Here is a 57671-nt window from a genome sequence, read left to right as displayed (position 1 = left end):
CTGTAAAAACACAAATATAATTATGGATATAAAATACGGAGTAATACCCGCCAGCCACGTAAAAAAACATGAAGCAAACTATAGCTGCATGTATGATAAATTTTAAATATTAGTTTTATTATTTCTTTAGTAAGTACCCGGCTATAATTATTTTCTACAGCACAAGTCATAATTTGTCCAATTAGTTTTTCATCCACTATTTTGATTGTATCTTACACACCCCTACAGTAATTTTTTCGTTCTTACAAAATTTATGAGCATGGAAAACCTGCTGAAACCCGAAATAGAATTATCTGCTTTTTTTGAAATGACACCTGACCTGGTTTGCCTTGCAGGTAAAGATGGCTTTTTCAGAAAAGTTAATCTTGCTGTTATTGATAAACTGGGCTATACAAAAGAAGAATTGTTTGCCGTTCCTATTGCCACATTCATACATCCCGAAGATAAAGAGATCACACGCCAGACCCGCCAGGAGATGCTGGAAGGTAAACCGCTCCGCAATTTCAACAACAGGTATATCACCAAGAGTGGTAATATAGTATGGCTGGAATGGACCTCTATTTATTTTGCCGAAAGCGAAGTGGTGTTTGCTATTGCCAAAGATGTTACCGAAAGAAAATTAATAGAAAAAGAGGTAGACGAAAAATACAATAAATTCAAAAGCTTAGCCACGCATTTTAAAAAACGTATAGAAAAAGACAAAAAGAATTTTGCGTACGAATTGCATGAAGAGCTGGCCCAATTGGTAGCGGTTATAAAAATGGATATCGACTGGATCGCAAATGCAACAACCAATTTACCGGAGCCTTTAAAAAACAGGATCGATCATGCTTCTGTAGTTTCCCAGATGCTGATCAAATCAATCCAGAGGATATCATTTTCTATCAGTCCCGGTATGATGGACGACCTTGGATTTAATACCACCATGGAATGGCTTTGCAATGAATTTGCTTTATTAAATGGCTTTCCCTGCAAATTTGAAAACCATTATGATGAAGAAAAATTAACACCGGAGTTAAAGACCGATCTCTTCAGGATATGCCAGGAATCGTTGACCAATGTTACTTATCATGCACAGGCAAATAATGTTTTTATACATATTGAGGAACAATCAGGAAAAATAGTACTTACCATTACTGATGATGGTAAAGGTTTTGATGTTAATGAAGAAAAAGAAACACCAGGCATTACCAATATGCATGAACGTGCAGCTTCAATTAATGGTTTGCTTACCGTTGAAAGTAAAATTGATAAGGGCACTACAATTACTTTTAGTGTAGATGCACCTAAATTGCATTAACCTTTAATTTTTTTAGCCTGCCACCGGCACAGGAAAACGCCTGCGATGCTCAACCTGTTTGTAAAGCATCATTGATTATCTTAAATTACATTTCTAAAAAAGTAGTATGTCTAACGAAAAATTTGCTGAAATAGCCAGTAATTGTATTGGCCTTGGCCTGATGATCGCTTCTATTGGAGTGATCAGGAATAACCAGCAGCTTACAGAAAAAAAAGTATTCGGCTTCCCGCTTTTAAAATTGAATTACCTGCTGGTGGGCTTTTTTATTGTAATGATCGTTGTGGCGATACTCAAATAAAATACGGTTATATTATTGCTTATACCCTTTCAATCTTACAGATATAACAACAGGCTTCTGCATTCCTGGCGTGCAGCCACGCTACATAAGGATGTTCTTTAAATATTTTAACGATCAGTTCGTCCACATCATCTTCACCCACCAGTTTTGTAAAAACCATTTCCTGGTGTTGATTGTACCCTATTAATGATAAAGGAAAATTTTCTTTATCTGCTTTTATCTCCGGGGGAAAACGATAAATATCTTTATATGCTTCCACTTCTTTTTTATGAATAAAGATGGGGCCGGGTTGATTGAATGCATTGTCAATTTCAAAAGGACTGTGTGATAGTAAAAGACGTATATCTTCTCCCACAGCAAATGGTTGTAAAGAAACCCTGCAAGGGCCTTTGCCTGTTGCAGTATGCGCTGTTACTGCATGCCCGAATGCATCGGTATTGGTGGCACGTATGGTTGCAGCAAATACCTCACTCAGTGGAATAATTTTAAACTGTTTCATGTTGATAGATTTTATTGATGCAAAATTGTAGCAATAAATACTTTACATCAACCCGAAACTTGCGCACTTAATTTGCAGGAGAAAGTTTTGCCGCTTCCCAGCCCAGTATGGCCGTTTTGCGGCTGCTGCCCCAGTGATAATCCCCGATGATACCAGTAGATTTTATTACACGATGGCAGGGAATTAAAAATGCCACAGGGTTATCGCCGATGGCAGTGCCTACAGCCCTTGACGCTTTTGGATTTTGTATATGGCCTGCAATGGTGCCATAAGTGGCCATATTGCCAAAAGGAATGTGCAATAGGGATTGCCATACTTTTAATTGAAAGGGGGTGCCCTTTAAATGCAGCTTTATTTTTTTAAGGTCGTTCCAGTCGCCGTTAAAAAACTGTAAGGCATCTTTTTGCAACTGGTCTGTTTTTTTAACCAGCCGTGCATTAGGAAAAAAGTATTGCAGGTTTTCAATCCCCCGCTTTTGATTTTTTATAAATGCAATATGACAGATACCTTTTTCTGTGGAAGCAATAATGATCTCGCCAAAGGGAGTGCTGGCAAAACTGTAGTGTATCTGCAATGCTTCTCCCCCGTTTTTATATTCACCCGGTGTCATTCCTTCAATGCCAATAAACAGGTCATGCAACCTGCTTGTACCCGACAACCCGGTTTCAAAACTTACATCAGATAAGGAGCGGTTTTGTTTTAATAAATTCTTGGCATATTCCACACTGATGAATTGCAGGAATTTTTTAGGACTCACGCCTGCCCATTCTTTAAATAACCGTTGAAAATGAAATGGACTCAGATGCACCTGTTTTGCCACCACATCAAGGTCGGGTTGGTCTTTAAAGTGTTCCTTTAAATACACAATGGCTTTTTCTATTCTTTCGTAATCATTCATAACAGCACAAAAGTACAGCAGGCGGGCACAATTAAAAACCCGAAACTTGCTATACATTAAAAGGATTTTTTACATTGTGCAGGCATTCCGGGGCATAAAGAATATAAAGGGCGGTAGGGTAAATCTAACAGCTATCGCTTATTGCCCCTGTTCAACATTTTATTTTATCCAATTGGCCGCAAACTTATCGTAGTGCTGCATTCTTTTTTTAACACGGCGTAGTTTCCTTTTACATTTTGCCGGATTACTGTAAAATAGTAAAGCCATTTGCACCTGTCTTCTTCTCCAGGTAAATATCATTTGCCTTCCCATTATTTTATCGGCACCTAAAGTAAAAAGATGAAGGCGTTTTACTTTTTTATATTTTACTGTAGCTGTGTATATACTATCAAAAAAACTATTCAATGTTTTTTGAAATTGCAGTAAGGGTTGCCTGTATTTTTTGAGGGTATCATAACCATATTTATCTTTTAATGCCCGCCACATGTCGCCGTTAATATGGGCATTCATCCCCATAAACTGGTACTGCAATTCATTTAAACCGGTATCAGCATAGTAATGCTGCCAGCTGAATTCCTGGGGCTGATGTGTAAGGTAGTTGCGGTAAGACCTGAAAAATGCCGGTGCAAAAACGGATTCAAATCCAAATATGAATTGCTTTACACTATCCGGCTTTGTGATGGTATAGCCGTTAGTGGATTCTATTGCTTTATAATACAGCCGGGCAAAATGTTTTGAAGGCGTATTGCTGCCAGCTATTTCCTGCAAGGTATCCAATAGTAGCGCATTGTACCTTGGTTGCGCTGATGCAGTGGTTAAAAAGGCAGTACAAAAAATAGCTACTAAAAACTTCATTTAGCTGACGGAATTATAGTTGTTACCAGCCAGTATTTTTTTTGCAAGCACTGCTTTTTTTGCAATGGGAAATTCCAGGTAGCAGCTGGTTAAAAAATATCTTTCCCTGCGGGTGAGTTTTTTTAAGAGGAATGTTTTTAATTCCTTATCCATTAATGCCACATCAATAATGTACGCCCATTTCATATCGCTGCTGATAAATGTATGTTCCACCTGCATCAACTGCTTCTGAATAAAATAAAATTTTAAAGGAGTGCTGTTATCTTTTTTATGCATCACTGCTGAAAGAGAAAACCCTTTTTCATTCAGCAGCGGATTATTAAAGCCCAGCCAGTTTTTGCGCCAGAGGTAGTTTTGTATTTTACGCTGCACCCAACTGAGTTTGGTGTGGGCAATATTACGGGCATATTGCATTGCCATCATACAGCTTGCAGGCATGTGCAGGCTGATGCTGCTATGCAATTCCAATCCTTTACATTTTTGCAAATGCATTTTATGTTGCTGCAGCCACAACCATTCTTCAGTAAAATAATTTTTAGCAAAAAAACAAAGCACATTCATCTGAAAATCGCAATCACCGGCCACATCCTGCATATCGTCATACAACTGCATGCTGCGTACCATGCTGCTCCAGCTGGCGAATTGCTTTTGATACTGCAATTGTTTTTTATTCAGCAGCACTGCCCGTAAAGTAAGCAGCACCTGTATGATATCATCGTCTTTTGTTTTCTGGTAGTGCAACAGGCCGGTTAAAGTATAGTTTTCATCAAACTCATTAATATCCGCTTTGTAAGTGTCAAAACATTTGTTACAGGCTTTACAGATCAGTTGTGCTGCTTCTATCGCCTTTTCATCATCCAGTTTATTCAGGTAGCTGTTCATTTCCTGCAATAAAAATTGCAGGTGTTCGTAAAATGCCTTGTAAGTAATATCGTATTTGGCATTGATGCTTTTTAAAACTTCCCCGGGCAATACATCACAAATATCAAAGGCATAATACAATTCGTACCGGTTATTTTCTTTTTTGCAACGAAGGTAGTAATCAACATTTTCGTTGTGCAGAATACGCCGTATATTTTCTTTGCCGTGTTCAGCAGCAATGCCATCAATAAATTCGTCACCAAAAAGAATAGCCAGACAAACAAGATTGGCCAGGTGGCTTTTGTTTTTTAATAATTGTAAAGGCGATTGCTTAAATAATAAAGTATCATAAGCAAACGAACCTTTTTCAATATTGTTTCTTACCTGCAGCAGTTCTTTAAACTGCAGGATATAATTAAGCTTTTTGTTTTTACGGATGCGCTTACGCATGTACAAACCTGCGGGAAAAGCACAGAGCATGGAAGCCGTGAATTGCAAAAAATTAAAAATTTCTCCCGACAGGCTGTTGGTAAACTGCTGGTCGTGTTGCAGGTTTTCCTGCAACATATCCTGCACCAGCTGCGCCTCGGCATTGTACAGGTTTTTGTACGCCACAGTAACCGGGGCTGCAGCGTGCATATTTTTATCAAGGCTGGTAAAAAAGAGTTTCATGAATTGCTAATGTAAGCATCTATAATAACCAGCCCATACCCTCCCCGGGGTATTTTTGGGAAAATGGCTTTTATTTTAATTCCAGCATTACAATACTTTGCGCCGGTAACTCTACTATCAATTGGTCGCCGGATTTTTTTGCACCGGTAAAATTTACGTTTTTGATCTTATCCGGGTTTTCAAAAGTATTAATATCGGTCAGCTTTGCCGAGGTAAGAATCTGGCCCTGCACTGTTTTCCAGTTTAACCCAACCAATGCGGCCTGCAAATTCATTTTTTTATTAGGATCAAGATTAACCAATGTAATATGCACTGCACCGGTTGAATCCTGCGATGCAGAAATATTCAATGCTGGAATTTTGTTATTCTCATTCACATAATCCGGCGATTTAAAATTGATATTTAGTTTTTTGGCATCCATATGCACTTTGAACATATCAAAAATATAATAGGTTGGCGTGAGTAATATTTTATCTCCTTTTGTAAGAATGATCGATTGCAACACATTGATGGTTTGTGCCAGGTTTGCCATACGCACCCTGTCGCTGTGATTGTTGAAAATATTTAATGTAGTGCCGGCAATCAAAGCATCACGTAAACTGTTTTGCTGGTATAAAAAACCGGGGTTAGTGCCGGGTTCCACATCGGTCCATATGCCCCATTCGTCAACCACCAATGCTGTTTTCTTTGCAGGGTCATATTTATCCATGATAGTAGAATGACGGGTAACCAGTTCTTCCATCACCAGGCAGTTCTTCATGGTATTAAAATATTCTTTTTCATCAAATGCAGTTGCAGATCCTTTTTTGCCCCAGTTACCGGAAGGAATAGTGTAGTAGTGTAAAGTGATGCCCCACATTCTGCCAGGACCAACATTTTTCATCAGCGATTCTGTCCAGTTATAGTCGCCGCTGTTAGCACCGCTTGCAATTTTCATCAATGGTGCTTTGGCATAATCTCTTGCGTATACTGCATAACGTTTGTATTGATCAGCATAAAAATCAGCCGTCATATTGCCACCACAGCCCCAGCTTTCATTACCTACGCCCCAGAATTTTACACGCCAGGGTTCGCTGCGGCCATTTTGTTTACGCAGGTCGGTCATGGTACTTTTAGCATCGCTGTTCAAATATTCTACCCATTTGGCCATTTCTTCTACCGTACCGCTACCCACATTACCTGCAATGTAGGGTTCGCAACCGATCAATGAGCAGAGGTCTAAAAATTCATGCGTACCAAAACTATTATCTTCTGATACACCACCCCAGTTGGTATTCACCATGTAGGGCCTTGCTGCACGTGGGCCAATGCCATCACGCCAATGGTATTCATCTGCAAAGCAGCCACCGGGCCATCTTAAATTAGGTACTTTTATTTTTTTTAATGCTTCCACCACGTCTAATCTTATCCTGTCTTTTTTAGGTACATTCACAGAATCACCTACCCAAAAACCATCATAAATACAACGGCCGAGATGTTCGGAAAAATGGCCGTAAATATGCCGGCTGATAGTGTTGGAGGAATTAGTAGCATCAATCACAACACTTGTTGTTTGTGCACCGGAAATATTTACCCATGTGGCAATCGTTAATAACGATATAAGAATTTTTTTCATCTTCTGAATTATTAAATGTTTACACCAGTTCTATAACCGGCGGTTGTATATATTAAATTAACTAAAAAACGTTTCAGCGTAATACTTCTTACCCTGTTTACTTTATTTACCTGCTGCACTCCCCTGCACGCCTTCACTCGTCATGATAACTCTTTTGATTGTACCATCTTTATTATAGTATAAATAATCAATACAAACAGAGCGGTGAAAACTTGCATAGTCGGGTACCAATGCACCGTTGTGATAAATAAAATAATCCTTGCCTTTAAATTCGATAATGGCCTGGTGATTGGTATTACAGTTGCCGGCAATTTCGTTGATGATACCTTTATATTGCCAGGGCCCTTCAATATTGCGGCTCATGGCGTACACAATTTTTTCGGGAAACTCATAAGCATAAGACAGGTAATACCAGCCATTTTTTTTATGCACCCATGGCGCTTCAGTAAAATGTGGCAGGTTACTGATGGTTTGTATTGGCCCATCCATATCAATCATATTTTCTTTCAGCTTTACGTAATGCAGTGTGGTATTGCCCCAGAATAAATACGCCTGTTTATTATCATCAATAAAAACGGTGGGGTCAATATCATCCCAGCTGATCTTTGATTCTGTAGTCATATCATTGGTGATGATCGCAGATCCTTTTGCATCTGTAAACGGACCTAAAGGATTATCACTTACCGCAACGCCGATGGCTTTACCCCGGTGTGTGCTATCATGCGTTACAGCAACATACCAATAAAATTTGCCGTTGCGTTCAATTACCTGGCTTGCCCATGCATCATCTTTAGCCCATTTAAAGGCTTTTACATTTAGTGGTGATGGATGCTCCGTAAATGTTTTCATATCACTTGTTGAAAAACAAAGCCATTCGTGCATTTCATACCCATTGCGTTTTTCAGGCGCTACATCATGGCCGGTATAGAGGTACACTTTATCCTTGTATACCATTGCAGCAGGATCGGCAGTAAACTTATACCGGATAATGGGATTACCTGTTGCCAGGAAGCTGGTATCTTTTTGTGCATAGCCGGTGCTGCCGGTTGCTACTAAAAAAAATAATGCCGTTATATATTCCAGTTTTTTAATCATCTGTGCTTGTATTTGTAATTGTCAGCTTTTTGTTCTCACCAGCGAAACATCATCCACATAACAAAAAGCATTGGCATTGCCCGCAACCCGGAAACCAATTTCTATCTTCCCGCCCTTAACCGGTATCCCCTCAATTTTTATTCGCTTCCAGCCGGTATTTTCAGCTGCAATGTTAAGTACTTTCTTTGCAATATTACCTGATGCATACATTTGAAGTTGTAAAAAACCGCTGCTGTTCTTTACCATAGCCGTCAAGGTATAAAACCCATCTTCCAGTTTTACATAAGGTGAAGATATTATTGTTTGCGATACATTTCGTTTGAAATTGACCTTATCACTGATCGCCAAACTTTTTTCGCCCACTACAGTTTTTCTGTCTTCCTCCGTATTAAAATAATTCAACACCGGCGAGCTGTTACTGTCCAGTGAAATTGTATTGCCTTCCATAACTGTGGTCACCCATCCTGACAAGTATTCCTGCACAGGCTTTACGGGGCTTGGTATCTTTCTCCTGTCTGCTTCAAAACTACCGTTCTTTACATAATTATTATCGGCGGCCACCTTCCATGTTCCTGTTTTTGCATCCAGGTTCCAGGAGTGTAACGAATTGAAGTAGGGTGTTATGCCGTCAAATGAAAGCGGGAACCATTGGTTGTATCCTGATCCGTTGCCGGCAAAATCGGCCCAGCGGTCGCCGCAGTAAATAACGGTTTCCTGCTGACTGCCTTTTACGTTAATAAAAAATCCGGTTTGAGTAACATGTGCAAAATCATCGGCACAGCCATTCATCACCTGCATGTCGTTGGTGGGTGTATAAGGTCCTCTTATATTATCTGCCACCAGGTAATATGCATAAGAGGCATCCCAGCCATAAATATTGGAAGCACACATATAATACCGACCTTTGTATTTGAACATACAATTACCTTCCCTGCTTTCGCCCTGGAAAACTTTTGTACAATCCAACAGATTTACCATTCCGTCTTTAACCCCGATTTCTGAAACATAAATTTTATTTCTGCCACTGCCGTAAGAATAAATGAGATAAGATTTTCCATCTTCATCAGTAAATACGGTTTGGTCGCCGGTATTGCTGGTGCCGATCATATTGGTCATATTGATTTTCTGGTGCCAGGTAAATTTTCCTGTTGGCTTATCAGCAACAGCAATCAACACTTCCTTATCGTGCTGTACAAAGAGGGCATACTTATTAAGTTCTTTGATATACGCCACCCCTAAGCGCCCCACCCAACTGTTCCTGCCTGGTTTTATTACTTCATCTTTTGATAGTACATCAGCTTCAAATTTCCAGTTGACCAGGTCAACCGAACTGTAACAGGTAACAGCTTTAAAAGTACATTTTGCATAGGTTGTTACCGGGTTATTACGATAGGCATCAGCCTCTTCATAATATACACCATACCAGTAATATTTTTCCACGCCACTAACAGGATCGGCAAAACGAAATACGCCTCCGCCCTGGCTGTTGATGGGATTGCCATCTTTTGTATTCCAGAACGTATCGTTCTTTATATTGAGCAATTGTGCATCAACTGATGCAAGAAATAAAGTACTCAAAATGGCTATGATAAAAAATGGTTTCATGCTTTTATTTATATACTGTGCTCCATTCGTGGTTGGTGAAGACACCGGATTTCAATGCTGTTGATTACTATTTTTTATTTATAAATATATTGTTCAACATTATCACTCCTGAAACTGTTTCAATAAGACTCACTCCCCTGCATGCCACATTTTTTTCTCCAGGCATTCCGGCAGGTGATGACACAACCGGGGATATAAAACAATATTATGTTTACTTAACCGAATCATGAAATTGTATGAACTCAAGCTTTAATAAACTTACACCCTGTGGTGGCAAACTGAGGGTAAAAATTCCTATGCCATTATCTACCCACAAGTCTTTCATTTTTCTTATCTCCTTTAATTGACCGGCTTTTTCCAATTCCTTTACCTGGGCCATGGTTGGGTTTTGCGGTTCCCCCATTTTTTTCCAGGCGGTATACGCATTACTATGTGTATCATCAATACGATACTCCGTCATAGTCATGGTATTAGTAGGTATACCCTTTATATTTATTAAAACCGGTTTAGGCACTTTTGTGATATCATCGTCATCATGATAGTTCCATATCATGATGGCTCCCGTTTTTTTATCACAGCTTGCCAAAGCACCAATATCATTCTTTTTACCCCTCACACTGGAATCTACTATCAATTTCAGGTCATACATCTCATCTGCATCAACAGCCACTCTCTTGCCTGTCATCATACCAAACATCCGGAATACATTTAATACTGGCTTATCCACACCGTTAGTAGCCAGGTCCCTGAAGCCATAAAACCAGGGCTGATTTTCAAATTCAAATGCCCAGGTAACCGCACCCAGAAAATTTACTTTAAACGAATCTGCCAGTAAATATTTTCTTGCAAATGATGCCGCAGTATAACTCGAATACATGGTACCATTGCGGTAGGCATTTTCCGGGTTGGTTTGCATGCCACATGCTGCGCAACCTTCAGGGTCAGATTCTCCGATGATAATGGGGATATTTTTTAACTGCGGGTAAGAAGCCGCTAATTTAAACCCGGCATTGATATCCTGCAATTGCCTTCCCATATTCATACGCACATGCCCGTCAACCAGTTTTGGAGCACCCTTGGCGTGAAATAAAAACGCATCGATCGGAGCGCCTGTTTTTCCGGTGACAGCATTGGTATCTTCAAAGCAATGTTTTACAAATGCCTTTAACCATTGCTGTGCACCGTCGCCGGCAGTACCTGCGATATTTATCCCACCTATCTTTGCAGTGGGCAATGCTCTCTTTACGGCATCTGTGGTATAGTCATACAATTTAAAAAATTCTGCTTGTGTACCTTTCCAGTAGCCATTGGGTTCATTCCATAATTCCCAATACCAGCTTTCTACTTCTTTTCTACCGTAACGGGATACACTATGTTTTACCCATTGAAAGACCAGCTCTGCCCATTTGTTATAATCTTTAGGAGGATAAGCCCACCCGGTAATAATATCACGGTAAGGATCACCGGGTTTCCAATGGTGTTGGTATGGTGTTGGATTAGTAGATAAGGCTTCGGGCATAAAACCAATTTGCGCCAAGGGCTTCATACCTCTTTTAACGTAGGTATCAAAAATACTATCAATGATCGTCCAGTTATAAATGGGTTTGCCATTCACATCTTCTGTATAAGCATTGGTGCTGCCCCATTTTAATGCCGGGGTACCATTGCCTGTAACCAATAAACTATGTGCCCGTACATACACCGGCACCGGGCTTAATGCCGCAATTTCACTCAGTAATTTTTTGCCGTCTTTCATGTAGGTATAATTCGGTTCATCATAACCAAACCATGCCCATACCGGCTTCATATCGCCTGTTTTTTTACCCAGATCAACATTTATTGTTGCCTGCTGTGCCTGCAGCGAAAAAGAAAATAAAATCCCAAGTGCTGCAAAATATTTTTTCATAAGAAATAAGGTTTCATTTTTTTTCAGGTCAATTTCCATCAGGTTTTATTGCAGCCATTAAAACGCTTTGCGGCCAGTACCATTTTTCTACGGCATCCGGTTGTGCCGGATTGAATGTTGTGATGCCTTTCTTTAAATATTTTGCAATGGGCAATTTATTGTCCTGTATCGATTGCACTATACAACGGCAAATTTCATAAGCACCATACGTATTGAAGTGTGTATTGTCTTCTAATTTTTTATCCTGGTTAGGAAATGTATTGGCAGGATAATGTACAAATGCCTTGATGGATCTTTCCGGCCCCCATGCTTCATACATTATTTTACTCATCGCATTCAGATCAACCAAAGCCACATTTTCTTCCTTAGCAGTTTGCCGTACTGCTTCAGGGTAATCACCTAATGAGTTGGTGATATGCCCTGTGGAATCAAAAGTTCTGCGGTTCATAGAGGTTACCAAAACAGGAATACCGCCCTTCTTTCTTGTTTCGCTGATAAAGTATTTTAAACTGGCTTTGTATGAAGTGAACGGACCAATACCTTCGCCTTTTTGTTTCATATCGTTGTGGCCAAATTCTATAAACAAATAATCGCCTGCTTTCATCAGGCTTAAAAGTTTTTGTAAGCGTTTAGCACTTTTAAAAGAGCTTAATGTTTCCCCGCTCTCTGCATAATTGGCAATGCAAATATTCTTTCCTTCAAAAAAAGAAGGGATCATTTGCCCCCACGATGCCCAGGGCTCCCTGTCCTGGTCTACCACAGTGGAATTGCCGGATAAAAATATTGTAGTGGCTTTTGTATTAGGTGTAATTTCTATGCCACAAACTTTTGCAGCAGTATCACTGAATTCAATGGTTAACTGATTATCCCAATGAAAATAATTCAATTCCCTTTCTTTTAATTTTACTTTATCAATAGCATTGCCTTTGCCATCGCGTATAATGCTGTCTTTTACATGCACCGTAAAAGTCTCGGTTTTAAATTCTCCTTTTTTAGTTCGGATGTTTTGTAAAAACAACCTCCTGCATTCTGCTCTTACGGTGGTGGCAGAAGTACCGTTCACATCTCCCAAAATTACTTTTACATCGTAATTGCCTTCAGGTATTTTTACAGAGAAGAAGAAAGGTTCGGCACTGGTGATATAATCTGATGCGGCATTTTTTTTGGTATTACGTACTGCCTGTTGTTTCCCGGTGATAGCATTAAGAAATCCAAAACCCGTTGCATCACTGTACAATGTTTGTGTGGTTACCGCAGTATATCCTTTTGCAGCAGTGTATCCACCAAAATCAAATTTAAAACTGGTTTTTTGTTGTGCGTTTGCTGAAGTATTCACTAATAGCAGTACAAAACATAAATTTATTACAAGACGCTTCATTTTAATTTTTTTAACCATCAACTCTTTGGTATAGTAATATCTTTTCTAAACCGCCGTAAGGGTTTTTAACCGCTGACGGGGTTTGCCAAACGGGTGTTTTATTCAACCCATTGCAATGCACTGTCATTCATTTTAAATTTATTTTTTGCTACCATTTTATACATTTCAGCGCCTGCTAAAATTACCGGGCCATAACCATGCGCTGCAAAAACATTTACCGGGCGGTGATAGTAAAATGCCGGATCAAATGCCATGCCTGTTCCCACGCAAGTGCCTTCCACCTGCCCTTTGTCATTTACTTTAGTAGCTACTGCATTCCATGCCAGCATTGCCATGGGTGCATAGGTAGCAGGATTTAGCCAGCCTTTATTGCAGGCATGGGCAATGCAATAAGAATAAATCGCAGTAGCAGATGTCTCCAAATAACTATCTTCTCTGTCTAACAACTGATGCCAGAAACCGCTGGCACTTTGATAAGATGCCAATCCTTTTACATGCGCCTGTAATTGCTGTAATACAAATGCTCTGCCGGGATGATCTTCGGGTAGCACATCCAGTAACTCTACCGTAGCCAGTAAGGCCCAGCCATTGGCTCTTGCCCATTTAAATTCAGGATGCGTTTCCATGCTCTCCACCCAGCCATGCATGTATATTCCTTTCTCTTTAATGAACATTCTCTGGCTGTATAATTTTATCTGATTGACGGCATCATCAAAATATTTTTTATCACCGGTAAGTTTTCCCATTTGTGCTAATGTTGGTATACCCATGTACATATCATCCAGCCACATGGTGTTTTTTTGCGGACGATTTCTTGCTAATGTACCATCCGGCAAACGGTATTCTTTTTTTGCCACCCAATCGCTGTACACATCAATCTGCGGACGTAAATTATTATTCACTCCCATTGTTGTAGCTTTTATCATGGCGGCACAAACAGCACCGGCATCATCCAGTGCTTTAGGATCTATTGGCTGGTGTAAGGGATAATTATTGTCAGCATATCCACCTGCGGCTTTTATTTTTTTTACAGCCGGTATCCAGTTGGCAAAAAAATTAAACCTGTCTTTGGTGTAGTTGGTATATTTTTTATCGCCGGTAATTTCTCCCGCCCATAACATAGCGGCATAAGTAACTCCCCATTCATAACTCGTTATCCTGAAATCGCCCTGCTGCAACACTGTATTGGTATCAAGTTTTGCAACATCAGTAACCGGCTCATTTGTTTTTTTATTGATCATTTGCGCAGGTGTAACCGCATCTAAATAATTAAATACTTTATCCAGTACTTTTTTTATGTCTTCTTTTGCCATAGGCTCGTAAGGCACGGTGTACACCGGCTTCATGGCATGCAGCGATGCATCATTGGCAGCTTTTACCTGTGCATTGGCAATTGCCGATAGTAAACCCAATGCTGTAATTATGGTCAGTCTTTTCATAATGTTCTTTTATAATTTTTTACAAGCAATTCTCATTACAATAAGTGAAGATGGATTTAATACCACGGACACTTTATTATTTTTTACAGGAATTATTTTCTCTACCGGTATTACTTCGGCAGGTTTATCCAGCGAATTGAATGCTTCTTTATTTGCCGATTGCAGCAGCATGGCTTTTACGTCCTGTTTGTTCACTACCACATTTTCAAGATTCAATGCTACAGGAATTGAGGCTACACTGGTATTTACTATTTTTAAAATTACTTCATTCGTGTTTTTATCAATAGCAGCGGTGGCATACACGCTGTCCTTTCCTGCTAATACTTCTCCATTTTTTAAAACAGGTATTACATGCGTACCCCTGTTGGTGGAAAATAATTTTTGCACATAATAATTCGGTGTTCCTATCGAACGTAAATTATCAAACCATATCAGGTCGGGCCGCCATTGCCATGCTTCCACATGCGCCAGCAATGGTGCGTAGGAAGCCATGTTCACCACATCGGCATTTCTTTCCAGGCCGGTCATAAATGCGGCTTCAGCAATAGCACTCTCCCAGTTATTTCTTCCTTCCGAATTACTATTGTCTTTGGAATGTGCTGCATATTCTCCTGCAAAAACTTTCGGCCCGTTACGGTCGTATTTGTCATAACGGTTAGCATTATCCAAAAACCATTTGGGTGGCTTGTAATAATGTTCATCAATTAATGAAGGGCTGAGTTGCTTTAATTCCTTCCAGGCCATATCAAAATATTCTCCGTTAGAATAAGGCCCCGAGCCGGAAACAATTTTTATGTTGGGATATTTTGCCAGGATTGCTTTTTCAAAAATTTTATAGCGGTCAAAATATTGTGCTTCCCATTGCTCATTACCTACGCCTAAAAATTTTAAATTGAATGGTGCCGGGTGCCCCATATCAGCCCTTAATTTTCCCCATGTGGTAGTTACAGGGCCGTTGGCAAATTCAATAAGGTCCAATGCATCCTGTATATAAGGTTGCAGTGCATCTATGGCAACAACTTCTGCACTATTGTACTGGCAGGCCATACCGCAATTCAATATCGGCAATGGTTCTGCACCTATATCATCGGCCAGTTGAAAATATTCATAAAATCCTAAACCAAAACTTTGAAAATAATCAGGCGCAGATTTTTGCTTGAATTCCACGTTCCAGCGGTTCATGATTAATTTGCGATCATCCACATTACCCACCGTGGTCTTCCATTGGTAACGGTTGGTCAGGTCTCTTCCTTCTACAATACAACCACCGGGAAAACGAACAAAGCCCGGTTTAAGATCGGCCAGTTTTTGTGCAAGGTCTTCCCTTAAACCATTCGGCCTGTTTTTAAAAGTATTGGCAGGAAACAGGGAAACCACATCAATATCAATGGTGCCGTTACCTTCAAATAATAAATTTAATTTTCCTTTTTGTGCAGAGTCGGTAGTAGTTATAACAGCCGTATATTTTTTCCATTCGCCGGTAAAATTTGACAATGCTGTTTCGCCGATAATTTTTCCTGACGCATTTACCAGTTGCACTTTTATTTTAACTGCTGCACCGGGTTGATTTTTTGCCAGCACCGAAAAATGATATTGTTTACCTGCATAAATGCCCATCCCCCTGAAGCCTTCATTGCTTAATCCATATACAGGTGACTGACTGTTTATGGAAATACTTGCATAACGAAGATTAGTGGTATTTTCTTTTCCATGATTTACAATTAATGCAGAAGAAGTGTTTCCTTTTTCTTCAATCTCTTTCCATCCCATCATCGGCATCGGAAATTCAAAGGAACGGTTCTTTACCAGTTCGGCATACAAACCGCCATCGGCTGCAAAATTGATGTCTTCAAAAAAAATGCCCCACATAGTGGATTGAATGGGTGCAACAGGTTTGGCTGGCTGTACTGTTAATTGCATGGATTGCTGTGCAATTATTGCTTCTCCGGGATTAAGTACCAGTAACAGTACAAGGCTATAAAATAGTGTAGTTTTTTTCATGCTTAAAATTACCGAATTCAATCTTTAAATTCTATATAAACTAAAGGACGGTACAATTTTCATTGACCGCCCTTTACCAACTGCTAAATGAGAAAAATCTTAATAGCCCGGATTTTGCATGGCTTGTTTTTCTGCCGGCGTTAAATTAATCCCGCCTTTTTGAATTCCGTCAAGAAAAGTTTGAGGAATAGGCCGTAAGTTATGGTAGTCTTTTATGTTGGGAGCAGCATCCGGGTTAAATGCCTGCGCACGCTTAACTAATGTTTTGGTACGTGACAAGTCCTGCCACCGCAAATATTCTCCTGCCAGTTCACGAGAACGTTCATTTAATAAAAAACACATTGCTCTGTCGTAAGCAGATGTATAACCTAACTTGGTAATTATGTATTCATCCTGCGCAGGCAATACCGCCATACTTGCAACGCTCAGGCTTGTTGCAGTAGAAGGTGGTGCCAGTAAATTAAAATTATTTGACTCAGCGTAAGAATTTTCAGCCACAAAAGACACAGGCACTGTACCTTGCGAAGTTGCATTAATCGCACCACCGCCATCCCAATATGCAGTACGATTTTCTCCGTTCTGGTATTGAGCTCTTGCTCTTACTGCATTAATGTAAGGCAAGGCATCTGAATAGGTGCCCACACCTGCATTGGCCTGGCGTATTTTGGCTTCGGCAGCAATTAAATAAGTTTCGGCACTGCGGGCCAATGTAAGATCTCTAAGCCCCCTTGTATCATTAAAACCGCCTACACGGGAACCATCAAAGAATTTGCTTAAAGAAGGAAAACGAGGTTCAGGATATAAGGCCCCGTCAGTGGTAGTACCGGCAGGATACGCTACATAAACGTTTGCAATATTCCTTCCCGTTCTGGCATAAGGCACAGAGTTAAGTAATTTGACTGAAGAAAAACGATTATCACCAGGCTGATTGATAACGTACATCACGCCCATATCGCCATTTACATATGGTGCAGAAGCTTTATTCACGAGGTACTTAGTCCTGAAACTTTTCCAGAACCTGGAATCATTTACCAGGTCATAAACCCTGAACATAAAATAGCTGGTGGCGAGACGGCTGAATGGCCTGTTACCACTAAGATCACGTTGCATAAAAGGTAAATCGTCATAACGGCTACCATAATGAAGGTGTTGCTGGTTACCCCCTGTGGCAGATGCATCACCGGTAAACTGGGCTGCTAAAATTATTTCGCTCAGTTTTTCATTTGCTCCATCAGGACCGGTGTATTTCCACAAGTCACCAAAATTAGGTGCTAATGGATGATTGGCTATAACGGCATCGCATAGGGGCACAATAGCGGCAAGGTCAGCAGCTTTTGTTGCACTGTTCCATGAATCATTAATTTCGCTTGCACGGCTTAAATAAGCTTTAGCTAAATAATGTGCAGCAGCATCTTTAGTTATTTTTGCCGGCCCACCGGTATTGGTCAGGAGATTGTAAGCCTGGTTAAAATCTGCAATGATCTGGGTGTAAATATCTTTTGGATCCTGCCGGCTAAATTCTAATTCCACGCTTGTGCTGGGTGTAATTTTTAAAGGCACAGCACCATATTGGCTTACCAGCCTCAGGTACGCATAGGCACGGAAAAAATATCCTTCCCCAAGCGCTGTTTTTTTGATCGCAGCATCTGTAGTTGTACTTGCATTGGCATTCTGAATAATAATATTTGCATCACCAATGCCGATATACAAATTATCCCATTGTGCATTGGCTGCAATAGTATTGCCATTGATAACAGCAGTTACTGATGCCAGGCCGTTGCCATAAGAATTAAATGAAGCATTGGAATTATCCCCGCCTAAATGGAATTCATCTGCTCCATAGCTCATATTGGCATAAGGAAATTCTCCGCTAAAGGGCACACTGAATAAGTGGTAATAAGTACCATTTACTAAAGACAATATCCCTGCATCAGTTTTATAATAATCCTGGTTCCTCGCAGTAGTTAAAGTCTCATCAAGAAAAGTTTTTTTACAGGAAGCAGTAGCCATTGCCAGCGCAATGATTGCAATACTGATAAAAAATTTATTATTTTTCATACTCGTAATTTTTTTGTTGTTTTAAAATGCCGCATTAATACCTACAGTAATACCGCGGTTGTTTGTAGCTGCAGCCACATCCATATCCAGGAACTTTATCTTTGAGAACACCATACCCGGGTTAGCCATTTGGAAGAACACCCTTAAACTCTGCAGGTTCATTGCTTTTAAAGGCCTGCCGGTAAGATTATAGGATGCAGAAATGTTCCTGATCTTTATAAAAGAGGCTTTTTGAAATCCTAAAGAAGAAGAATACAGATCACCGGTACCTGTTGAATAAATTGGTTTTTGATAATCTGAATTGGTATTAGCTTCGGTATAATAGTTAAGCGCTCTTGTACTGGATCTTGCTACCATTGCTTCTCCGCCGGTATTGAACATGTAGTTCAAACGGCCATATAAAAACACAGAAAGTTCAAAATTTTTATAACTAAAACTGTTGGTCATACCTACTATCCATCTTGGCCTGGTATATCCTACGATTACACGGTCGTTATTTGCATCAATTTTGTAATCTCCGTTTTTATCTACAGGCCTTACATTTCCTGGAGAAAATTTAGACCCTGCCGGCAGGTTAGCATTAAATTTATTCATCTCCACCGAATCGGATATATGCCATAACCCATTAGCCGGTATACCATAAATTACACCAATAGGCTGGCCGATGAACCAGGTATTATTAATGTCATCTGATTTACCATTTGCCAAAGAAACGATCTCATCTTTCTGCCATGAAGCATTGAAGTTAGTTGTCCATTGAAAATCCCTTATTGCAACGTTTGTAGTATTGATACTGATATCTACACCCTTGTTTGCAGTTTGTCCGATATTTTGTAGAGTGGAGAGGTAGCCTGTAACTGAAGGAATACTACGTGACAATAAAAGGTCCTTGGTATCGGAAGAATATACATCAACTGAACCCGAGATACGATTTTTGAAAAAAGAAAAATCCAGCCCCAGGTTATACTGGGTAGTTTTTTCCCAACCCAGTGCCGGGTTGCCAAATTCTGTAGAAGGTATGGACCCTGCGGTGACAGCTCCTACAAACGGATAGAATAAAGATACAATAGCAGGGTTTGTTTTATAGGCATCAACAGCTGAATTACCTGTAACACCAACTCCTACACGCAGTTTAAGATCGTTAACCCAATGTATATTTTGCATGAAGTTTTCGTGATTGATACGCCATGCTAAAGCGGCGCTGGGGAATACAGAATATTTATTGCCCTCTGCAAATTGAGATGCACCATCCTGGCGGGCGGATACCGTTAACAAATACCTGTCGTCAAATGCATAGTTCAGGCGGGCCATATAGCTTAACAATTGCCTCTCTATCAGGTCTGAAACCCAGTTTACAGAAAGATTGGTTGAAGGAATAACTCTACTATTAAGTGTATACCATTTCTGGCTGGCAAACGGTATACCTGTTCCTACAATTGTGCTAACAGGATCGGATGTGAATTTTGTAGCACTTTGCAACAGCGTAACGCCAAAACTATGCTTCTTTATTGTTCTGTCATAATACAATAGGTTATCTAAAGTATAGGAAAAAGTTTGCGCTTTTTGCAAAGAAGCAGAACTGATGCCACTGCTGGCAGAAGATAACCCATCAATATAAATACCATTTTGATAAGTAGAAAAATCGGGGCCAAAGTTCATCCTGTATTTTAATCCTTTTAAAACAGGATGCATTTTTCCAAAATCTAATTGTGCATACAAACTACCAAATGCCCTTAGTGTTTTGCGTTGGTCTTGCGAATAGTTCCATTCATCCACTACGTTTTTAAAAGCCACATCACCGCCTGGATAAAGCACCCTGGCTCCTGTAGCATCATAAGGAACTGCATAAGTGTACAGCCTTCTCGCCGATTCATAAATACTTGTACCAGGGCTTCCCACAAAGGAACCGATCACGCCGCTGGATTGCCCAAATTCCTGTATACTCTGGGTCACGTTCATATTAATACCCATACTAAACCAATTGGTAGCCTGTATATCAACACTGGTTTTGCCGGAAAATCTTGTAAATTTCTGGCCAATGGATGTGCCCTTATTATTCAGGTATCCAAATGAAGCATAAGCTTTCACTTTATTGGTACCTCCGCTAACACTTAATGTATGATCTGTAGTAATGCCTTGTTGCGAAACGAGACCTTTCCAGTCTGTAGTAGTTACTGCTGAACCATCCCAGGTACCTTTTGCCCAACCCTTTGCCACGTTAGCCCAGGCTGCAAGATCAGTTGTAGCCTTGATAACGTTAACACTATCATTTAACCTTGTTGGCTGATCACCTCTTGTGGTAGTAAAACCACCATAATACCTGGCCCAGCGTAGAAAATCAATAGATTCTGCGGCTGTCATTGACGGAGAGTAATCATTTATATTTTCCACCGTAACAGAACTGTTAAGTCCGATTTGCAACTTGCCTGCCTTACCCTGCTTGGTAGAAACGATTACCACACCATTTGCACCTCTTGAACCATAAATTGCCGTAGCTGATGCATCCTTCAACACATCAATTGTTTCTATATCATTGGGATTAATATAATCGATACCACCTGTTGTTAACGGGATACCATCCACCACAAAAAGTGGTGTGTTGGATGCCGTAATAGAACGTACGCCACGAATGTTAATAGCGCCTACCTGTCCGGGACGTTCATTAGAAGTTATATCCACACCAGCTACTTTACCCTGCATAGCCTGCAGTGCATTGGTTACTGGTCGTGACCGAATGTCATTTTGGTTAATGCCGGCAACCGCACCGGTTACATCTTTCTTTTTAACTGTAGCATAACCTATCACCACCACATCAGTTAAACTTTCGTTGGTAGATTTTAATACTACTGATAGTTCTGCTTTATTATTTACTGCAATTTCCAGTGGGTCGTGGCCTACAAAACTAACGGACAGTTTTGCTTTGCCTGACGAAACATTCAATTTAAATGTTCCTCCCGGGCCGGTAACAGCAGAATTTTTTGTACCTTTTTCCATTACAGTAGCACCTTCCAAAGCCTTACCGGCGTCGTCAATTACTGTACCGGATACAGTAAAACTTTGTGCTTTAACAGAAAAAGAAGAAATCAGGAATAGAAGGAGAATTGCAAAATTCTTCCTCAGGAATTTTTGACTCATGATAGCATCGTTAATTTGGTTAAAAAATAGCAGCGTTTAATTTCCTTATAGCGGGGGAAATTGTTTTCTAAAAATAGTTTTTTGATTTTGCGAAAGAGAAAAAATCTGTGCAATCGTTTGCGTAAAAGCACTATTTCAGGTATCTATAGCAAGGGCAAAAGACTATCGTTGAGTTAGCAAATTATAAAAACCATACTTTTCATCATCCTGCTCCATCCTGTTCTATACTACAATGGTATACTTTTAAGTTATTGATTTTTAACAAGCTGCAAAAAGGCTGGAGTAGAAAAAAGCTGAACAATTTTTCCCTGTTTATCAACTTGCGGAACCTTTCTTGTTGCATAAGACAGGTAGCCTCGTTTACTCTTGTCATCTATCTTTATTAAAGTACACCAAATCATGGCTTTACTCAAAAAGTCCAATTTCTACTTCGTACTCAATATTTTCTCTGCCGGTTTCAACCCCTTAACTAATATAGTAACCTTTACTTTACCTGCTGTTTGTTTGGCACGAAGTATGGCCATCGCAAATCCTTTGTACATTTTTCGTTGTGTACCGGAAAAAAGTTCATCACTTGAATGATCTCCATTATCTACAGCGATCAATGTGGCTTCGCCACTAATTTCAAATGTTGCATCACCTTTAAATGTAGGTACAGTTCTTCCTTCTTTATCTACTGCATATACTCTTATGTATTGCAGATTTATCCCATCGGCTTTCCAATTAGCATTTTCTGTTACTATTTTTACTGCAACTGCATCGCCGGTGGTTTCAAGCATATGACGGGCTACTTCTTTACCTGTACCATCCTTTGCAATGGCAATAATTTTTCCAGCTGAATAAGGAACATCTTTCCAATAAATAACATTTCGCTTATTTGTTTCCGTAATATTCTTTTGTATCCCGATAGATTTTCCATTAACGAATAATTCTACTGTTGCTGCATTGGTATATGTATACAGGTTGTATTTTTTTCCTTCCTCCCGGTTCCAATGTGATGAAATATATTTTCGTCCAACTACCACATCATTCCACAAATGCGATTCAGCTTCATTATCCACTATACCAATATGCACTAACGGTTCGTTGTTGAAAACTGATTTAATTAAATAAGCTTGTGGGTTGGGTTCCAGGGAATGATTGAAAAAAGAATAGTTCCAACCCTTGCTTGGCCAGCCCTGCGATTCTCCCCAATATTCAATACCACCCCAATAAGCCAGGCCCACCATTTTATTTTGATCCATACCAAAAAATGGAGCAGCCAATTCATTTGTTACAGCCTCACTCTGATAAACGATCATATCAGGTGCATGTTTTAAATATTCCTGGTAATCATCCCACACATAATTAAAACTGGCAACATCTGTTACAGTCGCTAATTCAGGAGGAACAATATTATCTTTGATCTTAAAATCCGGATCCGCTTTAATAATGCCACCGGCACGGGCAGGATACATAGCAACAGTTGTTTTACGGGTAGGGTCATAACGTTTTGCTACCACATCCATCAATTTATAAGTTGTTACGCCCCAATCACTGGTTGGAAATTCCCATCTTTCTTCCTGGAATTGTAATTCATTACCAAAGCTCCACATGATCACCGATGGATGATTTCTATCTCGTTTGATCCATTCCTTTATATTATTATACCATAGATCATTCCATGGTGCACTACCTGCCCACGCAACTTTGCTGCCCCATTTATCATACAACTCATCCACTACTAAAATTCCCTTTTCATCAGCCAGGTTGAAAAATGTTTCTGAATATGGATTGTGTGAAGTGCGGATATGATTAAAACCAAATGCTTTTAATTGGTCCATCATTCTCGCAATAGATGTTTCATAATCAGCTGCACCAACTGCTCCCTGGTCATGATGATTGGCAACACCTTTCAAAAAAACTTTTTTGCCATTTAATTTCAAACCAAATTCTTTGGAAAACTCAATAGTACGGATACCAAATTTTTTGGTGAGTTTATCAACCACTTTACCATTTAATAATAATTCAACTTCAGCAGAATAAAGATTAGGTGTTTCGCAACTCCATAGTTGTGGATAAGCAATAGTAATTGTTGGCAACGGCACTTCAACTTCAATCAATTTTGATTTTTTGGGTGCCCCTGTTTTTGTTGTTGCTACTTGTTTCCCTCCCGGGTCAAATATAATTGTATTGATCTCCAGTTCGTATTGTTTATTTTTTATTCCGGCTACTTCTACCTGCACTTTTACTTCGGCATTTTTATCTGTCACATTTGGAGTAGTTATAAAAATGCCATGTCGTGCAATGGAGACAGAATCTTTCACAACCAGGTGCACATCACGAAATAGCCCACCACCGGTATACCAACGGGAACCTCCATCTGTAGCAGCCCGTACAGCAACTATATTATCTGCATCGTACTTAATGACCCCTGCCATATCCGCTTCAAAACCCAAATAACCATAATCAGTTTTGCCAATTTTCTTTCCATTTACCCATACCTCACCATGCAACATGATGCCTTCAAAATCCAGCAATACCATTTTACCTTTCCATGCAACATTGGCTTTAAATGTTTTTCGATACCAACCTGTACCCATTGCTTTAAATCCACGGCCACGACTGGCCGAACTATCCCATGGTTGTTCAAACTGGAAATCATGTGGCAGATCTAATTTGCGCCAATCTTTATCATCGAAATTTGGTTCTTGTGCATTGGCTATTTCACCAGCTTTAAACTTCCAACCGAAATTAAAAAGTTGGTTTATCCTGATAGCCTCGTTGTTATTTTGTGCAGACAATAAGGTGGCGAAACAGATGGCAATAATGGTTAGCAAGATTCTCCTATTCATTTTCAAAATTTACATATTAGAAAAGACAAGACCTGTTTTAATCATTGTCGAGCAAAAAGGTAGAAGTTATAGTTGTAGAAACGAGAGGATTTGCTGTTCAAAATATTAGCAAAACAATGAACAACATAACTACTTATAAATGAACGGTGATTAACAATAATGAACAAGGCCAGAATGGCGAAATGAAGCTTGTAAAAATTGGAAAGTATAGTTATTTCTTAAAAATGATACAGGACTTTTCCGTCAGAAGATTTGAGGTCGCAGGTTTTCACGATACCGGTGCCTTCAAATTCCAGGAACAAACCTCGTAGATCGCCTAAGCTTTGCTGATAAGACCCGGAGAAAATTTCTTTACCTTTTACGAATAATGTTACTTGTTTATTACGATTCACCAGTTTCACATTATTCCACTGGCCCAGGTCAAACACAAATTGTGAAAGATTATCAGTTGCGCCTTTGAATGTTTGTTCACTTACAACATTTAAAATTCGTAAGCTACAACCTGAACTAACTAATCTAAACCGGATCATACTATTACTACCTGCTATTTGAAACTGCGTGCTGCGACAGAAAACACCTTTGTCAGGTAAGAAATTTTTAAAAGAAGTTTCAAATATGAAATCATCTGCATTGTGCGATACAGGAGTATAGTTAGAAAGTCTGCTTAAAATAGGTCCGGTGGTATCCAATCCTAAAGTAGACAATTGAGTATTGGTAATTTTAAACGAACTATCATTAGGGTTTTTTACAACGGGAAATGCATAAAAATGAACGGGTATATCATCTTGTCGGTGGCAGGCAAAAGCAATCCAATTATCAGATTTTATATAAGTATTGGTAGCAGCAATTGTTTGTTGCCGAGTTAAAACAGATACCGTAAAAACTCCGGGAAAATAATAGATATGTGCGGCTTTTTTTTCACCAGGCTTTATAAATACTAAAGGGGATTTGTCACCGAAATTGACAAATAAGCTATCGTTCGTTTCTGGTAATTGTAATTCAAAAAAACTGGTAGCGGGTAATTGTCCTTCAATTCTTGTAATATTAATTTTACCCGAAATGTTGTTGGGCTTCGAAAGTCGCCAAATCAACACCCCAATTATCGCTGCACTTACTATAACAATACAAAGTGTAATCTTCCTTCGGTTGAACCTACCTGTTTTTTTGAGTGGAGGCGGTGAAGTTGGTTGCGCAATTTGTGGATTGACAGTCTCCACATATCTCCCATATTTTTTTAAAGCATCTAATGTAGCTTGTTGCGGAACATATTCATCATCAACGGCAACTTTTCCAAATATTCTTTTGAGGGTGCTGGGGCTTATGTTAGTATTGGTATCAAGTTGAATATCCCGGTGCAAGTCCACAAAATAGCCATGCTTCCAGGTAGCCGCATCGCCACGATCAAATCGGATCTCACAGCATTTAATAATCTCATTCAGTGTTGTCCTTTTGTCCATTAAAACAAATATAAATCAAAAATTGAAGTACCATCAGCGTATAAGTAATGTAAAAATATTTTTATTTATAGAGGGATTGTATTTATTAATACACTTATTTAAAATAACATTAGTATCAGCAAAGATGATACCAGTTGTCCAATACAAAAAAGTGCATGTTTTCGACATGCACTTTTTTAATAAAATATAAATAGTTTCCTTAATTAAATTTAAATGGTAAGAACCAATCTTTATTCATCAGCTTGGTTCTGGCTGCGGTAGCGGTAGCAGCAGATAAACCTGATTTACGTAGTTTATCATAAACCTTATCAGCAATAAATGCAGGGTCGTTGCGGCGTATAGCAACCCTCAGCAGGTCGGGCCAGCGCTCACCTTCGTAAGCCAGTTCCAGTGCATCTTCTGTGATGATCATATTTTCAACATTGGTAACGCTGTCTGTTAATGGCAATGTAACAGGTTTTAAATTTGCTCTTCCCCTTATACCAATATTCCTGTACCAGGTATTCCTGTAAGCCGGTGCCTGCCCGCCCCTGGCATCAAAATCATAAGGCCATGGTAAAAATGTTTGCTGGTAATTGGTTACGTCCCTGTTGGCAGATACCGAATTACCGGGAAAAGGATCGTATGTATAACCAATACCTTTATTCACCAGGGCATAAGCTACCCTGTACTTACCGGCACGGTTAGCCGCTTCTGCATAATGCAGGTGCAGGTTAGCCGCACGGCATAAAAACCACTTGCCCGATTTACTCAACGCATTGATGGGCTGGTTATCGGTACCCAGGTAATTATACAGGTATTTCATTATCACCGGTTGCCCGTTAATATTCCTGTACGTGAAATTAGCCCTAGAGTCTGTTGGAAAATTATCCCTTAATACTTCGCCTGCAGTTACTGTTGCAGCAGTAAACACATATACCTGCGTTTGTGCGTTCCAGTAATCCATTGCCTGCTGGGCCGGCCTTACCAGGTAACTTCCGCCGTTTGGAGAAAACAGGTCGATGAAAGGATTCACCGGTTCAAAGTTTTTATCGAAAGGTAAACTCCAGATCATTTCCCAGTTAAATTCATTATCCACCTGCGGCCTTTCAAACAAATACCTCCAGCCGTTGGTATATACCAGCGAATTAAAATCGAAAGTTCTGGAATAGCTTATCCCTGCATTACCAAAGCTGGATATACGGTATTGATTATACCATAACTCAGAGTTACCCACCGGGCCCCCAATTTCCAACACTCGTTTATACCTGTCGGCCGCTTTATCGTACTGGCCCTGCCACAGGTACAGGTCGCCCATTAAAATATTTTTATTGATAAAGAATTTTGAAGTACTGTAACCATCAACAACGGTTTGCAAAGTAGTACCACTTGGGTAATCATCTGTAAAAGGTAATTTTTCTGTAAACGATACCAGTGAATCGATTAATACAGGCAATGTTATTGTAGGAAAGTTGGTACTGTCTTTCAGGTCTTTTAAAGTTACCACAGGGTTTGTAACATAAGGTATTTTACCATAGTGAATCCCCAATTGTAAATACACCCAGCTCCGTATAGATGCAATATCTGAATAGCGCTGGTTAAACTCCTCGGCTTTAAGTTTGCTCTGGGCATACATCTTTTTAAAATTGTCCAGTACATCGTTACAATTTACAATCACATCATAAAAAGGCTGCGGATCAATATACGGATTGTTAACCGTTGCAGTATGTTCGCTGATCTGGCGCAGGTTTGCATCTGCGTTACTGGTAATATCCATCAGGTCGCCCCTTAATTCGTTCAGTAACAGGTATGGCTTTGCTATTTTCATCACTTTGCCATATACGCCAATTACAGCAGCATCTGCATCAAACACATTACGATACATGTTGGCAATGCCCACTGTGGTCTGGGGTTGTACATCCACTAATTTTTTGCAGGAAGACATGGCGAACAATGTGCCCGCTGTAAGAAAACCAACTGCTATTTTATTAATTAATTTCATCACTATAAAAATTTTGTAACTGAATTTTATTATAAACCAATTTTAAAACCTACCTGAACCGACCTGAATTGTGGTTCCAATGTATTATCCACTCCCTGGCCAAAAATACTTTCTGTTGCACTGAATTCCGGATCGTACCCTTTATAGTTGGTTAATGTTACCAGGTTATTACCGGTAGCATACACTGTAGCATATTTAAAGAAGTTTGACCTTACAGGCAAATCGTAGGAGAATGTAACCACCCTCAGGCGCAGGTAAGAACCATCTTCAATCCACCTGCTGCTGAAACGTGAGTTACCCATCGGGTCGCCCCATGTTGCTTTTGGCATACTGGTAACCTGGCCATTTGCCCTCCACCTGTTTAACACCGCTTCGGTTTGATTGTAGGCGTTATTCATACCTTCCAGCTGTGCACGGGTGTAGTTGTAAATTTCGTTACCGTAAGAAAAAGTAAATACGGTATTTAAAGAAAATCTTTTGTAAGAAAATTTATTATAGAAAGAGCCATAAATATCCGGGTTAGGATTACCCAGTATCACCCTGTCGTTATCATCAATTATTTTATCGCCGTTTAAATCAGTGAACCTGATATCGCCACCTTTAAATGCGGCCAGTGTACCATCTGCTTTACGAACAGATAAGCCTTCTGCAGCAGCTACTGCATCGGACGTATACACGCCGTTTGCCTGGTGCCCGTAAAATTCGTTAGGTGCACTGTTAACCTGTGTTACATAAGTGGCCCCACCAAATTGGGTTACAATTTTACTGGTGGGCAATTGGGTAACTGATGAAGCATAGTGACCAATATTAAACCCTGCATCCCAATTAAAATTCTTTTTATTGATTACTCTTGCTGCAGCAGTAAATTCAACACCTGTTGTTTTTAGAGCGCCGCTGTTGGTGATAACATAATCAAAACCACTTGCAGTTGCTGCCGGTTCGTATACAATCAGTTTATTGGTTTTATTACTGTAGCCGTCAAAACTAAATTGTAATCTTTCGTTCAGTACAGCAAGGTCTACACCAACATTTAATTTTTTTACCTGCTCCCATTGCAACTGGTCGTTGGCAATACCTGCACGTACCAGTCCCTGCATACCTAAAAGGTTTTGAGACACATAAGTTCTTTGTGCGGTGTAATTACCAATATCATCGTTGCCCGATAAGCCATAAGATGCCCTTAATTTCAGCAGGTCTATTTTACTATCTTCCATGGCTTTTTCGCCTGAGATAAGCCATGCTGCAGCAACGGAAGGTAATACTGCAAAAACATTACCGTTAACATTTATGCCGCTGTTCACATTTTTACCAAAGCGGCTTGATGCATCAGCAGCAAGGTTGGCAGATAAAAAATATTTATCCGCATAAGAGTAATCAGCATTTAAATAACTGTTCACCCATTTTGATTCTCCTATTTCGCCGCCAATTTTTCTCAGGCCATTTACGCCATTACCCACACTTACCAATTCGTCAATGGCAGAGTTGTACCCCAAACCATAATCCTGTTCAGTTTTATCTTTCATATACCTTACCCCTGCCCTTGCAGAGAATGAATGTACTTTGTTAAATACTTTGGAGTAGGTTAAACGGGTATCGTTAAATATAGAGAACAGAGAAGTAACCTGTGTACCCAGCCTGCTGTATGCAACGGCATTGCTAAGTGTATCGGGCACCACACCTTTACGTGGCACAAAAAAACTTTCCCTCACCTTATTGTATATAATACCTACCGTAGTTGTAAAATCAATGTCTTTGGTGATCTCATATTTAAAGCCCATTGACCCCATAAAGCGATACGCTTTATTTAAGCCCTGGCCAAGTTCCGTAATTGCTACGGGGTTACTGATATTTAAAGTATCCCTGTCTGCAATGATCGGGGATTCAACTCCAGTTGCTGATACGTCATTGGTACGCAGGAAAGGCGCTTTTACCAACGCCAGGAAAAGCGGATTTGTTTTAGCAGCATTTCCCTGGTCTCTTAAATTCTGTTCAGAAAAAGTGAAACTTAAATTAGTGGTGGCCGTCATGCGGCGGCTTAAATTAAGGTCGCCATTAAAACGCATGTTATATTTAGAGAGGTCAGTATTTTTCGTAAGTCCGTCGTTATTTAAAAAACCTAATGAGATAGCATACTTTGCAATGTTATCACCACCGGTAACTTTTAAATACACGTTCTTGGTGTAGGCTTTCTGCATTACCAGGTCCTGCCAGTTGGTTTCATTATGATAAGCATAATAACCGGCAACAGAAGGATCATCATTCATGTAAGGTTGTTTCTGTATGTCGGCATCGCTCATACCTTTTGTTTTCAGAATTTCTGAAAGATAGGTTCTGTAGTCACCTGATTTTAATACCGGCAGATTTTTTGGAACCGCATTGTACCCGCCATATACCGCAAAATCAATTTTTGTGCCCAGCTCTTTGGCCCTGATGGTAGTGATGATGATAGCGCCGTTACCGCCCTTGGTACCATATAACGAAGAAGCGTCTTTAAGTACCGATATATTATCAATGTCTCTTACATCAATTGTAGAAAGCGGGTTGGTGTAATTGTTGGATATGATAGAACCTCCCACATTGCTGTTATTGAAAACAATACCATCTACCACTATCAATGGCTGATTGGTGGCGTACAAAGAATTGATACCACGTAAAAAAAGTGCAGCGCCAATATTTTGTGTTCCGCTGCGGCGGATAACATTTAATCCGGCTACTCTTCCCTGCAGGTAAGCGTCGGGAGTTTCTCCATACCTGTTCCACCCATCAGATACCTGCACGCCTGTTGCAGCGTAGGGGCTCATTGTTTGCGTGGTTCTGCCCTGTGGCAGGTCAACACCGTCTGATGAAGATGCAAATCCATCTTCATACATCGAGATCTTTAAGGTACGCTGACCCCTTACCGGAACTTCTTTTGACTGGTAGCCATCTCCTTCCAGTAACAGCAGGCCTTCCTGTACAGGAAGGTTAATAGAGAAATTGCCGCTGCTATCTGTAATAGAAGCTGCAAATTCTTTATAGGTTAACCTTATACCACGAATGGGTTTTCCTGTTGCAGCACTGGTAACGGTACCCTCTACCCTGAATTTATTTTCAGCGGCAGCCTTACCCTTTTTTTGCGCCTGCACAAAAAAGCAGGCAGCCAATGCAACCGACAGTGTAATTATTTTCTTAAAAATATGCATGATAATAGAATGATAAACTTTGATAATGAATTTTTATGGCACTGGTACTAATCTGATATAATCCAGCAGGATGGGCCCTGTGGTAACTGCAGTTATCCTCCAGTCAACCGTACCAAACCTGGTGTTGGTGATATCGCCTACATATACTTCGTTATAAGCACCTGTTGCAGTATACAAAGGCACCGCATGGGTTAAGGTACCCGTTAATGCACCTAAACTGGTATTCCATGCGTTAATGGTTTGATTGAAAGCTCCCGTTTGAAAATCGTTGGTAGCCTTGGCATATACCTGGTATTTGATGCTAGGTGTTTCAGAAGTTCTGTAAAAAGAATAAAAGGTGGTTACCCCGTGCCCGCTGATGAGGATATCTGAAAAATTCAACCCTGTAACCGGGTTCAGGCGAAGGCGGTAATTGATAAATCCGGTTTTATCATTTTGCAAAAATCCTGTTGGAAATTCGCCTTCTAAAGTTATTGGCAGAAATTTATTTTTTGTAGGCACATCTACCTTACTCATAATGTACACGTAACCGTTACTCATCTTTTTAATATCCACAACAAAAGCACTGCTTACCGGTACGCTTATACCCGATCTTGAAATTAAAGGCTGTGGTACCTGGAAAACTGTCTGATAAGGTACATCATAAGCCAGGTCTTTCACCACATTCCACCTGGTTAAACTATCGGTGGCAGTTGTAGTGGTAGTTGCAAAATAAGGTTTCAGCGAATCAGCTTCCAGCACAAAATTAGCATCCTGCATTACAAAATAAGTGTATTGCTTATCTTCTCTTTTCATGTCGTACACCCTGTCGTTAAAATAATTTTTTTGTACAATACCGGTGCCGGGGCGGTAAACAGGCAAGCCCGTAATTACACTGATGCTGTCAATGATAGCCAGTGCCGGGTCAAAGCCATTGTAGTTTAAACTTTTTACGTACGCATTTTGTGCATATTGTGCAGTAGTGGCATTAATGTAATCCCATATATTCTGCAAAGGTGGCACCATTGCATTTATAGTATGCAGTACGCCGTTGCTTACATATTTATCTGTGCTTACTAAAGCTGCCTCATCAAATTTTGCACTGCTGAAATTATTATACTTACCACTCAGCATCAATATACGTGCAGGTGTTACCACATCTTTAATAAAATATAATTGATTGGAAATATGGTTGAGTATAAAGGCCCTCAGCTTTACCTTATCTGCTACTGTGGCCGGATCAATGCTTTGCAATGCTGCATTATTAGGTGCCCAAACGGTAAATGTTTTTGACGCCTGCAATACAGAATCCAAACCGGCAAGGCCTACATATTCCCTGAACTTACTCAGATCGGGGTTGGAAGATACAGCCTGTAAAAGGTTTTGCGTAAGGTCTTGTTGCGTTACTTCATTATGGTCTTTCCATTTATTACACCCTGTAATCATCATGGTAAAGAGCAAAACAATCCCCGTTATATATTTTTTATTATACATTTTCTGCTATTTAATTGCTATGGTTATCTTTTAGAAATACTGTAATGTTCCGTCAGTATTAAATCTTGGTAAATATTGGTTTTGATTGATCGGAATAAAATGAACCATGTCTAAATAATCTGATGGGTTACCGGTACCTGCTGCTGGTAATGACCGCAACCTGAATTTATGACGGTCAGTAGTTGGTACATCTATAATGCCGAGGAATTTACCCGTCATAAACTGGGTGGCACTGGGAGAGTATTTTTTCCAACCCAATGCTTCCAGTTCACCATCAGACAGGTTGGGTCGCTGCTCACAGAAGTTGAATTGCCTTGACAGGTCAACACCATCAAACGAAGGCTGCACCGGCATATTGGAACCACCCGGTAAACCAACAGTACCCGAACCTTTGGCTGCCCTGTAACAAACCCATACTTTATACCTTCCTTTAATAATGATGGGTGTTGTAAATTCTATCCAGTTATGCCTTGTGGTATTACCCATGGGCACACTTAAATAATCACCCCAGTATACATTTATTGAAGAAGATGTGGTGTACGCATAGTCCATGGTGTTAGTAGTTCTGTCCCAGGTAATATCTTTAATAGCACCATAGGCAAAACTGAAATTACCTCTTCTGAAAACCGCTGGTAATTTTCTTACTTCAGGAAAATCTGCCACATCCCAATATACGGCCGATGGCTGGCGAATCTTTGGAGCAAAATGAGCCAGGGCAGTATGTAATACGCCTGTAGTTGCAGACAGATCACTTGTTGAACGTTCTATCTCCACTCCTTTTTCGTGCACACCATTAAAATCAAGATCATTCAGTAAAACTTTTACATCATCCAGTTTTGATGCCAGTACTTCTAATGGCGCTAATGTGGTATGAGAGCTGGCAGATACAATATCCGCAAGGTATTTGGTATCCGGAATGATATGATATTTTACATAGATGCTTAAACTATCCAATGGATTTAAAGGATTGCCTGTATTGGAATACTTTGTTTTAAGTGCTGCAAAACTTGTAATACCTGAGTCAGCCAATGCCTGGTTGGTTTCAGCAAATACAGTAAACCATCTTCTTAAAGAAGGCGTTGTGCTGTTGATGGTATTCAGCGTATCATAATACCCGGTAGCCTGAAGCGCCTGCTTAAAAATAGAGAACCTTGCATCAGCAGAAATTAATTCAGCTACAGTTTTAGAGGCTGGTTTTAATACATGGTCTATCTGGTGTATAAGGCCATTGCCGGTTTTAATATTGCCTTGTGTAACAGTACCCTGGCGGTTAATTAAAAATGTAGATGCCCCGCTTTTATTTTCAACACCGGTTACCAGGTATTGGCCATACATAGTTATAGTAGGCAACTTACCGTCTTTAAATGAAGCGGTAGTAAGCGTATCTTCCAGCAGATGAAATTTTACAATATCCTGTGCTTCCTTTTCTGTTAAACCGGTTAAGGTTTTATTTACTTCTGTTAAATACAACCCCACAGCACTATCGGTAGGTACAAACATAGTGTACGAGCCGTATGCATTTAAAAAACCGGCATAACCCGATTTATCCACTATTGCAGTAATAGAAGAATATTTAGACGGGTTGGCTTTGATGTAACCATAAATATTGAGGTCAGTAGTTGTACTTTCCACATATTTTATTTTTTTACAGCTACCGGTGTAAAAAATTATAAGCAGGCCAACTATTGCTGAAGCCATAATGCTTAAATATTTTTTCATACGCTTTGGTTTATTTTGTAAATGATTTATTTATAAAAAGGGTTTTGTACTAAAGCTTTGTTGGTAGTTAATTCATAGGTGTAAATAGGCAGGTAGTGGCAATTTTTATCTTTAAATTTTGCGATGGCCGATTGCTGGCGGTTAGGCGGCACCGTTCCTGCAACCATATCCAGCAACAGGTCCAGGCGCTGATAATTATTGCGGCGGGCATTTCTTAAAATATCATACCAGCGTTTACCTTCAAAAGCAAATTCCCTTGCCCTTTCCTTTAAAATATAATCAGCAACAGCTATTTTATCATTAGGCGCCGGATTTGCAGCGGTAGCTATCAAAGCTCTTGCCCTTGCTCTTATCAGGGCAATGATATTTAAAGCTTCCTGCCCGTTGCCCAATTGATTTTGGGCTTCGGCTTTCATTAATAAAATATCCGCATACCTGTACATGATCCAGTGTGCATAGGATTCTTCCTGTGCACGGGCTGTGGTATTGGTAAGCCCGATGTATTTCCATATCAACTGGTCGGTTGACCTTACAGCTGCACCATCTGCACGAATATCAAATTTTAACGGATCAGTAAAATCAACCGTGTATATTTCATCCATTACAATGGGGCTGGCTAAGAATTTCTTTTGTGTAGTATTGAAAATTGTATAGAAAGGATTTAATTTCTGGTTATCAAACTGCAATTCAAATAAACTCTCATTACTGTTGCCGTTTACATATAAAGTCCTGTACCAGATATTGGCATCTGTTCCGTCTATCAAACCAAATTGATTGGTGTTGATCACCTTATTACAGGCCGCAACACATTCTGTATATTTTTCCTGCCACAGGTAAATATCTGCCTGTATAGCATTGATGGTAGCTTTGGTAATTCTTCCTTTATTTGATGCCCTGTCTCCGTAATCTGACACGGCATAAGTTTCTGCTTCACTCAAATCTTTTAATGCCTGGGTAAGCACTTCGTCTTGTGAGCTTTTAGCCAATGAAACAATATCCTTATCACTTGAAGTTGATTTTAATTTTAAAGGCACCTGGTCAAATGTACGTACCAGGTAAAAATACATTAATGCCCTTACTGCTTTTGCTTCGGCAATAGCTTTATCCAATGCCGATTGCGTAAAGGTGGCGTCTTTTGCCAATACACCGGGTGCAAAGTCAATCACGGTATTGCAGTAGTTGATGGTCTCGTAAATGCCTCTCCAGTTAGCGATACCATTGGTAGGTAAAATATTTACGTTGATCACATCTATCTGTTCGGGTGTGGTAGCCAGTGTACTGGTAATCATATCTGCCCTCAATTCTCCCCAAAGAAAGAAAGATTCAGCAGCGCTCCTTGAACCCGTTGCAGAGCCGGTTAGTGAAGCATAAATACCAGTAACGGCAGCGGCTACCTGTTCTTTTGTTTTCCAGTATTCGGCACCGGTTAAACCATCCTGTGGTTGAAGGTCGAGCCATTTTTTACAGGATACAACAGGCAGCAGCAACACTACAGCCAGTACTTTGAAAATTGTTTTTGTAAACATTGTATTTCTTTTAAATCAATTTAATATTTTAAAAACTTGCTGTTACGCCTACAGTAAATGTTTTTACCGGCGGTGTATAGGAATTATCAACAGCCACCCTGAACGGATCACTTCCTCTTACACTTGCTTCGGGGTCCTGGCCGGTATAATTAGTCCACGTAAATAAATTTTCAACTGTTACATAAGCACTCAGGTTTTTTACCTTCAATTTTTGCACAAACTTTTTAGGTGCGGTATAACGTACAGTAGCTGTTCTGAAACGCAGGAAAGAACCGTCTTCCACATACCTGTCGCTACCCAACCAGTTATAACCGGTACGGTAAAGCGCTCTTGGTATATCAGTAACATCTCCTTCTTTTCTCCATCTTCTTAAGGTAGCAGTACTCTGGTTATCGAAACCATACATGTTGGTGGTATTAATTTTAGTACCATTTACCAGGTCAACTTTATACCGGTAGTTAAAGAAAGCGGTAAACTTCCAGGCACCTTTATAAGTTACAGAAGTACCAAAACCACCTGTGTATTTAGGGTTACTGTTACCTAAGTAAACGATATCCTGGTAATTGATGTTGCCATCATGGTTGATGTCTTCATACATGGCATCTCCAGGCTGAAAAGTATACCCGATACTTGGGTAATTAAATTTCATGAAAATGGTTTGACCTGTAGGGCCAACAATATTTTTACCACTTGCATCTGTTGCAATGGTTGATGCCACATCTTTATAAACCCCTTTATATTTGAAGCCATAAAAAGAACCGAAAGGATTGTTAACCTGCAGGAAGGTTTTGTATTGCCCGTTTGTAGTGATATCACCTTTATCCAGCGGATACAGGTCAGATATTTCACGGATCATGTTGATGTTACGTGCAATATTGAAATTGAAATCAACCTGCCATGTTTTTGATTTGTAAGGAGTAACGCCAAGGCCTAACTCAAAACCCTGGTTATCCATTGTACCCACATTCATATCCACATTACTAAACCCGTTGATAGAAGATATCTGTAATCCCGGGAAGTACATATTTTTAGTGCGGTTTACATAAAATTCTGCATCTACTGTGAAGCGTCTTTTAAACATACTTAAGTTGATACCTGCATTTTGTCCCACAATGGTTTCCCATTTTAAATTAGACAATTGCATGTTGGCGGGATAAACACCGGCTTGCCCCAGGTAGGTCCAGCCAAAAGTATTGTAGGTATTGATATAGCTGTAATCTCTTTTTGGTGCATTACCGGATTCTCCATAACTGGCCCTGAAACTAAGGTCATCAATTTTTTTCTGGAAACGCTTCATGAATTTCTCGTCAGAAACTCTCCAGCGTACAGATGCAGAGGGAAATAAAGCATAACGATTTTCCGGCCCAAACCTGGAGTTACCATCACCACGAACACCCACGTTAAAAATGTATTTATCCTTATAACCGTATTGCGCATTTACCAATAAACCAACACTACGGGTTTGCCCTGTGTAAGCAGTTAATCTCGTTTCTGCATTTTGTGTGCGGCCTGGTGAAGAAGGGTCCTGTAAAACAGAAGAAGCAGTATTAGAGGTCAGTATTTCCTGTGATACATATTTATTATCGTAAGTACTTAACGATAAAAAGCTGATCAAAGAATGATTGGGACTTTTGAATTTAGGGGTATATACCAGATTGGTTTTTGATTGCACATTAAATACATCAATATCACCATCATAAGCCCTGTTTACCGAAGGCTCTGTCCATGGCCTTCCTGTAGCAGTCTGGGGTAAGAAACTATTGTTCTTATTGTTGTTGATATCAAACTGTACATCAAAAGTTGCCATCAATACTTTTTTCAGAATTTCGTATTGCAGGTTAAAATGCGGTGTAATTCTCTGGCTGATGATATTATATTTGGCTTCTTTGGCCAATGCCACCGGGTTGGATGTGCCTTGTATTTCACTTTTAGTATTGATGCCCAGATATTGGCCCTGAATATTATTGGCAGGAGAAAAGTAATTGCCCGACAAGTTACCATATTCATCGTATTCGTAAATACTCATGTTAGGCATTTTGCGATAGGCAAGATCTCTTAAATTGAGTGCAAAATTCCTGTTGTTATCTGTAAAGGAATAAGAAAGATCGGATTTAAAGCGGATGCGTTCAGAAACGATATAATCTAAATTGATACGTGTGCTGATGCGTTTTAAATAAGTACCGATAGTAGTACCTTTCTGATCGAGGTAGCCTAATGATGCATAGTACCTTGCTTTTTCGCCACCACCCGTCATAGAAATATTATGATCCTGCGTTACACCGGTTTGAGTGATCGCTTTGATCCAATTGGTATTCTTGCTGTAATTATTATACCAGTAAGGGTCATTGGGATCGTACTGGAATTCTTTTACATTTTGTGTATTGAGTGCAGTACCTGTTGCATTCATATACGCTTCGGGTATCAGTGTTGAGTACTGATCACCAGTCAGCATAGGAACCGCTTCAGGCTGTTTGGTAATTGATGTTTTGTTAGTGTAAGTAAAAGCAGGTTTGCCTATGGCGCCTCTTTTGGTAGTGATCACCACTACACCATTGGCAGCCCTTGATCCCCATACTGCAGTTGCAGCGGCATCTTTTAAAATGGTGATGTCCTTAATATCGGTAGGTGCAATATTGATAAGACTTGCATAACCCTGTTCATCTGCAGAACCGAAATTAAAATCAGATGGTACAGAAGTTTCATAAGGCATACCATCCACTACTATCAATGGATCGTTGGAAGAGTTGATGGAAGAAGTACCCCTGATACGTATCTGCATACCTGCGCCCGGATCACCTGAGTTAGCCGTAATATCAACTCCGGGTAAGCGTCCCTGTAATGCCTGGTCAATAGAAGCCGCCTGCATTTCTTCAAGGTCTTTTGCCGCAATATGCGATTGTGCTGTGGTCAGTTCCCTTTCCGGTATGGCCACGTTACCATTATCCACTTTTCTTTGCGATACCACAACCACATCACCCAGGTCTTTACTGTTACTTTCCATATTTATATTGAAAGTAGTCCGGGTATTGATGGGCAATACCTGTGTACGGAAACTGATATGACTGATAGATAATTTATTTTTAGTACTGGATATCCTTATCACAAAATTACCTTCCACGTCTGTTTTTACAGCATGTATGGTTCTGCCATCTGCATCTACTTCGGCAATAGTAACATGTTCAACAGGTTTTTTATTCGCCCCCAGTATCTTGCCCTGTATAGTAGTGGTGGTGGCCTGGGCCATTACCCCGTTGGCAAAAAATATTGCAAACAACAGGAAGCTGATTTTGGTTATTAAAACTTTCATTATAAAATGACTTTTTGTTAGTATGATTTTAAAAAGGCCCTTTTGTGTTATCAGTATTTCAGGTAGTTATCAACCAGGTGTATTACCGTTCGGTTGGAAAGGTTATTGCTTTGCGCTGTTACCAATCTTGCTTTACGGTTATAGCCATCTCCCAGTTCAAAAATTCCGCCGGGGTATAATATCGAAAACGTGACCGGGTCTCCAGCTGTATTTTTTAATAAAGAAGGATAAGAACCAATATCATTTCCGTTGGCAATTACGGTACGCTTATCCAATATGTGGTAATTAATAAAGTTTTCTACTTTTAATTTATCTGCCGTAAGCGTAGGCGTAAAGTTGGGCACGCCTGCAGTGCCTGGCAACATACCATCATTAATTGCCTGCACAATGGATGCTTTGTTGGGCACAAAAATTGTATAGAAAGAGCCCGCCGTTATGCCGGTGATCTCTGAGGTACTGGTATTAAAAAGGGTGGAATTTTTAAGGTAGTTCCAGAAGTAATTAAACTCAGAAGCAGCAGGTGTACCTAATGCTTCAAGATTTTTACCAATAACCAGGTAAGGAAAATACATAAGGTCGTTAATGTAAACCACCTGGCCATTCAATACCTTCCGTACGCTGTCGATCCTCACTGTTAAACCCCGTTCTGCAGTACCCGCCGTAATTACCTGGTTACCGTTATACTTAATATACTCACCACCATAAGAACCGATGATACCACTAAAGCCCGCCTGGCCAATATTAGCCAGCTCATTATTAGGTGTTTCAATAACACCTGAATACAACATCCTTAGTAAATTCAACCTGTTACTGTCATTGGTTGATGTAGCACCTCCAACAGGGTTAGTAAATACCCAGCCATTAGATCCGGCATTATAACTATACCCCCTGGCCGCCAATACGGCATCAGACATCATGAATAAAGTATACTTTACATTAGGGTTAGTGATGGTGCTTTTTATTTCCATATCCAGCAGCCTTGTCATTAAACTGTAACGGGGATCTAAGTAAGCTTTGCCGTATACGGTAGAAAACACATTCGGTTCATTAACTTTTTTGGTGCCATAGAACATACCATTACTCAATACCTTCTTTTCAACAATATCTGTTGCAGGATTCATTTTTGCTGGTTCGCCTAAAAAGTTATAAGTGCTGTTGAACTTACTGGGCCATACTGTACTTTGCCACATGTGTGCATTGATGAGATCGGCAATGATACTTATTGGTAAAGAATTGATGCTTGGATATTGCTGCAACACCACTGTATTAATGTACTTGCTTAAAGAATCGTTGGTAGGCACAAACATCGTCCAGCCATCCCTTTGAGCATCATTATCCTGCAGCTTAAAGAAATTTTCATTGTTAGGAGAAAATGCTAACAGGTTGGAATACACTTTTACCATTACATCCTGCGTACCGCCATTCAGTACCTGGTAGCGGTGGGTGGCATCGGTATTTTTAATGAACAATACCATAAACTGCTCCAGTAAACTTCTGAAGAGGCTGTACTCCGGTTTATTGCGTAAATACTGGTCAATGCTTTTGGCCGGTGTTACCACTTTATCAATAATATGTATCACCCCATTTTCAGCAGGAATATCTTTTTGTGTAACTTTTGCGTTGGCAATATTAAAACCGGAGAAGGTTGAATTAGGATAGAAATAATTGTAATCAGCTGCAGGAATACCTTGTGCCGCAAAATATTCGCTGGTAAAGCAGGGAATATATTTATTACCATTATCCGCAAATATGTAATAGCCTGTATTGCTGGAGTTATTATTCCTGTTGGAAGCTACAGCTTTATAAGCTGTACCGGTGTAAGAAGTATCATTATAAAAACCGGTATAATATGCAGTACGTCTTTTAAAAGCGTTGTCAGGCACCCATCCTAAATTAGATTGATAATCATTGATACGGTCTTTTTCAAAACCGTTAAATACCAGGAGGTATTGCACAATCATTTGTGCTGTGGTGGAATCAACATCAGCAGTGGTATTAAATCCACGGCCTTTTATGAATGCAGCGTATTCAGTATCTGCAGTAAAGGCAGAATCAGTTGGTGCAAAAATTGTCCAGTAACCTGCCGAGGCTAACGTTTGTTTGTACCCTGCTTTATCTATCAACGAAATAAAACTGGAAAACTTTCCCTGGTCAGCCAGTTGTTTGTAAATAGGGTCGGCAAGGTTTGCAGGCCTTGCATAGTAATCATCAAATTTCTTTTTGCAAGAAGTAAGCAATGCAGCAAACACTACTACATACGCCAGCTGGTAAATTTTTTTATGCATATTAAATCCTACTTTGAGATAAATAATTTTATTATTTATACTAGTATGCCATAGAAAAAAAAATCACCTTACACAATTACAAATGATGCCGAAAATATCCTGGAATTGTAAAATCCGGAAATGGATTTTGTGTGTGAGCAAGAAGGTTTATTTTTCTCATATAGCAGTTCGTATTCTTTTTCGAAATAAAATATCTTCAGATCGAAATTGCTGACAATTTATTTTGGCTTTACATTTATAGCAGCGAATGATGTTAGCCTGATACTAATCAATTGTTAACAGCAGCAAATTAACATTTGCTTAATAGGTGACTATCCTGTGGCATCCTGTAAAACTGTTGCTGACAGTGGCTTATCCACAAACCTGCAAAACAATATTTATTAATATCAGAAGCGGAGAAAGTTGTGTTTATGACAGCATAAAAACCGTCATGGTTTTGGGGCCATGTGCACCAAGTACCAGCGACTGTTCAATATCGGCAGTTTTAGAAGGGCCTGCAATAAAAACACCAAAATCATAATGGTTATTGCCAATCAATTGATAAGCTTCGTGCATATTGCTTACCAGGTCTTTTTTATGAAGTACTACTGCAAGGTGCTGACAAATAAAAGGCAAGGCTCTTATCTTCATTTCATCGCCGGTGACCCATACCGAACCGTTTTCTGCCACACCGAATACTGCTTTTACAACAGCCACTTCAATATTTTCCAGGAAATGAGGGTCTAAATGTTCGTCCAGCATTTTAATTTCATTCAACCCCGGTAATGTAGTCACGTAATTTTGATGATTACTGAAATTATTTTTCACATATTCAATAATCTCATCCGTATTTTTTATTTCCACTATTTTGCCGCCAATGGTGGTAAGCACCGTTGCAAACTGCAGCAAATTATCATCGTACCTGATAGCATTAAGCTGCTCCAATTCCGGTAATTGCTGCAATGCAGGCTGATTGGTTTTTACTGCTGCTAATATTTTTTCTCTGCTGCTCATTTCCTGTTCTTTTTATACCATTCTGTAAATGATTGCTTTGGAGGAGCCGGCAGATCTCTTTGCTTATACCAGGGGTTTAACCTGTTATTCACCAAAAAAGGAAGGTGCTTTATAACCCATCTTGCAGCCTTTCCACCCATATTAAATAAACCGGGTTTTGATAATATTACCGCCATCACTTTCATGGCTGCTGTTTTTGTTTTGGGAGAATACCCCTCTTTGGTGATCTCCTGCCGCCACAGGTACAATTGGTTATGAATATCAATCTTAACCGGACAAACATTGCTGCAACTGCCACAAAGTGTGGAAGCAAAAGGCAGGTCGGCATATTTTTTCATATCCAGGTTAGGGGCAAGTATAGCACCGATTGGCCCGGCAATGGCGGTATGGTAACTATGTCCGCCACTTCTTCTGTATACCGGGCAGGTATTAAAACATGCGGCACAGCGAATGCATTTTAATGAATTGCGAAATGATTCCCTGCCTAACTGTACGGTGCGCCCATTATCTACGAGGACGATATGTATTTTTTGATTGGTGTTGGGTTTTTTAAAATGACTGGAGTAAGTGGTAATAGGCTGGCCTGTTGCACTACGGGCCAGCAGCCTTAAAAAAACACTTAGATGTTTTCGTTGCGGAATAATTTTTTCAATACCCATGCAGGCGATATGCACATCAGCCAGGTGTGCGCCCATGTCTGCATTGCCTTCGTTGGTACACACTACAAACTCCCCTGTTGCTGCTACTGCAAAGTTTACACCGGTGATAGCGATCCTTCTCGTTAAAAATTTTTCCCTTAAATGTATCCTTGCAGCATTCGCTAAAAACTTAGGATCTGCATTTCCTTTCGGGGTATTTAAATGCTGGTGAAACAACTCTCCTATCTCTTCTTTTTTCCAGTGGATACAAGGCAATACAATATGGCTGGGATGTTCGTTAGCTAATTGTACAATACGTTCACCCAGGTCTGTATCTACTACATCAATATTATTTTTTGCCAGGTATTCATTTAGTCCACACTCTTCCGTTAGCATCGATTTACTTTTAACAATCTGGCTAACCTTATTTTCTTTTAAAATAGCATGTACAATTTCATTGTGCTCTTTTCCATCTGCGGCCCAATGTACAATGATGCCGTTTTCCTTTGCCTTTTCTTCAAACTCTATTAAATACGCATGCAGGTTACTGAGTACATTATTTTTAATGGCAGAAGCAATTTCCCGCAGTTGTTCCCATTCAGGAATTGTCCACGCCGCTTTATCTCTCTTCTGGCGTATCCACCATAAAGTTTCATCATGCCAATCCACCCTCGCTTCATCTTTGTTGAAGATGGCGGAAAGTTCAGGATGTGTGGCGTTGGTTGATGACATCTGTTGTGTTAATTGATTTATTGGTTTATTGGTTTATTAGTTTATTGGTTAATTAGTTGCCGGAAGCTTATTGACCATTCACGACTCACGACTCACGCATTGCTGTTCAAAATCTCTGCAATATGCTTCACCTTGATGTTACTTTTCTTTCTTTTTAAAATACCTTCTAAATGCATCAGGCAACTCATATCTCCTCCCGTTATCACTTCCACATTATTTTTTTCATGGTCTGCCACACGGTCTTTTCCCATCTTGGCGCTTACTGCTTCTTCCACCACGCAAAAGGTACCACCAAAACCACAACATTCATCTACCCTGTCTAATTTCATCAGCTCAATACCTTTTACTTTTTTCAATAGCAAATCATTTTTCGAAAAAGGTTCTGCAACCAGTTCACTCATTTGCGAAGTATGCAATCCCCTTTGTCCGTGGCAACTCTGGTGAACGCCTACTTTATAGGGAAATGAAGCTTCAATAGCATCTACTTTTAAAACATCCACTAAAAACTCTGCCAGTTCATACACCGTTTTTCTTATGGTTGTGGCAGCCGCTTCGTCTTTAGTACTGTGCAGGTGATCTTTGATGTGTAAGGAACAACTTCCCGAGGGACAAACCACATAATCGTAGCCGGCAAAATTTTCAGTGAACAGGTCGTTGCAGGATTGTCCCATTTTTTCGTACCCGGAATTGGCCATCGGCTGTCCGCAGCAGGTTTGATTTAACGGATAGCCCACTGTACAATTAAATTTCTCTAAAAGCTCCAGCGTTGCAATAGCTACCTGCGGGTAAAACTGGTTGACATAACAGGGTATAAATAATCCTACATTCATCACGCTATAGTTGGCTTTGCATAAAATTTTAAATCAATAATATCTCCGGGTAAAGGTTTTGTATTCCAGTGTTTGTGTATAGCCAATGCAGCACCTACTGATGTAGCCTGTGCTACTGAAGCCGCATAAATTTCCATTTCAGGAAAAGCCTCTGCCAGTAAATGCATGTAAATAGAATTCTTGCTGAATCCGCCATCTACAAAAATGCGGTTTACATTATCATCCTGCAGTACCAGTTTGGTAGAAGCTAACTGCTGCCACATAATATCCAGAATCAAACGGTGGTAGGCCGTTTCATAATTCTTATAATCCGCTAAGTCCCTCTCTGCAAATTTTATTTGCGGCGCTGCCGCAGTATCACCTGTAAGCGCCTGAATTATTTTTTCATCATACGCCACCGTTTTATAATTATCCTGTGCGGTATTAAAATGCTGTGCCAGGCGCTTTGTTTCAATTTCATGTTCGTTACCTGCAAATAAGCGGCTGGCTTTTACGGGCTCGCCACGGTAACTCATATAACAAAGGCAATCCTGTTTCAGTTCATCTTCTGTTAAAGGATGTTTATTAAAAGGATTGAGTGTGATACACCAGGTGCCGGTTGATATCAGCACAAATGGTTCGCTGAAACAAGCCAGGTAAGGAATTAATGCCGAAGAAGAATCATGTAACCCGATGCCCACTTTAAAATCTTTCCAGAAAGCCCTTGCATCCACAACATCCGCAGAAGAAAACAATGGCGCCAGTTTTTCGGCTATTCCTTCACGTAATACCCATTCGTGGTAATTATCCTGCGGAAAATTCCACAAGCCGGTATGGCAGCCAATACTGGTAATATCACTGTAAGCCTGGTTGGTAATTAAATAACTTAAATATTGGGGCAGGTGTAAGGAATAATGTATCTTTTTAAATATTTCGGGGCGCTTGTATTTTAAGCGGTACAATTGCATACCCGAATTTAAATTACCCAGCACCGGCGATGCAGTGATCATGGAAACCGGTATCTCACCGCCATAGTCTTCGTAAAATTTTTTCTTCAGGTCTTCGGGAAAGGGCTTCAGGTAATTGTACAAGGGCACCACGGGTTTCCCTTCTTCATCAATATGAACAAAACTGGCGCCATAGGCAGAAAAGTTGAGTGCTTTAATATCAAATTCTCCCAACTCAATTAATTCTTTTAAGGAATCTCTTCCCCATGCCGTGAGTGCTTCTAAATTTTCGCAGGGGTCGCCATCTTCGTCTACGGTTTCGGTAAACTGCAAGGTTTTTTCATACACAATCCTGTAATGTTCATCAAACAGGAATAGTTTTTTGTTGGTTTTACCAACATCAAAAATTGCTATGACGGGAATGCTGTTCATTGTCGTGAGTGGTGAGACGTGAGATATGAGTGGTGAATCATCAGAAGTCAGTTACTGATCGTGAACGCTGTTTTACTCACGTCTGACGATTCACTACTCATGCTACAAACCTGTTGCCACAGTATTTGTTCCTCTGTCTTTAATTAATTGTGCTCTTATTTTTTCATTTCTGAAAAATGATAATGGGTCCAATGCTGCTCCTGCCCTCAATCTTGCTTCTGCAACTATGGAACGTACATCTGTACGGAAAGTATTCTGCAATACTTCCTGTGCTGCCACCACATCATTATTCATTTGTGCCTCGTTCAGTTTTTTTCTATCTACCAGTAACGCATGCGTATAGGCGATCATGATCGCTTCTACGGATTGCAACAGATCTTCTAACGGATCTTTTACATTATGGCTGGCATCTATCATCCATCCCAGGTCAGTAGCATGATTCATACCCTTTGCATCCATGCCTTCCACCAGTTCATTAAATATCAGGAACAACTGGTAAGGTTTCATACTGCCCACAGTAAGATCATCATCGCCATACTTGCTGTCGTTAAAATGGAAACCGCCTAGTTTTCCTTCCATCAGTAATAAAGAAACGATCTGTTCAATATTAGCGTTTGGCAAATGATGGCCAAGGTCAACCAAAGTATAGGCTTTCTCTCCCAGTTTATTGGCATACAATAAAGATTGCCCCCAATCGCCTACTGCCATAGAGTAAAAATTAGGTTCATAGGCTTTGTATTCCACAAACACTTTCCAGTCGGCAGGTAATGCGGCATAAATTTCGTGTAACCCTTCCAGTGTATTTTCAAAAGCCCTCCTGAAATTTAACTGGCCGGGAAAGCAACTGCCATCCGCCAGCCATACTGTTAAGGATTTGGAACCCAGCGCCACCCCATGTTTGATCACTTCTATGTTATGTGCAATAGCTTGTTTGCGAACAGCTTTATCTACATGTTGCAAAGAACCAAATTTGTAACTTTCTTTTTGGCCCGGTTGATTCTGAAAAGTATTGGAATTCACCGCATCAAATAACAAACCATGTTGTGCAGCTAATGCTTTAATAGCATTGGCATCGGTGGGTATATCCCATGGAATATGTAATGATATAGCTCCGCTTGAATTATTCAATGCATGCAGCAAACCCACATCTTCAATTTTTTCTTCCAGGCTGCCCGGTTCGCCTGCGCCGGGGAAACGGCCAAACCTTGTACCACCTGTACCCAATGCCCAACTCGGTATTGCCACCTGGAAATCCATTAATTTTTTTATGATCGCTTCCACATTATCAATACCAGCTGCTGTAAAATTAAACTTGCGCTGGTGTTCGGCTATTGCTTTACTATTGCTGTCGGCAATCAGTTGTTTATCTAATAACATTTGTTGTTGTTTTTATCGTGAGTGGTTAGTCGTGAGACGTGAGCGGAGCTTTAAAATTAATGCTTTATTGTTGTTTCCCGTTGTCACTTTTTAACCTTATAAACTTTATTACTTTACCCGTCATGGCAAATAAAAAACTTCCTGAAGGGGAACACTTACCGGAGAATTATCCGGATTACTTTCCATGATATCTCCCATATATTGCCACCATTTTTGCATTACGGCATGAGCAGGTAAATTATCCAGTGCTTTCGGGTCTTCTGCTTTTAAAACCCCGAATAAACTATACGTTGTTTCATCCAGGAAAATAGAATATTCACTAATGCCTGTTTGCTTTAATAACTCCACCAGCTCCGGCCATATTTCGTCATGGCGCTTTTGATACTCTTCCTTTTTTCCGGCAAACAGTTGCATTTTAAATGCTACTCTATGCCCCCTAAGTCCCCCTGAAAGGGAACTTTGAGCCCCTGCATTTTCAGCGCTCTTTTCATAACTCATACTGAAAATATATTTAGAAGTTGTTGTTTAAAAAATAGAGGTTGACAGATTAGAAAATCATCAACCTTTTTTTGATTGCTTATTGCTATATATAAAGAGATGATCAGCGTAAGAATGCCATCGCCACTCCTCCATCCACGTTCAGCACATTACCGGTTGATTTATTCAACAAGCCTCCTGCGAATGCAAAGCAGGCATTGGCAATATCTTCAGGTAAAATAGCTTCGTTGAGCAAAGTGCGTTTAGCATAGTAAGCCGGTAATTCTTCCACGGTAATACCATAAGCTTTGGCACGGCCTTCTGCCCAGCCACCGGCCCAGATATTGCTGTCGGCAATAACCGCATCCGGGTTAACGGTGTTTACACGTATCTTATCTGCCCCCAATTCTGCAGCCATCAATCTTGTTAAATGCGCCTGTGCTGCTTTTGCCGAACCATAGCCGGCATTGTTTGGCCCTGCCACTACTGCATTTTTAGAAACAATATTAATAATATCACCACCGATATTTTGCTTACGCATAACGGCAATGCCTGCCTGCGAAACCAAAAACTGTCCTTTTACTAAAATATCGTATAGTTTATCCCAGTCGGCAATGGTATGATCGGCAATTGGTTTGGATGTACTGATACCTGCATTGTTTACAATGATATCCACACCACCAAAAGCCAGCGCTGCGCTTTCCATTGCTTTGTTGATGGTTTCTAAATTAGTAACATCCAGCATTACTGCTGCTGCATTATCCTTTCCAAATAGTTTTTGAAATTCGCCCGTTGCTGTTTGCAACCTTTCTTCATTAATATCATTGATGATCACGCAGGCTCCTTCTTCTGCAAATTTTTTGGCGATTGCTTTACCAATGCCACCGGCACTTCCGGTTACCAATGCAATCCTGCCACTTAATGGTTTTGCTTTAGGCATACGTTGCAGTTTCGCTTCTTCCAGTAACCAGTATTCAATGTTGAAAGCTTCCTGCCTTGGTAAAGACGTATATTCAGAAATGGCTTCTGCACCTTTCATTACATTGATGGCATTGATATAAAATTCTGCGGCTACACGTGCGGTTTGTTTGTCTTTTGCAAAAGTAAACAAGCCCACACCAGGGTATAAAATCACCACCGGGTTGGCATCTCTTATTGCAGGACTGTTGGGATGTTTGCAGGTATTGTAATAATCAGCATACATTTTACGGTAAGCTTCAAACTCCGGCTGCAGTTTTTCTTTTATTGCGGCTACATTATTTAAATCTTCGTTTGCGCTTAATGGTAATACCAGCGGACTGATCTTGGTACGCAGGAAGTGATCGGGGCAACTGGTACCCAATGGTGCCAATCTTGCCAGGTCATTGGAATTAATAAATTCCAGGGCCCTGTCATCATCTGTAAAATGACCGATCATTTTTGTTTGCGAAGAGCAAAAGCCTCTTAACACAGGAGCCAGTGCTGCGGCCTGTTTCAGCCTTTCTTCTTTTGATAAGGATTGTATTTTGGCACCGCCGAATACCGGGCCTTTTTTACCATAATTATCATTTAGGTAGTCAGCACAACGCTCAATTACTTCTAAAGTATTTACATAACTTTCATAAGCCGTATCGCCCCAGGTAAATAGACCATGAGAACCTAACATGATACCACGGATACCCGGATTTTCATCCAGGCATTGTTTTAATTGCAAACCAAGGTCAAACCCGGGCTTCTGCCACTCCACCCATCCGATAGAACCATTGAATAATTCCTGTGTGATCTTTTTGCCATCTTTGGCTGCAGCAATAGCTATGGCCGCATCGGGATGTAAATGATCGATATGTTTGAATGGTAAGAAACCGTGTAAGGCCGTATCAATAGATGGTGCTTTAGAAGCCAGGTCGTAAATGCAATGGTTGAACAATTCCACCATTTCATCTTCGTAGGCAAGGCCCCGGTATACATTTTTTAAACTGCGTAAACGATCAACATATAATGCTGCAAGGCCACTCTTTTTTAAAGTACCGATATCGCCACCACTTCCTTTTACCCACATTACTTCTGTTTCTTCTCCCGTCAACGGATTTTTTGCCATTGCTTTACAAGAGGTATTACCGCCGCCATAGTTGGTAAGGCGCAGATCGGCTCCTAATAAATTGGAACGATAAATAAGTAAGGCTACTTCATCTCCCGCCATGGTGGCCGCTTTAGCCTCATCCCATAAGTAACTTACGTTTTTAAATTGTGCTGTTTGAACTGACATAGAATGCTATTTAAATGCTTTAATATTTTATTAGCCACGGATTTCACAGATTAACACGGATTGTTTTGCCGTTGCAAAATCAATAGCTTTATTTCATTGAGTTTCCGATACCTACTATTATTACCGAAGCCAGTATGGTTAAAATACCAACGATAATTGTAGTGGTTGTTTTTTTACTTACGCCTTTCCATTCTTTTAATACTATACCCCATGTGTTGGCCACCAGAATGATGAACGACATGTGCAATATCCACGAGCTGGCGCCATTGCCCATTTTACTTTCTCCCATACCATAAAAGAAAAATTGCAGGAACCACATCGTTCCTCCCAAAGCACAAAGCAAATAATTTTTTAGTAAAGGAGATTTTTTATTGGTGTAATCGCCAAATGATTTGTTACGTGCATTCAATATCATGCACCAGATAAAGTTGGTGGTTAAACCACCCCATAGTATCACTACAAAGATCACGTTGTTACGAAACAAAAATTCGCCCTGGCCGGGGTTTGCATTTTTCCATATTTCGTTTGCCGTAACGCCCATGCTGCTGCCGGCCTCAATACCAAAACTGAAACAGGCGCTTAACACACCTGATATGATGGCGAGTATCAAACCTTTCACCAACAGGAATTCGCTGCCTGATGCATCAATATGCGATTTTTTCGCCAGTGTTTCGCCATGTGCGCCAATCGCTTCTGTATCTGTATGCAGTTCTTCATTCTTCACCAGGTCTTTATCCTTCATGCCACCTGCTTTACCGCAGATAATGATACCTATGATACAAAGTAACAAGCCCAGCATAACTGTTAAACCCCATGAGGTGCCAAACAGATCAGCAATGGTATCTTTACCTGTTTTAGGATTAAAATAATAATATACAGCAGGTACCAATGCACCAAATACCGAACACAATCCTAAGATGATGGAACTACCCAGCGATACACCCAGATAACGAACGCCAAGGCCGTAGGTTAAACCACCGATACCCCATAATAAACCCATTAAAAATGTAGTGCCCAATACTCCGGAAGAAGAAGCTTTGATGATGTCCATGAAACCGGGAATGGTAAGATAAGCAGCAAGTGGTGGTACGATCAGCCAGGAAAATAAGCCGCCAACGATCCAGAAACTTTCCCAACTCCAGCCCTTAACTTTTTTGTAAGGCATGTAAAAACTTCCCGACGCAAAACCTCCAATGAAGTGGAAAATAACACCCAAGATAACTCCCATACGAATCGTTTTTTAGATATAGCTAAGCAATTTTGATGTAAAATATAATGAATTCGGTTGGGCAGCATCATGCACTATCATGTAACAAAGAGTGGCAGAACCGGATAAGGTTGGAAAGGCAGAGGGTTACGGGTTATGGGTTACGGGTTACGGGTTATGGGTTACGGGTTACGGGTTATGGGTTACGGGTTACGGGTTACGGGTTATGGGTTACGGGTTACGGGTTATTTGATTGTTTGCGAAGCATTGAACGGTTATTATTAAACTAACAATCAAATAACCCGTAACTTTCCTAACGCTTTGCTCCTGCTGTGCTGCCATACTGATAAAAAGGTTATTTTTGTTCAACAGATATGATACAACAACAGAATTCGACTGCCAATGCTATCTCCATTTAACAAGATCATCTATATCGACGAGTTTTCGGCAACGCCAAAGTACCAGCAGCTGGCCAATTGCATTATTAAAGCCATTGAAACACAGAAACTGCAGGTGGATGATGTATTGCCTTCTATTAATGAACTGAGCTTTGAATTTGAGATATCGAGAGATACGGCAGAAAAAGGCTATCGCTACCTGAAAAAAACGGGCATCATCGGTTCTGTTCCCGGCAAGGGGTATTATATCAAGAATATTGATGTGGGCCAGAAGATCAAGATCTTTTTAATGTTCAATAAACTGAGTGCCCATAAAAAAATTATTTATGATGCCTTTGTAAGCACTTTGGGCGATGCCGCCACCATTGATTTTTATGTGTACAACAATAACTTTTCCCTGTTTAAAAATTTATTGCTGAACAGTAAGGAAGATTATAATTATTATGTGATCATTCCGCATTTTATGGAAGGCTCGGAGAATGCCCATAAAGTACTGAATAATATTCCCAAGGAAAAGCTGATCTTATTAGATAAACTGGTGCCCGGTGTTACCGGTAATTACGGCGCTATCTATGAGAATTTTGATAAAGACATTTATATAGCATTGGAACAGGCCTTGCCCAACCTCAGCAAATACCACACCCTCAATATTATTTTACCGGAGTACACGTATCATCCCAACGAGATCACCACAGGCTTTTCAAGGTTTTGCCAGGAGTATGCATTTAACCATAAGATCGTACACAATATCAGCAAAGAAGAAATCAATAAAGGCGAAGCCTATATTAATTTAATGGAAGACGACCTGGTATTGCTGATTGAAAAAATATTGGATAAAAAATTAAAGATCGGCAAAGAAGTAGGTGTGATCTCTTATAACGAAACTGCACTTAAGAAGATCATCTTAAATGGTATCACTACCATCTCCACCGATTTTCAGATGATGGGAGAAAAAGCAGCGGAACTCATCCTCAACAAATCTGTTGAACACATTGAAGCCAGGTTTTATTTAACCATGAGAAACTCTTTGTGACAAGGCGTGATTTGGGATTCACTGCGTGAATTGTTTTTTTGCCACGGATTACACAGATGTACACGGATTAAAAACACGAATTATTTTATAAGAAAAGGGTTTCAAAGATTGAAACCCTTTTGTATTTTATAATTCTTAAAAATTCGTATTATAAATTATACTTCCACCCTCTTCATCTTAGGTACTAAAAAATGCATGATGAGCCAGCCCAGTAAATACGACAGTGCACAAACAGCAAACATAATATAGTACGCCGTTTCTATCTGGTTGATGGCCCTGTAGTGTACAAACATTTGTTTTTGTACAAACAGCGATAAAAATATACCCCCCAGGCCACCAAACATACCACCAATGCCCGTTACAGAGGCCGTGGTTTTTTTAGGAAACATATCACTCACTGTAGTAAAGATATTGGCACTCCATGCCTGGTGTGCCGCAGCCGCTATACCAATTACCAATACAGCCCACCACATATCTATCTTACCCAATACCAGGGCAAAGAAAATGGGCAACACACAAAATGCATAGATGAGCATGGAAGTTTTACGGGCTTTAAAAACCGGCCAGCCTTTTTTTATTAAGTATAAAGGCAGCCAACCTCCACCAACACTTCCTATGGTGGAAATGATATATACTGTTGCTACGGGCCAGCTTGCCGCCTGCAGTTTAATTTTGTATACGCTTTCAAAAAAATCGGGTAGCCAGAAGATATAGAACCACCAGATAGGATCGGTTAAAAATTTTCCGATAACATAAGCCCATGTTTGTTTATACCCCAATAATTTAAACCAGGATACTTTTACACCGTCGTCAACGCTTGATACGGCTTCATCTTTATCACTTTCTATATATGCCAGTTCTGCATCGCCCAATCTTTTCTGCTTTCTTGGGATTTCATAAAAATACATCCATAATACTAACCATATAATACCAAGCAATCCCGTAATGATAAATGCCGTTTGCCAACGATAGTTTAATAATATCCAGGGTACTAAAATAGGCGTAACAATGGCGCCGATGTTTGCACCCGAATTAAATATCCCCGTAGCCAAAGCCCTTTCCCTTTTTGGAAACCATTCTGCCACAGATTTAATGGCAGCAGGAAAGTTGCCCGATTCAGTAAGCCCCAATGCACCTCTTACAATTTTAAAACCGGTAACCGTACTTACCAGTGCGGTTGCTATACCTGCCAGGCTCCACAGGCAGGTGTATAATGCGTAACCTATCTTGGTACCCAACTTGTCAATGATGCGGCCGGCACCAATCATACCCAAGGCATAAAATACTTTAAAAACAATTTCCACATCGGCATAATCACCATCCGTCCAACCTAATTGCGAGGTAAAGGTTGATTTCATGAAACTGATAACGTTTCTGTCAATATAGTTTATGGTAGTAGCAAAAAATATCAGCCCGCAGATCGTCCACCTGTATTTCCCTATTTTTTCGTTTAGCATAATCGTTTTTTATAAAAGATAAAGCCACCGGGTTAGGTGGTGGCTAAGGTATAATATTATTTCCTGGCTTCTTTAATAAGGTCAAAACATTGTTTGATCTTAGTTTCCAAAGTAGCGTAATCTTTTTCTTCCATAATTTTTTTGGTAATCAGTTTACTGCCCATACCTACAGCGCAAACACCTGCCGTAAACCAGGCCGATAAATTACCCAGGTCAAGATCCACACCACCGGTTGGCATAAATTTTAAATTGCGGAACACTTCTTTAATACCCGCCATAAACTCGGGGCCTAAAATATTACCGGGAAATAGTTTGATCAATTGAATGCCGTTATTCTCTGCAGTAATAATTTCACTGGGCGTCATACAACCCGGTGCATAAAATATGCCTGTTGCTTTGGCCAGGTCTGCCACCCCCTGCTCGTAACCGGGACCAATTAAAAAATCTGCACCGGCATCAATAAAAGCCTGCGCATCTTTGGTATTTTTTATAGTACCGATACCCAGTTTCATGCCGGGTAATTCAGCATCACGTACGGCCTTCATGGCTTTAAAATTCTGCAATGCATCATCGCCACGGTTGGTATACTCCAGTGATTTAACACCGCATTTGTACAGGGTTTTCATCAGGTCTATACTTACCTGTGTGTCTTTATTAAAGTACAGGGGCAAAAAACCCTGTTCAATAACGCCATTTAATATTTCTTCTTTGCTTGCCATTTTTAAATTGTTTTAAAAGATGAAAGTACCAACAAATTTGTAATGATGCCGCAATCAGGTAAATTGTATTTACGCAAACGATTCCGTAAATTTAGCGATAATTAAGTTGCCAATCCTTGTTGGTTAAGCAATTAATAATCATCTTTGGTGCCTCAAATTATCTTTAATCAGAAATACTATTTAACGATGGCTAAAAAAGTTGTTACTCTCGGAGAAATCATGTTGCGTTTATCTACTCCCGATTACAAACGTTTTGTACAGGCAGATTCTTTTGATGTTACCTATGGCGGTGGTGAAGCCAATGTGGCTGCTGCTATTTGCAATTACGGAGAAAATGGAACCTTTGTAACCAAAGTACCTAACAATCCCATCGGCCAGTCTGCCATTAATCATTTGCGCCGTTATGGTGTGGATACGCAATACATTGCCCGTGGCGGCGACAGGCTGGGTATTTATTTTTTAGAAACCGGTGCTTCTATGAGGGCATCACAAGTAGTGTACGACAGGGCCGGCGCTTCTATTGCCGATGTAGACATCAGCGAATTTGATTTTGATAAAATATTAGACGGTGCCGATTGGTTTCATACCACGGGTATCACACCTGCTTTAAGTGATAAAGCAGCAGCGTTAACCATGGCGGCATTAAAAGCAGCCAAAGCAAAAGGCATTACCACCAGTATTGACCTTAACTACCGTAAAAAATTATGGAGCAAAGAAAAAGCACAAAAGGTAATGACGGAATTGTGCCAGTATGTGGATGTATGTATAGGTAATGAAGAAGATGCGGATACCTGCTTAGGTTTTAAAGCAGCGCATACTGATGTTACCAAAGGCGAACTGAACCTGGATGGTTTTAAAGATGTGTTCAACCAGATGCAGGCGAAATTTAATTTTAAATTCATCGCTTCTTCTTTACGTGAAAGCTACAGTGCCAGCGATAATGGCTGGAGTGCATTGGTGTATGACGGCAAAGATTTTTACCACACCAAAAAATACAACGTACGCATTATTGATCGTGTAGGCAGTGGCGATAGTTTTGCCAGCGGCTTGATTTACGGCCTGGTTACCGGTATGAGCACCGCTGATGCAGCGGAATTTGGTGTAGCCGCTTCTGCATTAAAGCATACTATTCCCGGCGATTTAAATCACGCTACTTTAAGCGATGTAAAAGAACTGATGAAAGGCGATGGCAGCGGCCGTGTGCAGCGTTAATTGGTTAATGGGTTGATTAGTTTATTGGTTAATTAGTTTATTGGTTAATTAGTTTACAGGACCAATTTCTGTAATTCGTTTTAAAAAGTGTAATAAAAATATTATGATCGTAGATACAGTAGCTAACGCTTCCAGGTACACCGGCATCCATCCTTTGTTTGCCAAAGCATTTGAGTACATCAACAGTACCGACCTGGCCAATATCGAAATTGGCAAGTATGATATTGCCGAAGGTTTAAAAGCGATCTTTTCTGATAAGGCAGGCATGTCTGCAGCAGAATCGATTGCCAAGTTTGAATGCCATGATAAGAACATCGACATACAATTATGCATTAAAGGCAAAGAAACCATTGGGTGGAAACCACGTAATAATTGTACTGCCCCCAAAGGCGACTACAATCCTGAAAAAGATGTGAGTTTTTATAATGATGTACCGGATATGTACTTTCAGCTAACCAATGGGCAGTTTGCCATTTTTTTTCCCGAAGATGTGCATGCGCCGATGATTGCAGCAGATGATAATACGATACGAAAACTGGTGATTAAAGTAAAAATATAAAATGAAAGAGCCTTCGCAAGAAGGCTTTTTTGTTAGGCTGAAATAAAACAAAAAAACATATTAGTATTTTTATTAGATTGCATTTACGCAACTCATATTAAAGCAAAAGCAATTGCGTTTATTTTTTTTAATACTTAAAAATTAACACCTTATAAAAATAAACGCAAGTCTGGTTGAAAAAAAACATGCGTATATTTATGAGTTGGCAGCAAGCTTAATGCGACACTCTATAGATTAAACAAACCTTGAGAAAGATTTTATTTTACATCATATTGACTTTAGCCATTTTGACAATTCCTGTTTTAATTTATGGAATAATCAACACAATGGTTAGCCTAAAATATGAGACTAAAAATTCAAGCGATTGTATCTCATTAGTAACAGGGCAAGACTTATGTAGGGCAGTTGCGACAATGAAATTTATAATTAGCTTTTGTGTATTAGTTATTCTCGGACTTTTGACATTTAGAAAACGACTTTTAAAAACCAATAAAAATGAGTAAAATACTTGGTCTTGACTTGGGGACAAATTCAATTGGTGGGCTATCATTGACGGTGACACAAACAGTTTAATAGAATGTGGTACAAGAGTGTTTCCGACAACGACAACCAGACAGCAGAAACGAATTAAAAGACGAGTTCTGTCAAGGAGAAACTATTGTACTGAAATTCTTGAAAGATATTTTCATAAAAGTAAGTATTCACCAATTTTGACAAGCCTCTCAGCTTTGACAGTCTTGACTTTAATGTTGTCTTTTATTAATAATAGTAACTGGCAATTTTGGTTGAACATTTGTTTGACTGCATTACTTACGACGTTGACTTTACTACATCAAGACAAAGAAAAGTAAATAGCTATGACAAAGAAAGCCTGCTGCCAACAGGTGGTTTTCGGCAAGTGTGGCTGGACATTGTAACTTCAACTAATTGTGTCTCGTCCTGAAATAGGTTGACTACAAAATCAACCAAAATGGAACTCAAAGACCAGATCATTCAAGAGTATTTAAACACCGGTTGTGGTTACCGTAAACTACAGGCCAAGTATGGCATTAGCCGA

The 57671-nt window shown here is 40.0% G+C and carries 37 protein-coding genes; 5 read left to right on the top strand and 32 right to left on the bottom strand.

The genetic code is table 11. The annotated features are described in order from the left end of the window. Positions 1–259 precede the first annotated feature (259 nt). A complete protein-coding gene (locus tag ACYVM0_RS00185; RefSeq protein WP_460550647.1) occupies positions 260–1300 on the top strand; it encodes a PAS domain-containing sensor histidine kinase in 1041 nt (346 codons plus the stop codon). A 106-nt stretch (positions 1301–1406) separates the two neighbouring features. Beyond that, positions 1407–1598, top strand: a complete 192-nt coding sequence (locus tag ACYVM0_RS00180) for a hypothetical protein (RefSeq protein WP_460550644.1) — start codon at positions 1407–1409, stop codon at positions 1596–1598. Between the two features lie 19 nt (positions 1599–1617). On the opposite strand, the gene ACYVM0_RS00175 is transcribed toward ACYVM0_RS00180, so the two are convergent. The 30 genes from ACYVM0_RS00175 to ACYVM0_RS00030 all read right to left on the bottom strand — a co-directional run bounded on the left by ACYVM0_RS00175 (position 1618) and on the right by ACYVM0_RS00030 (position 51257). Further along, a complete protein-coding gene (locus ACYVM0_RS00175) occupies positions 1618–2097 on the bottom strand; it encodes a DUF1203 domain-containing protein (protein WP_460550641.1) in 480 nt (159 codons plus the stop codon). Positions 2098–2164: 67 nt separating this feature from the next. Then, positions 2165–3052, bottom strand: a complete 888-nt coding sequence (locus ACYVM0_RS00170) for a bifunctional helix-turn-helix domain-containing protein/methylated-DNA--[protein]-cysteine S-methyltransferase (protein ID WP_460550638.1) — start codon at positions 3050–3052, stop codon at positions 2165–2167. A gap of 102 nt (positions 3053–3154) precedes the next feature. Beyond that, the gene (locus tag ACYVM0_RS00165; RefSeq protein WP_460550636.1) at positions 3155–3850 is read right to left on the bottom strand and encodes a DUF5995 family protein; all 696 of its coding nucleotides are present in this window, start codon (positions 3848–3850) and stop codon (positions 3155–3157) included. Further along, positions 3851–5383 (bottom strand): hypothetical protein, encoded by a 1533-nt coding sequence (locus tag ACYVM0_RS00160; protein WP_460550633.1) that lies wholly within the window; start codon positions 5381–5383, stop codon positions 3851–3853. Between the two features lie 70 nt (positions 5384–5453). Then, the gene (locus ACYVM0_RS00155) at positions 5454–6998 is read right to left on the bottom strand and encodes an alpha-N-arabinofuranosidase (RefSeq protein ID WP_460550630.1); all 1545 of its coding nucleotides are present in this window, start codon (positions 6996–6998) and stop codon (positions 5454–5456) included. Positions 6999–7100: 102 nt separating this feature from the next. Beyond that, positions 7101–8093 carry a glycoside hydrolase family 43 protein gene (locus tag ACYVM0_RS00150; protein WP_460550627.1) on the bottom strand — a complete coding sequence of 331 codons (993 nt, stop codon included), beginning with the start codon at positions 8091–8093 and terminating at the stop codon, positions 7101–7103. 21 nt (positions 8094–8114) lie between these two features. Further along, positions 8115–9698, bottom strand: coding sequence for a glycoside hydrolase family protein (locus tag ACYVM0_RS00145; protein WP_460550624.1), 1584 nt, complete (start codon positions 9696–9698; stop codon positions 8115–8117). Between the two features lie 211 nt (positions 9699–9909). Further along, on the bottom strand, positions 9910–11604 hold the full coding sequence (locus ACYVM0_RS00140; RefSeq protein WP_460550621.1) for a GH39 family glycosyl hydrolase: 1695 nt from the start codon (positions 11602–11604) through the stop codon (positions 9910–9912). 28 nt (positions 11605–11632) lie between these two features. Beyond that, on the bottom strand, positions 11633–12982 hold the full coding sequence (locus ACYVM0_RS00135; RefSeq protein ID WP_460550618.1) for a rhamnogalacturonan acetylesterase: 1350 nt from the start codon (positions 12980–12982) through the stop codon (positions 11633–11635). A gap of 98 nt (positions 12983–13080) precedes the next feature. Beyond that, positions 13081–14421 carry a glycoside hydrolase family 88/105 protein gene (locus ACYVM0_RS00130; RefSeq protein WP_460550615.1) on the bottom strand — a complete coding sequence of 447 codons (1341 nt, stop codon included), beginning with the start codon at positions 14419–14421 and terminating at the stop codon, positions 13081–13083. A gap of 9 nt (positions 14422–14430) precedes the next feature. Next, positions 14431–16422: an alpha-L-arabinofuranosidase C-terminal domain-containing protein gene (locus tag ACYVM0_RS00125; protein WP_460550612.1), complete on the bottom strand. Its 1992-nt coding sequence runs from the start codon at positions 16420–16422 to the stop codon at positions 14431–14433. A 99-nt stretch (positions 16423–16521) separates the two neighbouring features. Then, entirely contained in the window at positions 16522–18480 is a 1959-nt protein-coding gene (locus ACYVM0_RS00120) for a RagB/SusD family nutrient uptake outer membrane protein (RefSeq protein WP_460550609.1), read from the bottom strand. Between the two features lie 21 nt (positions 18481–18501). Further along, the gene (locus tag ACYVM0_RS00115) at positions 18502–21615 is read right to left on the bottom strand and encodes a SusC/RagA family TonB-linked outer membrane protein (RefSeq protein WP_460550606.1); all 3114 of its coding nucleotides are present in this window, start codon (positions 21613–21615) and stop codon (positions 18502–18504) included. Between the two features lie 425 nt (positions 21616–22040). Then, a complete protein-coding gene (locus tag ACYVM0_RS00110; RefSeq protein ID WP_460550603.1) occupies positions 22041–24449 on the bottom strand; it encodes a glycoside hydrolase family 2 TIM barrel-domain containing protein in 2409 nt (802 codons plus the stop codon). A gap of 218 nt (positions 24450–24667) precedes the next feature. Continuing rightward, positions 24668–25906 (bottom strand): hypothetical protein, encoded by a 1239-nt coding sequence (locus tag ACYVM0_RS00105; RefSeq protein ID WP_460550600.1) that lies wholly within the window; start codon positions 25904–25906, stop codon positions 24668–24670. 199 nt (positions 25907–26105) lie between these two features. After that, the gene (locus ACYVM0_RS00100; protein WP_460556275.1) at positions 26106–27887 is read right to left on the bottom strand and encodes a RagB/SusD family nutrient uptake outer membrane protein; all 1782 of its coding nucleotides are present in this window, start codon (positions 27885–27887) and stop codon (positions 26106–26108) included. Between the two features lie 29 nt (positions 27888–27916). Then, on the bottom strand, positions 27917–31069 hold the full coding sequence (locus ACYVM0_RS00095) for a SusC/RagA family TonB-linked outer membrane protein (protein ID WP_460550597.1): 3153 nt from the start codon (positions 31067–31069) through the stop codon (positions 27917–27919). Between the two features lie 33 nt (positions 31070–31102). Beyond that, complete coding sequence (locus ACYVM0_RS00090) at positions 31103–32542, bottom strand: fasciclin domain-containing protein (protein WP_460550594.1); 1440 nt, start codon at positions 32540–32542, stop codon at positions 31103–31105. A gap of 30 nt (positions 32543–32572) precedes the next feature. Further along, positions 32573–34261 carry a fasciclin domain-containing protein gene (locus ACYVM0_RS00085; protein WP_460550591.1) on the bottom strand — a complete coding sequence of 563 codons (1689 nt, stop codon included), beginning with the start codon at positions 34259–34261 and terminating at the stop codon, positions 32573–32575. A gap of 26 nt (positions 34262–34287) precedes the next feature. After that, positions 34288–35787: a RagB/SusD family nutrient uptake outer membrane protein gene (locus tag ACYVM0_RS00080; RefSeq protein ID WP_460550588.1), complete on the bottom strand. Its 1500-nt coding sequence runs from the start codon at positions 35785–35787 to the stop codon at positions 34288–34290. A gap of 28 nt (positions 35788–35815) precedes the next feature. Further along, entirely contained in the window at positions 35816–39094 is a 3279-nt protein-coding gene (locus ACYVM0_RS00075; RefSeq protein WP_460550585.1) for a SusC/RagA family TonB-linked outer membrane protein, read from the bottom strand. A gap of 50 nt (positions 39095–39144) precedes the next feature. Next, the gene (locus tag ACYVM0_RS00070) at positions 39145–41379 is read right to left on the bottom strand and encodes a fasciclin domain-containing protein (RefSeq protein WP_460550582.1); all 2235 of its coding nucleotides are present in this window, start codon (positions 41377–41379) and stop codon (positions 39145–39147) included. 408 nt (positions 41380–41787) lie between these two features. Continuing rightward, complete coding sequence (locus ACYVM0_RS00065; protein ID WP_460550579.1) at positions 41788–42372, bottom strand: LutC/YkgG family protein; 585 nt, start codon at positions 42370–42372, stop codon at positions 41788–41790. Beyond that, positions 42369–43742: a lactate utilization protein B gene (locus tag ACYVM0_RS00060; RefSeq protein ID WP_460550576.1), complete on the bottom strand. Its 1374-nt coding sequence runs from the start codon at positions 43740–43742 to the stop codon at positions 42369–42371. The genes ACYVM0_RS00065 and ACYVM0_RS00060 overlap by 4 nt, the downstream gene beginning before the upstream one ends. Positions 43743–43834: 92 nt before the next feature. Beyond that, complete coding sequence (locus ACYVM0_RS00055) at positions 43835–44572, bottom strand: (Fe-S)-binding protein (protein ID WP_460550573.1); 738 nt, start codon at positions 44570–44572, stop codon at positions 43835–43837. Beyond that, positions 44572–45930 carry an FGGY-family carbohydrate kinase gene (locus ACYVM0_RS00050; protein WP_460550570.1) on the bottom strand — a complete coding sequence of 453 codons (1359 nt, stop codon included), beginning with the start codon at positions 45928–45930 and terminating at the stop codon, positions 44572–44574. The genes ACYVM0_RS00055 and ACYVM0_RS00050 overlap by 1 nt, the downstream gene beginning before the upstream one ends. 102 nt (positions 45931–46032) lie before the next feature. Beyond that, positions 46033–47307 (bottom strand): sugar isomerase, encoded by a 1275-nt coding sequence (locus ACYVM0_RS00045; protein ID WP_460550567.1) that lies wholly within the window; start codon positions 47305–47307, stop codon positions 46033–46035. A gap of 120 nt (positions 47308–47427) precedes the next feature. Then, entirely contained in the window at positions 47428–47805 is a 378-nt protein-coding gene (gene rhaM, locus ACYVM0_RS00040; RefSeq protein WP_460550564.1) for an L-rhamnose mutarotase, read from the bottom strand. A gap of 103 nt (positions 47806–47908) precedes the next feature. After that, positions 47909–50029 (bottom strand): bifunctional aldolase/short-chain dehydrogenase, encoded by a 2121-nt coding sequence (locus ACYVM0_RS00035; RefSeq protein WP_460550561.1) that lies wholly within the window; start codon positions 50027–50029, stop codon positions 47909–47911. 88 nt (positions 50030–50117) lie between these two features. Next, positions 50118–51257 (bottom strand): L-rhamnose/proton symporter RhaT, encoded by a 1140-nt coding sequence (locus ACYVM0_RS00030; protein ID WP_460550558.1) that lies wholly within the window; start codon positions 51255–51257, stop codon positions 50118–50120. A gap of 381 nt (positions 51258–51638) precedes the next feature. On the opposite strand from ACYVM0_RS00030, the gene ACYVM0_RS00025 reads away from it, so the two are divergent. After that, positions 51639–52667, top strand: a complete 1029-nt coding sequence (locus ACYVM0_RS00025) for a GntR family transcriptional regulator (protein ID WP_460550554.1) — start codon at positions 51639–51641, stop codon at positions 52665–52667. A gap of 155 nt (positions 52668–52822) precedes the next feature. On the opposite strand, the gene ACYVM0_RS00020 is transcribed toward ACYVM0_RS00025, so the two are convergent. Continuing rightward, positions 52823–54124: an MFS transporter gene (locus tag ACYVM0_RS00020; protein ID WP_460550551.1), complete on the bottom strand. Its 1302-nt coding sequence runs from the start codon at positions 54122–54124 to the stop codon at positions 52823–52825. Between the two features lie 56 nt (positions 54125–54180). Further along, the gene (locus ACYVM0_RS00015) at positions 54181–54843 is read right to left on the bottom strand and encodes a bifunctional 4-hydroxy-2-oxoglutarate aldolase/2-dehydro-3-deoxy-phosphogluconate aldolase (protein ID WP_430989277.1); all 663 of its coding nucleotides are present in this window, start codon (positions 54841–54843) and stop codon (positions 54181–54183) included. A gap of 186 nt (positions 54844–55029) precedes the next feature. Between ACYVM0_RS00015 and ACYVM0_RS00010 the strand changes: the two genes are divergently transcribed. Both ACYVM0_RS00010 and ACYVM0_RS00005 read left to right on the top strand, forming a co-directional pair. Beyond that, positions 55030–56055: a PfkB family carbohydrate kinase gene (locus ACYVM0_RS00010; protein WP_430989278.1), complete on the top strand. Its 1026-nt coding sequence runs from the start codon at positions 55030–55032 to the stop codon at positions 56053–56055. 103 nt (positions 56056–56158) lie between these two features. Continuing rightward, positions 56159–56614, top strand: coding sequence for a NanQ anomerase/TabA/YiaL family protein (locus ACYVM0_RS00005; RefSeq protein ID WP_460550547.1), 456 nt, complete (start codon positions 56159–56161; stop codon positions 56612–56614). The last annotated feature ends 1057 nt before the right edge of the window (positions 56615–57671 follow it).

Source organism: Ferruginibacter profundus (assembly GCF_054783275.1).
Note: the sequence above shows the minus strand (reverse complement) of the source record. Positions and strands in the feature narration are given on the sequence as shown.

Coding starts and splice junctions, on each gene's coding strand:
- ACYVM0_RS00185 (WP_460550647.1), top strand. CDS start 260: ATGGAAAACCTGCTGAAACCCGAAATAGAATTATCTGCTTTTTTTGAA.
- ACYVM0_RS00180 (WP_460550644.1), top strand. CDS start 1,407: ATGTCTAACGAAAAATTTGCTGAAATAGCCAGTAATTGTATTGGCCTT.
- ACYVM0_RS00175 (WP_460550641.1), bottom strand. CDS start 2,097: ATGAAACAGTTTAAAATTATTCCACTGAGTGAGGTATTTGCTGCAACC.
- ACYVM0_RS00170 (WP_460550638.1), bottom strand. CDS start 3,052: ATGTATAGCAAGTTTCGGGTTTTTAATTGTGCCCGCCTGCTGTACTTT.
- ACYVM0_RS00165 (WP_460550636.1), bottom strand. CDS start 3,850: ATGAAGTTTTTAGTAGCTATTTTTTGTACTGCCTTTTTAACCACTGCA.
- ACYVM0_RS00160 (WP_460550633.1), bottom strand. CDS start 5,383: ATGAAACTCTTTTTTACCAGCCTTGATAAAAATATGCACGCTGCAGCC.
- ACYVM0_RS00155 (WP_460550630.1), bottom strand. CDS start 6,998: ATGAAAAAAATTCTTATATCGTTATTAACGATTGCCACATGGGTAAAT.
- ACYVM0_RS00150 (WP_460550627.1), bottom strand. CDS start 8,093: ATGATTAAAAAACTGGAATATATAACGGCATTATTTTTTTTAGTAGCA.
- ACYVM0_RS00145 (WP_460550624.1), bottom strand. CDS start 9,698: ATGAAACCATTTTTTATCATAGCCATTTTGAGTACTTTATTTCTTGCA.
- ACYVM0_RS00140 (WP_460550621.1), bottom strand. CDS start 11,604: ATGAAAAAATATTTTGCAGCACTTGGGATTTTATTTTCTTTTTCGCTG.
- ACYVM0_RS00135 (WP_460550618.1), bottom strand. CDS start 12,982: ATGAAGCGTCTTGTAATAAATTTATGTTTTGTACTGCTATTAGTGAAT.
- ACYVM0_RS00130 (WP_460550615.1), bottom strand. CDS start 14,421: ATGAAAAGACTGACCATAATTACAGCATTGGGTTTACTATCGGCAATT.
- ACYVM0_RS00125 (WP_460550612.1), bottom strand. CDS start 16,422: ATGAAAAAAACTACACTATTTTATAGCCTTGTACTGTTACTGGTACTT.
- ACYVM0_RS00120 (WP_460550609.1), bottom strand. CDS start 18,480: ATGAAAAATAATAAATTTTTTATCAGTATTGCAATCATTGCGCTGGCA.
- ACYVM0_RS00115 (WP_460550606.1), bottom strand. CDS start 21,615: ATGAGTCAAAAATTCCTGAGGAAGAATTTTGCAATTCTCCTTCTATTC.
- ACYVM0_RS00110 (WP_460550603.1), bottom strand. CDS start 24,449: ATGAATAGGAGAATCTTGCTAACCATTATTGCCATCTGTTTCGCCACC.
- ACYVM0_RS00105 (WP_460550600.1), bottom strand. CDS start 25,906: ATGGACAAAAGGACAACACTGAATGAGATTATTAAATGCTGTGAGATC.
- ACYVM0_RS00100 (WP_460556275.1), bottom strand. CDS start 27,887: ATGAAATTAATTAATAAAATAGCAGTTGGTTTTCTTACAGCGGGCACA.
- ACYVM0_RS00095 (WP_460550597.1), bottom strand. CDS start 31,069: ATGCATATTTTTAAGAAAATAATTACACTGTCGGTTGCATTGGCTGCC.
- ACYVM0_RS00090 (WP_460550594.1), bottom strand. CDS start 32,542: ATGTATAATAAAAAATATATAACGGGGATTGTTTTGCTCTTTACCATG.
- ACYVM0_RS00085 (WP_460550591.1), bottom strand. CDS start 34,261: ATGAAAAAATATTTAAGCATTATGGCTTCAGCAATAGTTGGCCTGCTT.
- ACYVM0_RS00080 (WP_460550588.1), bottom strand. CDS start 35,787: ATGTTTACAAAAACAATTTTCAAAGTACTGGCTGTAGTGTTGCTGCTG.
- ACYVM0_RS00075 (WP_460550585.1), bottom strand. CDS start 39,094: ATGAAAGTTTTAATAACCAAAATCAGCTTCCTGTTGTTTGCAATATTT.
- ACYVM0_RS00070 (WP_460550582.1), bottom strand. CDS start 41,379: ATGCATAAAAAAATTTACCAGCTGGCGTATGTAGTAGTGTTTGCTGCA.
- ACYVM0_RS00065 (WP_460550579.1), bottom strand. CDS start 42,372: ATGAGCAGCAGAGAAAAAATATTAGCAGCAGTAAAAACCAATCAGCCT.
- ACYVM0_RS00060 (WP_460550576.1), bottom strand. CDS start 43,742: ATGTCATCAACCAACGCCACACATCCTGAACTTTCCGCCATCTTCAAC.
- ACYVM0_RS00055 (WP_460550573.1), bottom strand. CDS start 44,572: ATGAATGTAGGATTATTTATACCCTGTTATGTCAACCAGTTTTACCCG.
- ACYVM0_RS00050 (WP_460550570.1), bottom strand. CDS start 45,930: ATGAACAGCATTCCCGTCATAGCAATTTTTGATGTTGGTAAAACCAAC.
- ACYVM0_RS00045 (WP_460550567.1), bottom strand. CDS start 47,307: ATGTTATTAGATAAACAACTGATTGCCGACAGCAATAGTAAAGCAATA.
- rhaM (WP_460550564.1), bottom strand. CDS start 47,805: ATGAGTTATGAAAAGAGCGCTGAAAATGCAGGGGCTCAAAGTTCCCTT.
- ACYVM0_RS00035 (WP_460550561.1), bottom strand. CDS start 50,029: ATGTCAGTTCAAACAGCACAATTTAAAAACGTAAGTTACTTATGGGAT.
- ACYVM0_RS00030 (WP_460550558.1), bottom strand. CDS start 51,257: ATGGGAGTTATCTTGGGTGTTATTTTCCACTTCATTGGAGGTTTTGCG.
- ACYVM0_RS00025 (WP_460550554.1), top strand. CDS start 51,639: ATGCTATCTCCATTTAACAAGATCATCTATATCGACGAGTTTTCGGCA.
- ACYVM0_RS00020 (WP_460550551.1), bottom strand. CDS start 54,124: ATGCTAAACGAAAAAATAGGGAAATACAGGTGGACGATCTGCGGGCTG.
- ACYVM0_RS00015 (WP_430989277.1), bottom strand. CDS start 54,843: ATGGCAAGCAAAGAAGAAATATTAAATGGCGTTATTGAACAGGGTTTT.
- ACYVM0_RS00010 (WP_430989278.1), top strand. CDS start 55,030: ATGGCTAAAAAAGTTGTTACTCTCGGAGAAATCATGTTGCGTTTATCT.
- ACYVM0_RS00005 (WP_460550547.1), top strand. CDS start 56,159: ATGATCGTAGATACAGTAGCTAACGCTTCCAGGTACACCGGCATCCAT.